At 34.1% G+C, this 57,500-nt stretch carries 63 protein-coding genes and 1 tRNA gene (2 of these 64 running past the window's edge); 35 read left to right on the plus strand and 29 right to left on the minus strand.

What is annotated here, in order from left to right; translation table 11 throughout:
• From IR213_RS02375 to IR213_RS02390, 4 genes are all read left to right on the plus strand, one after another.
• Positions 1-284: the 3' portion of a helix-turn-helix domain-containing protein gene (locus tag IR213_RS02375; protein WP_194310711.1), read on the plus strand. The gene continues 4 nt to the left of window position 1, outside the view; 284 of the gene's 288 nt are visible here — the last part of the coding sequence; its start codon lies beyond the left edge, outside the window; it ends in the stop codon at positions 282-284.
• Positions 285-294: 10 nt separating this feature from the next.
• On the plus strand, positions 295-1,542 hold the full coding sequence (locus IR213_RS02380) for a type II toxin-antitoxin system HipA family toxin (protein ID WP_194310712.1): 1,248 nt from the start codon (positions 295-297) through the stop codon (positions 1,540-1,542).
• 120 nt (positions 1,543-1,662) lie between these two features.
• Positions 1,663-2,553 carry a hypothetical protein gene (locus tag IR213_RS02385; RefSeq protein ID WP_194310713.1) on the plus strand — a complete coding sequence of 297 codons (891 nt, stop codon included), beginning with the start codon at positions 1,663-1,665 and terminating at the stop codon, positions 2,551-2,553.
• Positions 2,554-2,988: 435 nt separating this feature from the next.
• Positions 2,989-3,210, plus strand: a complete 222-nt coding sequence (locus IR213_RS02390) for a hypothetical protein (RefSeq protein WP_194310714.1) — start codon at positions 2,989-2,991, stop codon at positions 3,208-3,210.
• Positions 3,211-3,245: 35 nt separating this feature from the next.
• On the opposite strand, the gene IR213_RS02395 is transcribed toward IR213_RS02390, so the two are convergent.
• On the minus strand, positions 3,246-3,833 hold the full coding sequence (locus IR213_RS02395) for a riboflavin synthase (RefSeq protein ID WP_194310715.1): 588 nt from the start codon (positions 3,831-3,833) through the stop codon (positions 3,246-3,248).
• 58 nt (positions 3,834-3,891) lie between these two features.
• Here IR213_RS02395 and pdxA point away from each other — a divergent pair, with 58 nt between their 5' ends.
• From pdxA to accC, 6 genes are all read left to right on the plus strand, one after another.
• Entirely contained in the window at positions 3,892-4,941 is a 1,050-nt protein-coding gene (gene pdxA / locus IR213_RS02400) for a 4-hydroxythreonine-4-phosphate dehydrogenase PdxA (RefSeq protein WP_194310716.1), read from the plus strand.
• Between the two features lie 85 nt (positions 4,942-5,026).
• Positions 5,027-5,578, plus strand: coding sequence for a YceD family protein (locus IR213_RS02405; RefSeq protein WP_194310717.1), 552 nt, complete (start codon positions 5,027-5,029; stop codon positions 5,576-5,578).
• Between the two features lie 9 nt (positions 5,579-5,587).
• Entirely contained in the window at positions 5,588-5,782 is a 195-nt protein-coding gene (rpmF, locus tag IR213_RS02410) for a 50S ribosomal protein L32 (protein WP_007137315.1), read from the plus strand.
• 174 nt (positions 5,783-5,956) lie between these two features.
• A complete protein-coding gene (locus IR213_RS02415) occupies positions 5,957-6,961 on the plus strand; it encodes a beta-ketoacyl-ACP synthase III (protein ID WP_194310718.1) in 1,005 nt (334 codons plus the stop codon).
• Positions 6,962-6,977: 16 nt separating this feature from the next.
• Positions 6,978-7,454, plus strand: a complete 477-nt coding sequence (accB, locus tag IR213_RS02420; RefSeq protein ID WP_194310719.1) for an acetyl-CoA carboxylase biotin carboxyl carrier protein — start codon at positions 6,978-6,980, stop codon at positions 7,452-7,454.
• Between the two features lie 90 nt (positions 7,455-7,544).
• On the plus strand, positions 7,545-8,891 hold the full coding sequence (gene accC / locus IR213_RS02425; protein ID WP_194310720.1) for an acetyl-CoA carboxylase biotin carboxylase subunit: 1,347 nt from the start codon (positions 7,545-7,547) through the stop codon (positions 8,889-8,891).
• A gap of 215 nt (positions 8,892-9,106) precedes the next feature.
• Here accC and IR213_RS02430 read toward each other — a convergent pair whose 3' ends face one another.
• The 3 genes from IR213_RS02430 to IR213_RS02440 all read right to left on the minus strand — a co-directional run bounded on the left by IR213_RS02430 (position 9,107) and on the right by IR213_RS02440 (position 12,876).
• Positions 9,107-10,264 carry a GEVED domain-containing protein gene (locus IR213_RS02430; RefSeq protein WP_228479063.1) on the minus strand — a complete coding sequence of 386 codons (1,158 nt, stop codon included), beginning with the start codon at positions 10,262-10,264 and terminating at the stop codon, positions 9,107-9,109.
• A 108-nt stretch (positions 10,265-10,372) separates the two neighbouring features.
• Positions 10,373-11,716: an Ig-like domain-containing protein gene (locus IR213_RS02435; protein WP_194310721.1), complete on the minus strand. Its 1,344-nt coding sequence runs from the start codon at positions 11,714-11,716 to the stop codon at positions 10,373-10,375.
• A complete protein-coding gene (locus IR213_RS02440; protein ID WP_194310722.1) occupies positions 11,647-12,876 on the minus strand; it encodes a M14 family zinc carboxypeptidase in 1,230 nt (409 codons plus the stop codon). Before IR213_RS02440 ends, IR213_RS02435 begins: the two co-directional genes overlap by 70 nt.
• Positions 12,877-13,175: 299 nt before the next feature.
• Here IR213_RS02440 and mtgA point away from each other — a divergent pair, with 299 nt between their 5' ends.
• Positions 13,176-13,916, plus strand: a complete 741-nt coding sequence (gene mtgA, locus IR213_RS02445; protein ID WP_194310723.1) for a monofunctional biosynthetic peptidoglycan transglycosylase — start codon at positions 13,176-13,178, stop codon at positions 13,914-13,916.
• On the opposite strand, the gene IR213_RS02450 is transcribed toward mtgA, so the two are convergent.
• From IR213_RS02450 to IR213_RS02485, 8 genes are all read right to left on the minus strand, one after another.
• Positions 13,906-16,113, minus strand: coding sequence for a TonB-dependent receptor (locus IR213_RS02450; protein WP_194310724.1), 2,208 nt, complete (start codon positions 16,111-16,113; stop codon positions 13,906-13,908). The two genes, mtgA and IR213_RS02450, sit on opposite strands and share 11 nt — an antisense overlap.
• A 73-nt stretch (positions 16,114-16,186) precedes the next feature.
• Entirely contained in the window at positions 16,187-16,537 is a 351-nt protein-coding gene (locus IR213_RS02455; RefSeq protein WP_194310725.1) for a hypothetical protein, read from the minus strand.
• Positions 16,538-16,625: 88 nt separating this feature from the next.
• Positions 16,626-17,615, minus strand: a complete 990-nt coding sequence (locus IR213_RS02460) for an aspartate-semialdehyde dehydrogenase (protein WP_194310726.1) — start codon at positions 17,613-17,615, stop codon at positions 16,626-16,628.
• Positions 17,616-17,780: 165 nt separating this feature from the next.
• Positions 17,781-18,209, minus strand: coding sequence for a large-conductance mechanosensitive channel protein MscL (gene mscL, locus IR213_RS02465; RefSeq protein ID WP_194310727.1), 429 nt, complete (start codon positions 18,207-18,209; stop codon positions 17,781-17,783).
• 58 nt (positions 18,210-18,267) lie between these two features.
• A complete protein-coding gene (locus IR213_RS02470) occupies positions 18,268-20,712 on the minus strand; it encodes a bifunctional UDP-N-acetylmuramoyl-tripeptide:D-alanyl-D-alanine ligase/alanine racemase (protein WP_194310728.1) in 2,445 nt (814 codons plus the stop codon).
• Between the two features lie 31 nt (positions 20,713-20,743).
• Positions 20,744-21,067 (minus strand): type II toxin-antitoxin system RelE/ParE family toxin, encoded by a 324-nt coding sequence (locus IR213_RS02475; RefSeq protein WP_228479064.1) that lies wholly within the window; start codon positions 21,065-21,067, stop codon positions 20,744-20,746.
• Positions 21,058-21,300, minus strand: a complete 243-nt coding sequence (locus IR213_RS02480; RefSeq protein WP_194310729.1) for a hypothetical protein — start codon at positions 21,298-21,300, stop codon at positions 21,058-21,060. The genes IR213_RS02475 and IR213_RS02480 overlap by 10 nt, the downstream gene beginning before the upstream one ends.
• A 95-nt stretch (positions 21,301-21,395) precedes the next feature.
• Positions 21,396-21,755 carry a helix-turn-helix domain-containing protein gene (locus tag IR213_RS02485; protein WP_194310730.1) on the minus strand — a complete coding sequence of 120 codons (360 nt, stop codon included), beginning with the start codon at positions 21,753-21,755 and terminating at the stop codon, positions 21,396-21,398.
• Positions 21,756-21,969: 214 nt separating this feature from the next.
• On the opposite strand from IR213_RS02485, the gene IR213_RS02490 reads away from it, so the two are divergent.
• The 4 genes from IR213_RS02490 to IR213_RS02500 are packed head-to-tail and all read left to right on the plus strand — an operon-like array spanning position 21,970 to position 23,825.
• Positions 21,970-22,404 carry a hypothetical protein gene (locus IR213_RS02490; protein WP_194310731.1) on the plus strand — a complete coding sequence of 145 codons (435 nt, stop codon included), beginning with the start codon at positions 21,970-21,972 and terminating at the stop codon, positions 22,402-22,404.
• 11 nt (positions 22,405-22,415) lie between these two features.
• Complete coding sequence (locus IR213_RS16205) at positions 22,416-22,655, plus strand: hypothetical protein (protein WP_228479065.1); 240 nt, start codon at positions 22,416-22,418, stop codon at positions 22,653-22,655.
• Positions 22,656-22,667: 12 nt separating this feature from the next.
• Complete coding sequence (locus IR213_RS16210) at positions 22,668-22,904, plus strand: T9SS type A sorting domain-containing protein (protein WP_228479066.1); 237 nt, start codon at positions 22,668-22,670, stop codon at positions 22,902-22,904.
• Between the two features lie 24 nt (positions 22,905-22,928).
• The gene (locus IR213_RS02500) at positions 22,929-23,825 is read left to right on the plus strand and encodes a hypothetical protein (protein ID WP_194310732.1); all 897 of its coding nucleotides are present in this window, start codon (positions 22,929-22,931) and stop codon (positions 23,823-23,825) included.
• 137 nt (positions 23,826-23,962) lie between these two features.
• On the opposite strand, the gene IR213_RS02505 is transcribed toward IR213_RS02500, so the two are convergent.
• The gene (locus IR213_RS02505) at positions 23,963-24,553 is read right to left on the minus strand and encodes a thymidine kinase (protein WP_194310733.1); all 591 of its coding nucleotides are present in this window, start codon (positions 24,551-24,553) and stop codon (positions 23,963-23,965) included.
• 248 nt (positions 24,554-24,801) lie between these two features.
• Between IR213_RS02505 and IR213_RS02510 the strand changes: the two genes are divergently transcribed.
• From IR213_RS02510 to IR213_RS02520, 3 genes are read left to right on the plus strand one after another with little or no spacing between them, the layout of a single operon-like run.
• Positions 24,802-25,722, plus strand: coding sequence for a hypothetical protein (locus IR213_RS02510; RefSeq protein ID WP_194310734.1), 921 nt, complete (start codon positions 24,802-24,804; stop codon positions 25,720-25,722).
• Positions 25,723-26,424, plus strand: a complete 702-nt coding sequence (gene rsmI, locus IR213_RS02515) for a 16S rRNA (cytidine(1402)-2'-O)-methyltransferase (RefSeq protein WP_194310735.1) — start codon at positions 25,723-25,725, stop codon at positions 26,422-26,424. It abuts the gene before it with no gap.
• Between the two features lie 11 nt (positions 26,425-26,435).
• Entirely contained in the window at positions 26,436-26,786 is a 351-nt protein-coding gene (locus IR213_RS02520) for a HopJ type III effector protein (RefSeq protein ID WP_194310736.1), read from the plus strand.
• 1 nt (position 26,787) lies between these two features.
• Here IR213_RS02520 and ade read toward each other — a convergent pair whose 3' ends face one another.
• Positions 26,788-28,410, minus strand: coding sequence for an adenine deaminase (gene ade / locus IR213_RS02525; RefSeq protein ID WP_194310737.1), 1,623 nt, complete (start codon positions 28,408-28,410; stop codon positions 26,788-26,790).
• Between the two features lie 215 nt (positions 28,411-28,625).
• On the opposite strand from ade, the gene recJ reads away from it, so the two are divergent.
• Positions 28,626-30,314, plus strand: coding sequence for a single-stranded-DNA-specific exonuclease RecJ (gene recJ / locus IR213_RS02530; RefSeq protein ID WP_194310738.1), 1,689 nt, complete (start codon positions 28,626-28,628; stop codon positions 30,312-30,314).
• 15 nt (positions 30,315-30,329) lie between these two features.
• Positions 30,330-31,598, plus strand: coding sequence for an MFS transporter (locus tag IR213_RS02535; protein WP_194310739.1), 1,269 nt, complete (start codon positions 30,330-30,332; stop codon positions 31,596-31,598).
• Positions 31,599-31,629: 31 nt separating this feature from the next.
• Here IR213_RS02535 and IR213_RS02540 read toward each other — a convergent pair whose 3' ends face one another.
• The 4 genes from IR213_RS02540 to IR213_RS02555 are packed head-to-tail and all read right to left on the minus strand — an operon-like array spanning position 31,630 to position 33,837.
• Positions 31,630-32,385: a UDP-2,3-diacylglucosamine diphosphatase gene (locus tag IR213_RS02540; protein WP_194310740.1), complete on the minus strand. Its 756-nt coding sequence runs from the start codon at positions 32,383-32,385 to the stop codon at positions 31,630-31,632.
• Between the two features lie 23 nt (positions 32,386-32,408).
• Positions 32,409-32,861, minus strand: a complete 453-nt coding sequence (locus tag IR213_RS02545) for a 6-pyruvoyl trahydropterin synthase family protein (RefSeq protein ID WP_194310741.1) — start codon at positions 32,859-32,861, stop codon at positions 32,409-32,411.
• Between the two features lie 31 nt (positions 32,862-32,892).
• Positions 32,893-33,069 (minus strand): hypothetical protein, encoded by a 177-nt coding sequence (locus IR213_RS02550; protein WP_194310742.1) that lies wholly within the window; start codon positions 33,067-33,069, stop codon positions 32,893-32,895.
• 3 nt (positions 33,070-33,072) lie between these two features.
• Positions 33,073-33,837 carry an enoyl-CoA hydratase/isomerase family protein gene (locus IR213_RS02555; RefSeq protein ID WP_194310743.1) on the minus strand — a complete coding sequence of 255 codons (765 nt, stop codon included), beginning with the start codon at positions 33,835-33,837 and terminating at the stop codon, positions 33,073-33,075.
• Positions 33,838-33,962: 125 nt separating this feature from the next.
• Here IR213_RS02555 and IR213_RS02560 point away from each other — a divergent pair.
• The 6 genes from IR213_RS02560 to IR213_RS02580 all read left to right on the plus strand — a co-directional run bounded on the left by IR213_RS02560 (position 33,963) and on the right by IR213_RS02580 (position 37,723).
• Positions 33,963-34,036: transfer RNA gene (locus IR213_RS02560), tRNA-Ala, on the plus strand.
• A gap of 248 nt (positions 34,037-34,284) precedes the next feature.
• Positions 34,285-35,751: a glycoside hydrolase family 130 protein gene (locus tag IR213_RS02565; RefSeq protein ID WP_194310744.1), complete on the plus strand. Its 1,467-nt coding sequence runs from the start codon at positions 34,285-34,287 to the stop codon at positions 35,749-35,751.
• A gap of 233 nt (positions 35,752-35,984) precedes the next feature.
• A complete protein-coding gene (locus tag IR213_RS16215; protein WP_228479067.1) occupies positions 35,985-36,158 on the plus strand; it encodes a hypothetical protein in 174 nt (57 codons plus the stop codon).
• Entirely contained in the window at positions 36,136-36,750 is a 615-nt protein-coding gene (locus IR213_RS02570) for an HNH endonuclease (RefSeq protein ID WP_228479068.1), read from the plus strand. The genes IR213_RS16215 and IR213_RS02570 overlap by 23 nt, the downstream gene beginning before the upstream one ends.
• Complete coding sequence (locus IR213_RS02575) at positions 36,747-37,214, plus strand: hypothetical protein (RefSeq protein ID WP_194310745.1); 468 nt, start codon at positions 36,747-36,749, stop codon at positions 37,212-37,214. Before IR213_RS02570 ends, IR213_RS02575 begins: the two co-directional genes overlap by 4 nt.
• A gap of 41 nt (positions 37,215-37,255) precedes the next feature.
• On the plus strand, positions 37,256-37,723 hold the full coding sequence (locus IR213_RS02580) for a very short patch repair endonuclease (RefSeq protein WP_228479069.1): 468 nt from the start codon (positions 37,256-37,258) through the stop codon (positions 37,721-37,723).
• Positions 37,724-37,819: 96 nt separating this feature from the next.
• Here the strand turns inward: IR213_RS02580 and IR213_RS02585 are convergent, their stop codons facing one another.
• Complete coding sequence (locus tag IR213_RS02585; RefSeq protein WP_194310746.1) at positions 37,820-39,430, minus strand: L,D-transpeptidase family protein; 1,611 nt, start codon at positions 39,428-39,430, stop codon at positions 37,820-37,822.
• A gap of 197 nt (positions 39,431-39,627) precedes the next feature.
• Between IR213_RS02585 and trmB the strand changes: the two genes are divergently transcribed.
• The 6 genes from trmB (at position 39,628) to IR213_RS02615 (ending at position 43,381) form a co-directional block, all read left to right on the plus strand.
• Positions 39,628-40,305, plus strand: a complete 678-nt coding sequence (gene trmB, locus IR213_RS02590) for a tRNA (guanosine(46)-N7)-methyltransferase TrmB (RefSeq protein WP_194310747.1) — start codon at positions 39,628-39,630, stop codon at positions 40,303-40,305.
• 49 nt (positions 40,306-40,354) lie between these two features.
• Positions 40,355-40,990 (plus strand): LysE family transporter, encoded by a 636-nt coding sequence (locus IR213_RS02595; protein WP_194310748.1) that lies wholly within the window; start codon positions 40,355-40,357, stop codon positions 40,988-40,990.
• Between the two features lie 2 nt (positions 40,991-40,992).
• A complete protein-coding gene (locus IR213_RS02600; RefSeq protein WP_194310749.1) occupies positions 40,993-41,325 on the plus strand; it encodes an MGMT family protein in 333 nt (110 codons plus the stop codon).
• A 183-nt stretch (positions 41,326-41,508) separates the two neighbouring features.
• Positions 41,509-42,636, plus strand: coding sequence for an Mrp/NBP35 family ATP-binding protein (locus IR213_RS02605; RefSeq protein ID WP_194310750.1), 1,128 nt, complete (start codon positions 41,509-41,511; stop codon positions 42,634-42,636).
• Positions 42,637-42,673: 37 nt separating this feature from the next.
• Positions 42,674-42,913: a NifU family protein gene (locus IR213_RS02610; RefSeq protein WP_194310751.1), complete on the plus strand. Its 240-nt coding sequence runs from the start codon at positions 42,674-42,676 to the stop codon at positions 42,911-42,913.
• Between the two features lie 141 nt (positions 42,914-43,054).
• Positions 43,055-43,381 (plus strand): 2Fe-2S iron-sulfur cluster-binding family protein, encoded by a 327-nt coding sequence (locus tag IR213_RS02615; RefSeq protein ID WP_228479070.1) that lies wholly within the window; start codon positions 43,055-43,057, stop codon positions 43,379-43,381.
• Between the two features lie 72 nt (positions 43,382-43,453).
• Here the strand turns inward: IR213_RS02615 and IR213_RS02620 are convergent, their stop codons facing one another.
• From IR213_RS02620 to IR213_RS02640, 5 genes are all read right to left on the minus strand, one after another.
• On the minus strand, positions 43,454-44,632 hold the full coding sequence (locus IR213_RS02620) for an acyl-CoA dehydrogenase family protein (protein ID WP_194310752.1): 1,179 nt from the start codon (positions 44,630-44,632) through the stop codon (positions 43,454-43,456).
• A 160-nt stretch (positions 44,633-44,792) separates the two neighbouring features.
• Positions 44,793-46,064 carry an HNH endonuclease gene (locus IR213_RS02625; RefSeq protein ID WP_194310753.1) on the minus strand — a complete coding sequence of 424 codons (1,272 nt, stop codon included), beginning with the start codon at positions 46,062-46,064 and terminating at the stop codon, positions 44,793-44,795.
• 101 nt (positions 46,065-46,165) lie between these two features.
• On the minus strand, positions 46,166-46,879 hold the full coding sequence (locus tag IR213_RS02630) for a tRNA1(Val) (adenine(37)-N6)-methyltransferase (RefSeq protein ID WP_194310754.1): 714 nt from the start codon (positions 46,877-46,879) through the stop codon (positions 46,166-46,168).
• Positions 46,880-46,989: 110 nt separating this feature from the next.
• Positions 46,990-47,514: a ribosome maturation factor RimM gene (gene rimM, locus IR213_RS02635; protein ID WP_194310755.1), complete on the minus strand. Its 525-nt coding sequence runs from the start codon at positions 47,512-47,514 to the stop codon at positions 46,990-46,992.
• 13 nt (positions 47,515-47,527) lie between these two features.
• A complete protein-coding gene (locus IR213_RS02640; protein ID WP_194310756.1) occupies positions 47,528-48,100 on the minus strand; it encodes a 30S ribosomal protein S16 in 573 nt (190 codons plus the stop codon).
• A gap of 287 nt (positions 48,101-48,387) precedes the next feature.
• Between IR213_RS02640 and IR213_RS02645 the strand changes: the two genes are divergently transcribed.
• On the plus strand, positions 48,388-48,855 hold the full coding sequence (locus IR213_RS02645; RefSeq protein ID WP_194310757.1) for a DUF6252 family protein: 468 nt from the start codon (positions 48,388-48,390) through the stop codon (positions 48,853-48,855).
• A gap of 168 nt (positions 48,856-49,023) precedes the next feature.
• Positions 49,024-49,386, plus strand: coding sequence for an RNA recognition motif domain-containing protein (locus tag IR213_RS02650; protein ID WP_194310758.1), 363 nt, complete (start codon positions 49,024-49,026; stop codon positions 49,384-49,386).
• Positions 49,387-49,456: 70 nt separating this feature from the next.
• Here IR213_RS02650 and leuB read toward each other — a convergent pair whose 3' ends face one another.
• The 5 genes from leuB to leuC all read right to left on the minus strand — a co-directional run bounded on the left by leuB (position 49,457) and on the right by leuC (position 54,675).
• Entirely contained in the window at positions 49,457-50,518 is a 1,062-nt protein-coding gene (leuB, locus tag IR213_RS02655; protein ID WP_194310759.1) for a 3-isopropylmalate dehydrogenase, read from the minus strand.
• Between the two features lie 40 nt (positions 50,519-50,558).
• Positions 50,559-52,082, minus strand: a complete 1,524-nt coding sequence (locus tag IR213_RS02660) for an alpha-isopropylmalate synthase regulatory domain-containing protein (protein ID WP_194310760.1) — start codon at positions 52,080-52,082, stop codon at positions 50,559-50,561.
• Between the two features lie 40 nt (positions 52,083-52,122).
• A complete protein-coding gene (locus tag IR213_RS02665; protein ID WP_194310761.1) occupies positions 52,123-52,425 on the minus strand; it encodes an antibiotic biosynthesis monooxygenase family protein in 303 nt (100 codons plus the stop codon).
• A gap of 63 nt (positions 52,426-52,488) precedes the next feature.
• On the minus strand, positions 52,489-53,085 hold the full coding sequence (leuD, locus tag IR213_RS02670) for a 3-isopropylmalate dehydratase small subunit (RefSeq protein WP_194310762.1): 597 nt from the start codon (positions 53,083-53,085) through the stop codon (positions 52,489-52,491).
• Positions 53,086-53,280: 195 nt separating this feature from the next.
• The gene (gene leuC / locus IR213_RS02675) at positions 53,281-54,675 is read right to left on the minus strand and encodes a 3-isopropylmalate dehydratase large subunit (RefSeq protein ID WP_194310763.1); all 1,395 of its coding nucleotides are present in this window, start codon (positions 54,673-54,675) and stop codon (positions 53,281-53,283) included.
• Positions 54,676-55,559: 884 nt separating this feature from the next.
• On the opposite strand from leuC, the gene IR213_RS02680 reads away from it, so the two are divergent.
• Positions 55,560-57,500 carry part of the coding region annotated (locus IR213_RS02680; protein WP_228479071.1) for a beta strand repeat-containing protein on the plus strand (this coding region is incomplete at its 3' end). Its footprint extends 1,473 nt past the window's final position, so 1,941 of the 3,414 annotated nt are shown.

Here is a 57,500-nt window from a genome sequence, read left to right on the forward strand (position 1 = left end):
ATACTAAAAAGCAAAATGTATTTCCTAAATATCAAGAGATATTAAATAAGTTAGGTGAAAACATAAAATTGGCTCGAAAAAGAAGAAAATTAACAGCCGTTCAAGTGGCAGAGCGAGCAGATATTGCTCGAACCACTCTATATCAAATAGAGAAAGGACGCTCAAGAGTAACAATAGGTGCTTACTTTAATGTAATGAGGGTATTGGGCTTGCAAAATGATTTTTTAAAATTAGCGGCAGATGATGAATTAGGCAGAAAACTACAAGATTTGGAACTACTTTAATTATCAAAATATGGCAATTAAGAAAACAAATATCTACGTTTATGCACATTGGCAAGGAATGGTTGAGCCAAAATTAATTGGAACACTTTCAGCGCATCAAGGCAAAGGAAGAAAATCATTCAGTTTTGAGTATGATAAAAACTGGATAAAATCCGAACAGCAATTTTTATTAGACCCAGATATACAATGGTTTTCAGGTCAACAATTTCCTAATCAAAAAGAGAATTTCGGGATATTTCTGGACAGTATGCCAGACACTTGGGGGCGAACTTTGATGAAACGACGCGAGTCACAGAACGCAAAAGAGTCAGGTTTAACGGTGACAAATCTATACGAAATTGATTATTTGTTGGGCGTTTATGATGAAAGCAGGATGGGGGCATTGCGTTTTAAGTTAGATATTAATGGCCCATTTTTAGATGACAACAAAAATACACCAACTCCGCCTTGGTCATCAATTAGAGAATTACAACAAGCCGCAAATCTCATTGAAAGTGATAAAGACAATGATGAAATTAAAAAATGGTTGGCCATACTTATTGCTCCTGGTTCTTCACTAGGTGGAGCTAGACCTAAAGCCAATCTATTAGATGAACATAAAAACTTATGGATTGCTAAATTCCCTTCTCAAAATGATATTATAGACAAGGCCGCTTGGGAATATTTAGCTTATCAGTTAGCATTGAAAGCAGGAATTAATATGGCTTCGTCAAAAATTGAAAAAATTAGTGGTAAGTACCATACGTTTTTTACCGAACGTTTTGATCGAAGCAAAGGAGAACGTATTCATTTTGCATCTGCGATGACAATGACAGGGAATAATGAAGAAAATATTCGAGATACTACAGCAAGCTATTTAGACATCGCTGAGTTTATACAATACAACGGTGCCGAAATCACAACGGATTTGCACCAATTGTGGCGACGTATTATTTTTAATATTGCCATTTCGAATACCGATGACCATTTAAGAAACCACGGATTTATATTGACATCTAAGGGTTGGCGATTGTCTCCGGCCTATGATATTAATCCTTCTACTGATAAAAACGGATTGGCATTAAATATTGATATGAATAATAATGCTTTGGATTTTGAATTGGCAAAAAGCGTGGGCGAATATTTTAAATTGAATAATGAACAAATGAATGTAATAATCGATGAGGTTTTTCAGTCTGTTAGTGAGTGGAAAACTATTGCAAATAAAATTGGGATTAGTAGGGGTGAACAGGAATTAATGGAGAATGCTTTTTTATAAAAGAAACAAACAATCAAATTATTGATAATTTCAAAGAAAAATAAAATAAATTTTTCTGTCAAGGTTGTGAAAATAACATCTAAAGATTACATTTAACAAAATATTTTTTAAATAAGACAAATGTTAAAAAGATTAATAATATTAAACTCAGAGATTTACTCTAAAGCTGATATTGAACTTAATGATTGTGATTCTTTGCAAATTGTTGGCCCAAATAATATTGGTAAAAGCACATTAATCTATGCTTTAAACTTTCTGTATATTATTGATGGTAAACAAATGACTTTTAGTGGAAATAGAACTGGTGATAAGTCTACAATAAATCACTATTTCCCTTCACTTAATTCTAGTTATATTGTTTTTGAAATTTTCAAAAAAAGATATTATTCAATTTTAGTGAAAAGAAATTTAGAGGGTAATTTAGATTATTACAAAATCGATAGTGACTATAAAGAAGATTTATATTTTACGAATAAAGGAAATGGGGTTCAACTAAAAAACTTTGATACAATAATTTCAGAATTTACTACGAAAGGGATTGAATATTCGAAATTCTCTAACAAAAGAGATGTTTTCAATTTTGTATATCAAAAAGGTAAAAAAAGTAATGGTGTTGTTTGGATTGATGAAAATGTTTCACAAGATGGCGGAGGAATTAGTAATAACTTTTCTAAAATATACAGATATTTAATAAATTCAAAACTTATTGATAATGAAACGCTAAAGGACTCCCTTATAATTGCAGATAATAGAGAAAATGAAAAAGTTGAATTCTCTAAAAAGAAGCAAAATGATATTCAAAGTTTGTTGAGACTGAATAATGGGATAAAGATTATAAAAAGTATTCAGAAAAGTTATGCCGATTTTAAAGAGCTAGTTAATCAATATAAAGGAAAGCGGATAATGCTTTCAAAATTAGTATTTGCATTTAACCAACAATATTCATTTGTCTATTCTGTAGAAAAAGAGTTGGGACAAAAATATTTTGATAGTTTCAATAAAATCCAATGACCAATATAATCTTACTATTTATAATGAATAAATTCTAATTGCTATATTGGACTTGCTAATTTTTAAATCAAGAAGTGTTAATTGTTTTCAAAGTTGATAACCTTTTCCTAATTGATGCTCAAACCCACATACATCCATAGGGTTGCATTGTGGTTTAAATATTCGTATCATTGCATTTGAAAGTTTATCGGACTGCACAGGGCTATTTCTAAGTTAATTAATTGAGATACAAGTGGGACCACGTAAAACCCTTCAAATTTCTATATTTTGTAGGGTTTTTTTATACAGATATGTAAAACTGTATTTTATCGGCAAAAAGCATACTTTAATCAAGGTTAGTATTGTTTTGTTATTAAAAAAAATAACTTTGCAAATACCATCTTATAGTATTATGAGTTTTAGACTAATAAAAGCTTATTCTTTTTTTAAATAAATATGAGAATTATTATAAAAAAGTTTTTTATTATAATCATTTCCCTTTTTGGGATAATGAATTCTATCGCTGCGCCCCATCCTCCAAATCCAGGAGGGAAAAAACCACCTCCTCCTCCAGGATTGCCTATAGATGATGGTCTTTATATGCTATTTATTATAGCTTTACTGTACGGGATTTATATCATTTACAACCATCATATAAAAACAAAAACTCCAATTTAATTTGGAGTTTTTTGTTTTTATATCATTTCTTGCTTTTATTTCTGGGAATATAATTTTGAAATATACTTGCCAATTAAGTCAAATTCGAGATTTACTTTTGTACCTACTTCAAAGGTTTTAAAATTAGTGTGTTCATAAGTATAAGGAATAATTGCAACGCTAAACTCGTTTTTTCTTGAATCTATCACAGTCAAACTCACTCCATTTACTGTTATTGAACCTTTTTCGATAGTAATATTTCCAATTGTTTCGTCATATTCAAAAGTATAATACCAACTTCCGTTTGTTTCCTTTGCGACAATACAAGTTCCAACCTGGTCAACATGGCCTTGTACGATATGGCCATCGAGTCGATCTCCTAGTTTCATCGCTCTTTCAAGATTGACAATGTCACCAACTTTTAAATAGGCTAAATTTGTTTTTTTGATTGTTTCTCCAATTGCGGTTACTGTATAAATGGAGTCTTTTATGGAGACTACCGTCATACAAATTCCATTATGTGCAACACTTTGATCTATTTTGAGTTCATCAGTGATAGAGGAAGATATTGAAATATGGAGATTGTCCTTGTCTTTTTTGATTTCTTGGATTACACCAAGGGATTCTATGATTCCTGTAAACATTTCTTATTTTATTTTACTAAATTTGCACTTCAAAATTAGCAATAAATAACTTGATGACATGATAAAAAAAGCAGAAAATATAATCGTTGGAATTTCAATAGGAGATTTAAACGGTATTGGAAGCGAAGTTATTCTAAAAACATTCGAAGATTCAAGAATGTTAGAATTATGCACGCCCGTAATTTTTGCCAATGTAAAAAGTCTTTCATTTGTAAAAAAGACTTTTGAATCTACATCGATGCTCCAAGGAATTGACAGGTTGAACCAAATAGTTTTAGGTAAAATAAATGTTTTGAATGTTTGGCAAGAAAGTGTTGAAGTTAAATTTGGTGTAAATGATGAGAAAATAGGGAAATATGCGATAAAATCATTTGTCGCTGCTACTAAGGCTTTAAAAGAAGGTCTTATAGATGTATTAGTAACGGCTCCAATAAATAAATACAACATTCAATCAGAAGATTTTAAATTCCCCGGACACACAGATTATTTAGATCAAGAGTTAGAGGGAAATGCTTTAATGATGATGGTTCAGGACAATTTAAGAGTGGGATTGTTAACGGATCATATTCCATTAAACGAGGTTGCATCCCATCTTACAGAAGAATTGATTATAAAAAAAATTGAAACTGTAAAGCATTCTTTAATACGAGATTTTAGTGTCAATAAACCAAAAATTGCAGTCTTGGGGTTAAATCCACATTGTGGAGATGGCGGAGTTATTGGTAAAGAAGATGATGAAATAATAAAACCAGCATTAAAAAAATTATTTGATAAAGGAACGTTGGTGTTTGGGCCCTTTGCTGCCGATGGTTTTTTTGGAAGCAACCAATTTGAAAAATATGATGCCATAGTCGCTACTTATCACGATCAAGGTTTAATTCCTTTCAAAACCTTATCGTTTGGAAAAGGTGTAAATTACACAGCGGGCTTAGATAAAATAAGAACATCACCGGATCACGGCACTGCATATGATATAGCAGGAAAAGGTATAGCGGATTATAATTCGTTTAAAGAAGCGGTTTATCTAGCAATTGACATCTATAATTCAAGAAATCAGTATGCGGAAATCAGCCAAAAACCACTAAAAACAAAAGAAAAACAGATATAAACAAAAAAAGATAAATAACATTATTAGATTTACAATAATTTTATATCTTTGCACTCCCGAAGTTTAGGGCAAAATTGTTGTTGAAATGAACAAGAAGAAAGAATATTTAATTCCTTTTATAGGATTAAAGACAGGGAAACACCATTTTGAATATCAAATAAGTAATGCGTTCTTTGAAATCTTTGATTATCACGAATTTAATAATTCAGACATCAAAGTAAATGTAGTTTTAGAGAAAAAAAGCACCATAATGGAATTGGCTTTCAAACATAAAGGAACGGTTAATGTACCTTGTGATATGACAAACGAAGAATTTGATTTGCCAATAAAAGGTAAAATGAAATTGATTGTGCGTTTTGGGGATGCCTTTAATAATGACAACGAAGAGTTACTCATTTTGCCACATGGAGAATTTCAAATAGATATTTCGCAATATATATATGAGATGATTGTGCTTTCAGTTCCTCTAAGACGAATTCATCCTGGAATTAAAGACGGAAGTTTAAATACAGAAGCGTTGATAAAACTGAAAGAATTGACAATTAAAGAACTGAAAAAAGAGCATAAACAAGAACAAAAAAAAGAAAATATTGACCCGCGTTGGGACAAATTAAAGCAACTATTAACGGATAAATAATATAGTAAAATGGCACATCCTAAGAGAAAAATCTCGAAAACAAGAAGAGATAAGAGAAGAACACATTACAAAGCTACTGTAGCACAAATCGCTACTTGCCCAATAACAGGCGAAGCGCATTTATATCATAGAGCCTACTGGCATGAAGGGAAAATGTATTACAGAGGGCAAGTTGTTATAGATAAATCTGTAGCTGTTGCTTAATACATTTTTGTAAATGGTATTTAAACTCTCACATAGTGAGAGTTTTTTTGTTGTTTATAATTTTCATCAAATAAGAACCACTAAAACGATAAGGATTAGATTTTTTTTTTGTAATTTTCGAGTCCTTTAGAAATTTTTCAAATGGCAGCATTTGACTAGAAATAACAGAATAGAATGAATAAAATCACAGCCGCAATCACCGCTGTTGGAGCTTATGTTCCAGACTATGTGCTTACAAACAAAATTCTTGAAACATTGGTTGACACAAATGACGAGTGGATAACTTCAAGAACGGGAATAAAAGAAAGAAGAATTCTTAAAGATGACAGCAAAGGAACATCTTTCTTGGCTATAAATGCCGCCCTAGATTTAATAAAAAAAGCAAATATTGACCCACTGGAAATAGATTTGTTGCTTATGGCTACAGCTACTGCTGATATGCCAGTAGCATCTACAGGTGCTTATGTTGCAACAGAAATTGGAGCAACAAATGCTTTTGCTTACGACTTACAATCAGCTTGTTCTAGTTTTTTGTTCGGAATGTCAACCGCCGCGGCATATATAGAGTCAGGCAGGTATAAAAAAGTATTATTGATTGGTGCCGATAAAATGTCCTCAATTGTGGATTATACCGATAGAACTACCTGTATAATTTTTGGAGATGGTGCCGGAGCAGTATTATTCGAACCAAATCACGAAGGATTAGGTTTACAAGATGAATATTTAAGGACAGATGGTGACGGAAGAGATTTTTTAAAAATGACCGCAGGAGGTTCACTTTTTCCAGCTTCAGAACAAACGGTTATGGATAATCAACACAATATTATCCAAGACGGTAAAACTGTTTTTAAATATGCTGTAACCTATATGGCAGATGCTTGTGAACAAATTATGACAAGAAGTAATTTGACCAATGAAGATGTAGCGTGGTTAGTACCACACCAAGCCAATAAAAGAATCATTGATGCAACGGCTAACAGAATGAATTTAGAAGATTCAAAAGTGTTAATGAACATAGAGCGTTACGGAAACACTACATCTGCTACTATACCTTTAGTTCTTGGTGATTTTGAACATTTATTTAAAAAAGGGGATACTATTATATTTGCCGCTTTTGGAGGTGGTTTCTCTTGGGGATCTATTTACCTAAAATGGGCTTACGATAAAAAACAAATTTAAACTAAAAAAAATAATCATGGATTTAAAAGAAATTCAAAATCTAATCAAATTTGTAGCAAATTCAGGGGTTGCTGAAGTTAAATTAGAGATGGATGATGTAAAAATCACCATTAGAACAACTTTAGAGGGAAATGTTTCTGAAGCTACCTATGTTCAAATGCCTGCGCAATCAGCTCTTCAGCCTGCGGTAGCTCCTCAACAAATTGCGCCAGTAGCAGCTACTCCAGCAGCTCCAGCAGTCGAAAATTCTCACTACATCACTATTAAATCTCCAATTATTGGAACTTTTTATAGAAAACCATCGCCGGATAAACCTATGTTTGTTGAAGTGGGAAGTACTATTGCTAAAGGAAATGTACTTTGTGTTATTGAGGCAATGAAATTATTTAACGAAATTGAATCTGAAGTTTCTGGTAAAATTGTTAAAATTTTAGTTGATGATATGTCACCGGTAGAATACGACCAACCTTTGTTTCTGGTAGATCCATCATAAGAAATTATAAATTATAAATTTTGAATGATGAGGTATCATTATTTAAAATAATTTAAAATTTATAATTCAACATTTAAAATCTCAAAAAAGATGTTTAAAAAAATATTAATTGCAAATAGAGGAGAAATTGCGCTTCGCATTATTAGAACGTGCAAAGAAATGGGCATTAAAACTGTGGCTGTTTATTCTACTGCCGATGCCGAAAGCTTACACGTAAAGTTTGCCGATGAAGCAGTTTGTATAGGTCCGCCTCCAAGCAACTTGTCCTATCTTAAAATGTCAAATATTATTGCTGCTGCCGAAATTACTAATGCAGACGCAATACACCCAGGATATGGATTTTTATCCGAAAATTCAAAATTTTCGAAAATATGTCAAGAACATAATGTTAAATTTATAGGTGCTTCACCAGAAATGATTGACAGAATGGGCGATAAAGCTTCGGCCAAAGCCACGATGAAAGCAGCCGGAGTACCGTGTGTTCCGGGTTCTGAAGGGCTTTTAGAATCTTTTGAACAAGCACAACAACTTTCAAGAGAAATGGGATACCCGGTTATGTTGAAAGCAACTGCTGGAGGTGGAGGTAAAGGAATGCGTGCCGTTTGGAAAGACGAAGAGTTACTTAAAGCTTGGGAAAGTGCTCGCCAAGAATCAGCTGCAGCTTTTGGAAATGACGGAATGTATTTAGAGAAACTTATTGAAGAACCTAGACATATCGAAATTCAAGTTGTAGGGGATTCTTATGGAAAAGCCTGTCATCTTTCTGAGAGAGATTGCTCGGTGCAAAGACGTCATCAAAAATTGACCGAAGAAACTCCTTCTCCATTTATGACTGACGAATTGCGAAAAAAAATGGGTGCAGCAGCAGTAAAAGCAGCGGAATTCATCAAATATGAAGGTGCAGGAACGGTAGAATTTTTGGTGGATAAACACCGTAATTTCTATTTTATGGAAATGAATACCCGTATTCAGGTGGAGCACCCAATTACGGAACAAGTTATTGATTATGATTTAATTCGCGAACAAATTATGGTCGCTGCAGGAATACCAATTTCCGGTAAAAATTATTTGCCACAATTGCATGCTATCGAATGTCGTATCAATGCCGAAGATCCATATAATGATTTCAGACCTTCGCCAGGAAAAATAACAACGCTTCACATGCCAGGTGGTCACGGAGTCCGCTTAGATACTCACGTGTATTCAGGTTATACAATTCCGCCAAATTACGATTCTATGATTGCAAAATTGATTACAACGGCTCAAACTCGGGATGAAGCTATTAGCAAAATGAGAAGAGCTTTGGATGAATTTGTGATAGAAGGGATTAAAACTACTATTCCATTTCATAGACAATTAATGGATGATCCAAGATATATTGCCGGAGATTATACCACTGCTTTTATGGATACTTTTAAAATGAATGATCCAGAATAAGTTTAAATTTACTTTTATAAGAAACCCTCATTTACCTATGTAAATGAGGGTTTTTGTTAACACGAAGAATCAAAACTTCATCATATTCTTTTAATAGATTTAAGCATTTCTTAAAATATAGATTGTTTTTTATCACTTAAAAGAGATGATTTTATTCCAAAAAAAAGCTACCTTAATTGATTTAAGATAGCTTTTGATTTTAAAATAAAATAAAATTATTGTTTTATGAATCGATTTATTGAAGTTGATTCTTTGTCAGTAACTTCTAAAACATAGATTCCGTTACTAATATTGGAAACATTAATTGAACCATTTGATAATCGACCATTCATAATTAATTGACCTAACATATTGTAAACTTTAAATGGGGCATTTTCAGAAACTGAAGGTACATTCAAAATAGAAGTTGTTGGATTAGAGTACAATTTAATTTCTGTAATTGCTTTTGCAGAAACATTAGCTATTTTGGCAACACCTGAAATAATGTTTACAGTATAATCTTCAACTTGACCCGATGCAAATGTTTCACACATAGTGGGAATTGCATTGTATTTCATTGAAATTCTCATCCTTGTTGAGCCAACTGTTGCTGTAGCAGGAATAGTAACACTTCCTGAAACCGGAGTTGTTTTTGAAACAGCAGCTGAAAATGCTAATTCTCCAGCATCAGCAAAATCCCCGTCTCCATTGTAATCAATCCAAACTGCATATCCTTCAAATCTTTTTGCACCAGACCAAGATGGAGTTATTGTAATTGTGTAAGCCGTTCCTCTAGTTGCATTTGTTGAAATTGCAGTAAAATTTACATAGCCAGTTCCTCCAGTCGAAGTGTTATTGATAGTTCCAAAAACCACTTTGCCAATTGTTTCATTTGCTACACTAGTTCCTTGTGAAGTACAATATACTGAAGCTAAAGTTGTAATATTTACAGCATTGCTTGAAGCTGAAACATTTCCAACAGCATCTTTAGCTTTTACCGAAAAAGTATAAGCGGTTGAAGCCGTTAAACCACTCACTGCATAAGATGTACGGGCAGTTGTTGCTACTAAAGTGGCACCTCTATAGACATCATAACTTGTTACAGCCGCATTGTCAGTTGAAGCAGTCCAAGATAAATTTGTAGTTGTTGCAGTAGTTCCAGAAGCTGTTAAACTTGTTGGTGCGGTTGGTGAAATTGTATCAGCCACGACAACTGTTTGATTTTGGGTAGCAGTATTTTCATTACCATCATTATACGTCCAAACAATATTGAAAGTTCCTTGGGTTGAATAAGTCAAAGGACTTGGAGTTGTACCTATAATAGTTCCAACACAAACATCGGTTGCAGTTGGAGCAGTAACAGTTACAGTAGTTTGTCCTGTTGCATTTGCCAATGTTGTTACATCAGCTATAGGAGCAACGGTATCGTCTACAATTATTGTTTGATTTTGAGTTGAAGTATTACCGTTTCCATCATTATAAGTCCAAGTAAGGATTGTTGTTCATTGAGTTGTGATAGGTAACACTGTAGAAGTAGTTCCAATTACAGCTCCAGTACAACTACTAGTTGCAGTTGGTGCAGTTACAGTTGCTGAACATTGTCCAGTTATTGTTGGTAAAACCGTTAAATCAGCAACAGGTGCACAAACAGATAGAAAAGTAATTGTTTGACCACTTGTTGTTCCACAAGGATTAAATACAGTAACCGAAGCAGTTACACCAGTAGCTATATCAGCAGCAGGAATAGTAGCAGTAAGTTCAGTAGTACTTACAAATGTTGTAAGTCTATCAGTTCCATTCCATCTAACAATTGATTCACCATTTACAAAATTAAATCCATTTACGGTTAAAGTAAAATCACTTCCGCCTGAGGCTATTGTTGTTGGAGAAATGCTAGATAAAGTAGCAATTGGCTTAACGTTAACGACAACTTCTTCACGAAGTCCTTTAATTGGAGCAAATTTCCAATTGAAGAATGGCAAGAAAGTTCCAGTTCCACTATTTGCTGTTATTGAAACAGTTCCGTTTGTCAATGGATACGTAATTCCAGATGTTGCCACTACTAAGTTAGTAGATGATAATTGTCTTGATACTAATCTTAGACCGGTTTGAGCTGGTAAAAAGAAATCCAAAGCAATGTCTTGGCTTCCAGAAGCGGTTAATTGAACTACTTTTGATTCCAGCATTTTACCTGTATTATCTTGCAATTCTACAAGAATTTGCCCAACAGCCGAAGCATTTACCAATACTGATTTTAATTTTGTTGGAGTTGTGCAATTAAAAATCAAATACCTATTGGCTACAGCCGTATTAGTACTTGAAGTTCCCGTTGCAGTTGCAGGACCAACATTTGCTGGGATTACTTCGCTTTCAGAAAAATAAGATGTAGTGGTATTTAGAGCTAGTGTAGTAAAAGGAGAGCCTGTTCCTACAGCAGTTGTTGCCGTTGCAGAATCATACCATTTTATCGTTCCTGTGCCAGATGCAGTTAAAGTTGCTGTTTGTCCTTGACAAATGGCAACATCATTACTTGCTGTAGGCAAACTAGTTGTAGGAATCATAGTTACGTTCAAATTTGTGGCAGCTCCATTTGTAATTGTAGCTGAAATTGTTTGTGTGGCATAACCTGGGGCTTCAAAAATCACGTTGTAAGTTCCCGCAATTTGTACCTTATGATAATCGCCTTTTGTGGCAGAAGTTTCTACCCATGCACCGGAATTATCAAGAGTTCCTCCAATGTATACTTTAGCGTGAATTGGATTGCCAGAAGCATCGGTCACAACACCTGTAGTCCATAACTTGCTTGTTTTACCAAGTTTAATAATGCTTGCTTGTTTCTGTCCCAATGAAAAAGTAAAGCTGAGGCTAACGGAAATTTAGTTACCGAAATTTCTATTGTTACCTCTTTATTATGGTTGTAAAAGTTGTTATTATCTTGTCTTCCACCTTTTACGGTGTACCATATTGCACCATTTGTTGTGCCTGGAAATTGTCCCGTTCCATATACATCATCCATATAATTCAAATTGCCATCAGCAGTTTGTGCTGATTGAGCATATTCTTGTGAAATATATCTAAAATAACTGTCGTGTGGGTGTATGCTTACTGCAGAAGCACCGGTTGCAGATGTAGAAGTATCCCAAGGGAAATTCACCACTTCAGCACCACCATGGTAGTTGGCGGACAAAACAAAGTTTCGGGTTTGCTCAAAACTCAAGAATGCTAAAGTTTCGGGTTGATATGCTAATCCATCAGGATGTATTCCGCCAATTGGATCTGGATAATTTCTATTTAAATCAACTCCGTTAGCGTTAGCTCTTGTGGCTGTATTTCCTGTTGAATTCAGAATATCATTTCCTGCTGTTTTGTATGAACCATCAGGGTTTGCCAATGGACAAATATATAATTCAGTTCCGTTTACAAGATTTGTAACTTCTGATAGTGAACCATAATTTGTCAACAGATAATCTATAAGGTGCAACATTGTAGGATACCCAGTAATCTCGTCACCGTGCATCGATGAGGTGTATAAAAATTCTGGTTCTGTTTCGTCAGTTGAAGCATTATCAGAAATTTTAAGAGCATACAAAGCTCTTCCGTTTGGAGTAGTTCCAATGCTTTGCAACGTACATAAATTAGGATAAGTATTTGCCCAATAGTTCATTTTTGCTACATATTCAGAGTATTGAGGATAAGAATCCCAAGTGCTGTCCCAAGTAGAAGCAATTTTACCATTCTTTTTGGGTCGGACTTCCTGTGCAATTTCGTTGTCTGCTGCAGTTACCTGAAAAGGTAAACCATAACTAAGAAATTTTTCAAATTGTATCTTATTTGCATAAGCTTCAACTTCTAAATTTTTTTGGTCCACTTTTCTGTGGCTTACCGATAGAATTTCGTTTAGTTCAAAGAATTGACTTTGACTAGTGGCTTTAAAGGTAAATATTACTTCACCTTTTTCAGCTAAATACTTATTTGCTCTTTCGAGTGATGTGCTTTTTTTGCGCAAATAGAGAGGTAGTAAAAATCACTAAAAACAATGTTAAATGTGTAATTCTTTTCATAATAATTTTAATTTAGGAATTCCAAACCTAAAAAGAATATTTTATAAAACAAAAATAATAATCGACAAATAGCACTTTTATACGATAAAAAGTTGTTTTTTATTGTTTTTATAAGAAATTAATTATATTATTTAATTGTATGAAGGTGGTTTTTACCTCAGTAAATATCTTAAAAAAATAATTTTAAACAACCATTGATGTGACAAAAAATATTATTTTTATAAAAATTACCTCTTTTAATATAATGGCTACAAAAATAATATCAAAAAAACCAAAACCTTCAGCAAAAAAACAATCTGGAAACTTTATGAGCAAAGTATCCCCTTTCTTATTTAAGGCTTTCCTATGGTTTCTAGGAATCTCAATCTTTTTCGTTGTACTTTTCAAGTTTGTGCCCGTGCCATTCACTCCTTTGATGGTTATTCGTGTGATAGAAAATAAATCAGCAGGGAAAGAAAATTATTTTAGCCATGATTGGGAACCTATTGAAAATATTTCGGTTAATCTACAAAAAGCAGTAATTGCCAGTGAGGATGGAACATTTCTTGTTCACAATGGTTTCGATTTTAGGGCAATGCAAAAAGCATATAAAAGCAACGAAAGAGGTCGGAGAATAAAAGGTGGAAGCACCATTTCGCAACAAACTGCCAAAAATGTGTTCCTTTGGCAAGGAAGAAGTTATTTGCGCAAAGGATTAGAAGCTTATTTCACAGTTTTAATAGAATTAATTTGGGGCAAAGAAAGAATAATGGAAGTCTATTTAAACAGCATTGAAATGGGGAATGGTATTTATGGAGCTCAGGCTGCAGCAGAACATTGGTACAGAAAAAATGCTTCAGATCTAACGCCGGAGCAAGCTGCCGGAATTGCAGCAATTTTGCCTAATCCAAGAAAGTATTCTGCCACGAGTTCTTCTTCCTATATTAATAATAGAAAATCTAAAATTGTTCGCATAATGCGACATATAGGAAAGATTAAATATTAAAATTTAATCCTAAAACGATGTTTCTCCCAATATTTGGAATTCCATCAGTTTTTAGTCTTGATAAATGTGCTATGTACGTTTTATCGAATAAATTATTTGCATTCAGGTTGATGTCAAAAGCTGTTTTACCTAATTTTATTTTACCTCCAAAACCAAGATTTACTAAAGTGTAGCCATTTGATTTTGTTTCAAAACCACTCACATTATTTTGATTGAAAGTAGAGGAAACATTCAAAGTTGCAAAGCCTTCTTCAAGCCATTTTTTGATATTAAAGTCCGTGCTGATTGTGTTGTTCCAATTATTGGCAGGAATTAAAGGCAAGAAATTCCCATTCTGTTTTTTGCCGGTAACGGTTTCAAAACTACTTTCAAAGTGTAACCAATCTAATGGATGCGGATGAAAATGCAGTCCGATTTCACCACCAAAAAGATTGGCTTTATTCTGAACATAATCAAAAACATCGAAACCATTAATTTGTGTTCCTGCCGGAGAAGTATAGATGTAATTGTTTACACTATTATAAAATCCATTGGCAAAAAATTCAAGATGACTGTTTTTGTATTCTAAATTCAAGTCGGTTTGTACGTTTTGTTCGGTTTTCAAATTTGGATTCCCAATTTCATAACGATTCGTTCCTTCGTGAACACCGTTTGAAGTTAATTCGGCTAAGTTTGGGGCTCTAAATCCAGATGCTAAATTGCCTCGTAAAATAAAATTTTTAGCTAAATTTGTTTTATAACCTACGGACGCATTAAAACTGTCATAGGATTTATCCAGAGTTTCAAAATAACCTTCGTTGCCAATAATTCCGTGGCTTTCGCTACTTATTTTTCGATTGTCAAAACGAATTCCTGCTTGGATTACATTTGTTTTCCACTCGTAATTTCCAGTTCCAAAAATCCCAAAATCATTCGTTTTTGCATCTGGAATTAAATATTTTTCACCTGAATTTTTGTTGGTTTGTTGCATTCCCTGGATTCCAAGAATTGATTCTATTTTGCCCAGTTTTGGTAAATGGTATTTTGCGTCATAATTGAAGGTTTTTAATTTCATATGTAAAACCGCAATGTTTCCTTCTGCTAATTCGCTTCGGTCATTGGCAATATAACCCAAGTCTACGTCTAATTTTGAGTTTTTGAAGAAAAAGATATTGTTTAAACTCAACAAATTATTGTCAATAGCCTGGCTTGGATAATCTGTTTTTTTGCTGGTAGTTTGTTCGGCAACTCCATTTTCAGGAATTCCTAAATCTAACTTATTGAAATTATATCGTAAGACACTCGAAAATTTTGAATTACTATATCCAATTCCAGTTTTGAAATCAGTTTCATTATATCGAGTATTAGTCACTCGATTTCCATCTGGAATTGTATAATCAGAATGGATATCATAAGTTCCTCTTGCTGAAAATTTCCAATTATCGGTCGAAGTTTTTATTCCCAATGAAGAATTGCTTCCCAAAGTATTGGAAAATAATTTTTGATTATAATTTACTTTAAAAGTGTTTGCATTGGCAAACTTTTCTGGGTTAAAATAGAGAACTCCACCTAAAGCATCAGAGCCATAAAGTAAAGATGCAGGACCTTTAATGACTTCGACACTTTCTACGCCGGCATCGTTTAATCCCAAACCGTGCTCATCTCCAAATTGTTGGTTTTCCAATCGAACACCTTGGGAATACACCAAAACGCGATTGCCGCTCAACCCACGAATTACAGGTTTGCCAATAGAAGTTCCGGTAGAAACTTGGGATACTCCAGGAATGGTTGCCAAGCCTTCGATTAAAGTAGCCGTTCCTTTTTTCTGTAATTCTTTGATGCTGGAATGTTCAACTTTCATTACATTTTGTGTTTGTATTTTATTGAAAGCAGTAGAAACAATTACTTCGTCAATTTGGAATGCAGTTTCATCAAGAATAATGTCTAAAGTCGTTTCATTTTGTTGAAGATTTATGGTTTTATTTTGAGTTGTAAATCCTATAAATGCTAACGTTAGTTTTAGTTTTCCGTTGGGAAGATTTTCTAAAGTATATTTTCCGTTTTCATCAGTCGAAGTTCCTTTGTGTAATTCTGGAGCATAAATAGAGACGCCTATTAAAGGTTGCTTTTTAGTATCTGTAATTTTTCCGGAAATGGTATTTTGTGCCTGAAGTATAGCCGAAAACCCCAAGATTAGGGTAATAATAATTTTTTTCATTTGAAATATTTTATTGTTAACAAATAAATTATGCTTAGACCTGACAGGTTTTTAAAACCTGTCAGGTCTAATATTAAACAATAAAACTCGGAGGGGCACGAAGCGCAAAAAGGCTTCCTTTGAAGAATTGGGTAATTGGTCTGGATTTGAAAAAAGAATAGCCAGAAAAGCAGTTTATTTTTTTGATTTCAAAATGAGAAACATCAGCAGAAACAAAACTGCTTAAAGTAAAATTACAAACAAAACAAGAATCAAAATTGTGATGTTGATGGGTAATTTCTCTGCTGGAATTGTATTTGTGGTAGCATTTTTTTTCAGAAAACTGTTTTGATAAATGTTCATAGCTATGCACATTTTGAAGTAGTATTGCGAATAACACCGCAAACATCAAGAGAGAATTTAGTATGGCAACCTTCTTTTTCATTTGCTGCAAATATAGAAATAGCAAAGAAAAATCCGATTAACTTTAACACTATTTAAAGTCAATCGGATTTTATTAATGAAATAGTGTATTACACTAAATTGTGCGCTACCAAATATTCTGCAATTTGAATGGTATTTGTCGCAGCTCCTTTTCTCAAGTTATCAGCCACAATCCACATATTTAAAGTGTTTGGCTGGCTTTCGTCACGACGAATTCTACCTACGAAAACATCATTTTTACCTTCGGCATATCTTGGCATTGGATACGTAAAAGTATCTAAATTGTCTTGAACAACAACTCCATCAGTTTGACTCAAAATAGTTCTTACTTCGGCAACATCAAAATCATTCGTAAACTCAACATTTACTGCTTCACTATGCCCTCCAACAACTGGTACTCGAACAGCTGTTGCAGTTACTGCAATACTGTTGTCGCCTAATATTTTTTTGGTTTCATTTGACAATTTCATTTCTTCTTTGGTATAACCATTAGCTTCAAAACTATCACATTGTGGAATACAGTTTCTGTTGATTTTATATTTATAAACCATATCACCTTCAATTCCTGCACCTTCATTTTCGAATTGCTGAACTGCTTTTACGCCAGTTCCGGTAATGGATTGATAAGTAGAAACTACAACGCGTTTGATATTGTATTTTTTATGCAATGGGGCTAAAGCCAAAACCATTTGTATTGTAGAACAGTTCGGGTTGGCGATGATTTTATCTTCTTTTGTTAGTTCGTTCGCATTGATTTCAGGAACTATTAATTTTTTGGTTGGATCCATTCTCCAAGCTGATGAATTATCGATAACAGTTGTTCCTGCTGCAGCAAATTTTGGTGCCCAATCCAATGAAGTTTGCCCTCCTGCTGAAAAAACAGCAATTTCGGGTTTCATATCTACTGCCGTTTGTAATCCTACAACAGAATATTTTTTCCCTTTAAATTCAATTACTTTTCCAACAGATTTTTCTGAAGCTACAAGAATTAATTCCGTGAACGGAAAATTTCTTTCTTCCAATACTTTTAACATAATTTCGCCCACCATTCCGGTTGCGCCTACAACTGCAATTTTCATAAAATATATTTTATTTTTTAAATACTGATTTTCAAATGCAAAAGTAAGCAATCTCTAAATTAAAACAAGCGCATTCACAAAAAATAACAAATTGTTATATTTATAACAAATAAAAGAACCACGCCGTTGAGCGTGGTTTAGTTAGAATATATAATGTAGCGGAAATTATTTTTTTAACAAATCCCTGATTTGTGTAAGTAACTCTTCTTGAGTTGGTCCAGCTGGTGCAGCAGGGACAGTTTCTTCTTTCTTTTTTGTTTTTTCATAGGCTTTTAAAACCATAAAAATACAAAAACCAATAATTACAAAATCAAAAACGGTTTGGATAAAAGCACCATAATTTAAGGCAACTTCAGCGACAGCAGGGGCTTTTTCTGTTCCATTTTCCATAACTGCCGGAATTCCATCTTGTAGTACAACTTTCAGGTTTTTGAAGTCTACCTTTCCTAATAGTAATCCAATAGGAGGCATTAAAACATCATTTGTGAATGAAGTTACAATTTTTCCAAAAGCACCACCCACAATTACGGCTGTTGCCAAATTTACTATTTCACCTTTCATCAAAAAGGCCTTAAAATCTCTTACGAATCCCATAGTTATATGTATTAAGTTAAAATTTAATACGAATATAATTATTTTATTTGAAAAATATTTATTCCCGATAAAAAACTCGTTTTACCCTTTGCGAAATGCTGGCGAGAACTTCATAAGGAATGGTTTTCAATTGATTGGCTATAAAAAAAACTGTTGGGCTTTCGCCAAAAACAATTACGGAATCGCCCTCTTTACAATTGATTTCAGTGATGTCAACCATCAACATATCCATACAAATACTTCCAACGATTGTTGCTTTTTGATTATTAATGGTCACAAAACCAACGCCATTTCCCCAATGTCTTGAAATTCCATCAGCATAACCTATGGGAATTGTGGCAATTTTTGTTGGTTTATCCGCAATAAATCTCCTTCCATAACCTACACTTTCACCAGCCTGGATCGTTCTGATTTGTGAAATTATAGATTTCAAAGTCCCTACATTTTCCAAATATTTTTGTTCTTCAACATCATTGGAAACTCCATAAAGTCCTATCCCAAGCCGAACCATATCGTATTGCGCTTCCGGGAAATTACTGATTCCCGAAGTATTCAATATATGTCGAATGGGTTTTATTTGCAATTCAGTCATTAATTTTGCAGACAATTTCTCGAATAAATCAATTTGTGAATTTGCAAAATCCTGATATTCTAAATCATCGCTTGTGGCCATATGTGACAAAATGCTTTTTACAGTCACGAATTTGTTTCCTTTTAAAGTCGCAATTAATTCGTCCAAATTTCCTTCCTCGAAACCCAAACGGTGCATTCCCGTGTCGAGTTTAATGTGAATGGGAAAGTGTTTTAGTTTTCGCTTCTCGGCAAGTTGAAGGAAAGCATTCAAACCTTTTAAACTGTAAATTTCGGGTTCCAAATGATGTTGTATTATAGCCGGGAAACTCGAAGTTTCCGGATTTAAAACCATTATTGGCAACATAATTCCGGCATTTTTCAACGATATTCCTTCATCGGCGAAAGCCACGCCTAAATAATCCACCTTATGATGTTCAAGTAATTTGGCGATTTCAAATCCTCCACTTCCATAACCAAAAGCCTTTACCATTACCATCATTTTAGTAGTTGGTTTTAGTTTTGATTTATAGAAATTCAGATTGTGACTGATGGCGTTGAGGTTTATTTCCAGCACCGTTTCGTGCGTTTTCTCCTCTAATGCAGCAACTATTTCCTCAAATTGAAAATGTCTCGCTCCTTTTATCAGAATCGTTTCGTTGATAAAATTTAAATAATTGAAATTCAGAAAAAAGTCAGCTGTATTTTTAAAAGTGATGCAATTTTTGAATTTATGTTTGAAAGTCGAAATGGTTTCACCAATGCCAATAACCCGATTGATTTTATTGGATGTAATCAACTGCGAAACTTTAGAATACAATTCTTCGTTCGACAAACCACTTTGAAAAATATCCGAAAGGATTACCGTTTTGTTTTTGTATTGTTTTTGACTTTCCAGAAAATCCAACGCAATTTTCAACGACTGAAAATCAGAACTATAACTATCGTCAATCAGTGTCGTATTGTTGATTCCGTTTTTGACTTTCAACCGCATTTCAACAGGATAAAGCCATTGCATTCGGTTTTGAATTGTTTTTTTATCGTATTTAAAACTTAATAAAACCATCAAGCAAGTAATTGCATTTTCAATTGAAGCCTCGTCTTGGAAAGGAATTTCTATTTCGAAATTAGCTTTAGCTTGACGAATTTGCAAAATCGTTTTGTCCTCGATTGCTTTTTTTACAACAAAAACATTTGCAGTTTCATCATCATAACTCCAAGAAAATGAATGCATTTTTGGATCAATAAGCGCATCAACAGCTTTGTTTTTTTGGTAAATAATTAGTTTTGAATGTTTGAAAAGTTTTAGTTTTTCTTTGATTTTTTTCTCCAAATCTTCGAATCCTTCATCGTGTGCTGAACCAATATTCGTTATAATTCCTATAGTTGGTCTGATGATGACTTCTAATTTTTCCATCTCGTTCATTTTCGAGATTCCCGCTTCAAAAATCCCCAGATTGTGCTTGTCGTTAATAGAAATAACGGACAATGGAACACCCACTTGTGAATTGTAACTTTTTGGACTTCGGATGATATTAAAATCAGGGCTTAAAAGAAAATTCAACCATTCCTTGACAATCGTTTTCCCGTTACTTCCGGTCAATCCGATAACGGGAAATTTAAAAAGACTTCGATGATGGGCCGCAAATTGTTGCAAAGCGTCTAAGGTGTTTTCGACAGCAAAAAAAGTAGCTTTGTCTAATAATCCTTCTGGAATTTGATTGACAACAAAGGCCTGTACTCCTTTTTCGATTAAATCTGAAATATAAATGTGGGCATCATTATTGGGTCCGACTAATGCAAAAAACAAAGTGTTTTTATTGTTTTGTAAAGAACGACTATCGATAGAAACATTGTCAATTATTACTTTAGTGCTATCGCCAAACCTTTTGGCGTGAAGGATTTGTTCGATATTTGGTATGGATAAGGTCATTTTGGAGAAGATTTAAAAATTGTCAAACACATTATTTTGTTCTTTTAATTTTTAAAGGTTCTTGATGACAGTCGAATATATCAACAATTTCGACTAGGTTTATCTCTAAATTTACGCAATAAATTATTTTATAGTTAGAACACAAAAAATAGTGGAACTCTTGTTTTCGACCCATTAATAATTCTTCTTTTTGTCCAATAAATGGATACTTTTCGAGTATAAGCAATTGTTTTGAAATCTCTTCTACTATATTTTTTGCCGTTTTTAAATTGGATTTACTTTTATAATATTGAAATATTTTATGTAATTCGCCTTTGGCAAATACAGTCCAATTCAATTTTAATCTCAGCTCCATTTTTTAACCTCTTCCAACAATTTTTTTGCTTCAATAACTCTTCCGTTTTTTGAGTCTTCCATTGATTGGTCAATTCTGCTTTCAAATTCTTTCATACTCATTGGTATAAAAGCCTTTTCCTCCATTGAGATTTTTTCCTTTTTCAAATATTTTTCCAAGCGAGAAATAACCTCTTCGCTTTGAATAGAAAGAAATTCTTGAACAAATGATATTTTTCTAGTTTGTAAGTCCATTGTAATTTATTTTACATCAAAGTTATAAAAAAATAGAAATGGAATGGTATTTATTTTTGGAATTTTATTGAAAGAGCAAATCTCAAAAAACAACATTAGTTTTTAGCTAACAGTCCTCTTAAAAACAAAACTTCTTTTTCGAGATGATTGACTCTGTCTTCATAACTTTTTCTTAATTCGTCAGGAAAATTGTTGTTAATTGTATTAGTGTTGTTTTTACCAGATTGAGGAGAATTATTAAAAACTAAATTATCATCAAAAGAAATTAAATCAAAAGGCTCAATTTCGAATATTTTAGAAATATCTTCAATTCGACCCCAATCGAGTTTGATGTCGTTGTTTTCGATTTTGCTGTAAGCGCGTTGCGACATTTCTAGTTTTCCTGCCATAAAGTCTTGGGTAAAACCTTTTAATTCTCGTACTTTTCTGATTTTATCTCCAATATTTACTTTCATAATCCGCTGTTTTAGTTCTTATTTAGAACCAAATGTATGAAAATTAGAACACAATAGAAAATAAGTTGCGAAAATTATTTCATCTATTTGTAATCGCTAACTTACTAAATAAATACAGGAGATTGTGATGTAAATGTTTCAATTTCAATTGGTGCAAAAGATAAGTTATAGTTTTAAAAGCGATAAATTAAATTACAATTAAAAACAAGTAAATATGAATACAATTATTGGTTTAAGAGGAAAAGGAGGTTCAGGAAAAACTACAACAATTGGAAAACTTTTTGAACTACTTGAAAAAAACGGCTATGAAATACAAAGTAGTTCCTTCGGAAAGATAGGAATTGACTTTAAAGCGATTTTAATTAAAAAAAATATAAAAATTGGTCTTTCGAGTTGGGGGGATAGTTATGATTTGGTTTTTAATGCTTTGAAAGAATTGATGGATGATGAATGTATGATTTGCGTATGTGCTTGTCGGACTTATGACCGAATTAATCCGGGTACAAATGCAGCAATAACTCAATTTACGAATTACAAACACAAGTTTATCGAAAAAACTGTTGCTAACAACACAATAACAATCGATGAAGCCAGCAGCAAAGATGCTGATGTTTTATTTGCTGAAATAGAAAAATTGTTTAAAATTTAAAATTCTAACTAATGAAAAGAAACAAACCCTATTTTTTTATTCTTCTTATAACAATTATTTCGTTTGCCAAAAGCTATTCTCAAGAAAGTGTAACTGCCTCTGGAGGTAACGCAACAGGAACAGGAGGTTCTTCAAGTTATTCTATTGGGCAAATAACCTATACAAGCCAAACAGGTTCCGGTGGGAACATTACTCTAGGAGTGCAACAGCCTTATGAAATTGTAACTCTTGGGAATGAAGATTTCGCTTAAATTAATCTCGTAATGTCAGCGTATCCTAATCCAACCATTGATGTTCTTCATCTTTTAGTGAGTGAAGATAAATGGAATTCATTGTTCTATCAACTTTATGATATAAATGGAAGAACATTTTCAAAACTTCAAAAAATTACAGCTTCTGAAACAAATGTGTCAATGCAAGAATTACAACGTGGCATTTATTTTCTTGCTGTAAATAGCGATAACAAGACTATAAAAACTTTTAAAATCATCAAAAAGTAATACTCAAATAACACTAAAAATAAAATGAAAAAATTTACTCTAATTGCGCTATTGTTCTGCTCCTTTACAATACTATTTGCACAAGCTCCACAAAAAATGAGTTATCAATCTGTAATTCGTAAAACCGATGGAACGCTTGTAGTTAATACATTGGTAGGAATAAAAATCAGTATTTTGCAAGGCTCGGCAAGCGGAACAGCAGTGTATGTAGAAACACAAACCACCACAACAAATGCAAATGGTTTGGCAACTTTAGCCATTGGCGGAGGAACACCAGTTACGGGAACTTTTGCAGGAATAAATTGGACTTCGGGAACTTATTTTATAAAAACCGAAACTGACCCAACAGGAGGTACAAATTATACAATTACAGGAACAAGCCAATTATTAAGTGTGCCTTATGCTTTGTATGCCGGAAGTAGCCAAAACAAAGGAAAAACATCTATTACGCTAACTGGCAACATCACTGATGCACAAGCTGCTGCTCAAATAGCAGCTGAAAGCGGGTCTTATACTGAAAGTTTATATATATTAAATACAACAGCACTGACAACAGTAAATTTGAGTACTTTAACTAACGCATCACAGATAGTAATAACTAATAACGCCAGTTTAAAAACTGTAAATTTCAGTAATCTTACTACAATAGGAAATCGGTTTTATATCCAAAGGAACCCAGTTCTTTCTTCTATAGGATTTCCATCATTAACTTATGTTGGGTTTTTAGGAGTTTATCTTTCGGGAAACGCTTTGCCAAGTTCACAAATAAATACAATTTTAAATAAATTAGTAACAGCAACTATATATACTGGAAGTGCTATAAATTTAAACAGACAAACTCCATCCTCACCGCCAACTGGTCAAGGAATTATAGATAAACAAACTTTAATTAATGCTGGAATTCAGGTTTCTACAGATTAATTATTTCGCTTACAAAGATGTAAATTATAACAAACCCTTTCAAAATTTAAAGATTTGAAAGGGTTTGTCTTTTTCAACACTTTCTATTTCAATCTGGTCTCGGCTCCCTCTTTTTTGGAGAGGGTTGGGGAGAGGATTTATTTCTCCTCATCCTTCTTCATCGCATAAAAATAGGCAGCGCGACTCAATGGTTCGTATTCTTCGGTTTCGCCAAGCATAACGAGTTTGTCATTATCAGTTTTTCTAAAACTGTAATTCGCCAGATTTCCTGTACGTGTACAAACGGCGTGCACTTTGGTTACATATTCGGCAGTAGCCATCAAGGCTGGCATTGGACCAAAAGGATTTCCCTTGAAATCCATATCTAATCCGGCAACAATTACACGAATGCCTTGGTTGGCCAAATCGTTACAAATTTTTACGATTTCGTCATCAAAAAACTGAGCTTCGTCAATGCCGACCACATCGCAACCTTGTGCCAAAATCGCAATATTTGCAGCTGCAGGAACTGGCGTGGAGCGAATTTCATTGGCATCGTGCGACACCACCATTTCGTCGTGATAACGGGTGTCAATGGCTGGTTTGAAAATTTCTACTTTTTGTTTGGCAAATTGCGCTCTTTTCAGTCTGCGAATGAGTTCTTCGGTTTTGCCCGAGAACATTGAACCGCAAATAACTTCGATCCAACCAAATTGTTCTTTATGATTTACTGTGTTTTCGAGAAACATTTTGTATTTTTCTGCCTTTAAAAATGAATAGTTTTTATTACTTTGTAACGAAACAAACCGACATAAAAATTTTATACTTTTACGTCGTCTCAAAAGTAGAAAATTTTTATCAAATCGAAGATTCACGAACACTTATTTGCAAAATAATTATATTGTGAGTAAAGGTTACTTCTTCCCTTGACTAAATAAAAAATAAAGAAAACATTTATTAAAAAAGATACACCTTACTCACTATAATTTCAAAAGTTATGAAGAAAAAATTGGAAGCCGACTTAATGAGCATTGCGCACAGAGTATTGCAAATTAAAAACAAATCTGACATCAATCAATTATGTATTGAAACAAGAAGACTTTATGAAAAATTGGCTATTTTACAATTTGTTGAGGAGCATTTTGAAGGAGCAAAACCAACGATTGGTCAAGCCGAAATTGTAGAAAAAATGAAACAATTTTTCGAAGAAAATCATTTGTCGGATATCAAGCCAGCAGCGTCATTGGATAAAATCGTTCTTGAAAATATTGTTGAAGAGGAAATAAACGATGATGAAATCGCAGATGATGAGATTGAGGAGGAAACTGAGGTTGAATTTAACGAAACGGAACCTGACGAAGAGGGAGAAGAAGAATTAACAGAGGAAGAACCTTCAGAATTAGATGCTATTGGATTCCAGCCGGCTTTTGAATTAGACGAAGAATTAGAGGAAGAAATTCAAAATAAACCCGAAGAAGTTCAGATTTCTTTTTTGGATTTATTGGGTGGAGATTATAAAGAAACCTTATTTGTGAGAGCCGATCAAATTGAAGTAGCTCCAACTCCAATAGCTTTTGACCTTCCAATTGTCACTGATATTCAAGAAGTAGAAGAGAAACTTCTTGCAGAAATTGAATTGAATCCAAAGGACATTGAACCCAAAGCGGTTTCGCTGAACGAAAAAATGGCAAAAGGTTTGAACATTGATTTGAATGACAGAATCGCTTTTGTAAAACATCTTTTTGGCAACAGCGACGAAGATTACAACCGTGTTTTGAACCAGTTAATCACCTATGATAATTTTAAGGAAGCCCAAAATTTCATTGAAGATATGGTAAAACCGGATTACAATAATTGGGAGGGGAAAGAGGAGTATGCACTACGTTTTATCGAAATCATCGAGAAAAAATTCGCTTAAATGGGTAAATTATACATTGTTCCAACGCCAATAGGCAATCTTGAAGATATGACTTTTCGGGCGATTCGGATTCTAAAAGAAGTCGATTTGATTCTCGCCGAAGACACCAGAACAAGCGGAAAATTACTGAAACATTTCGAAATTGGAACGCATATGCACAGTCATCATATGCACAACGAACACAAAACGGTCGAGAATTTAATCTCGCGTTTGAAAGCGGGAGAAACTATCGCCTTGATTTCGGATGCAGGAACGCCAGCAATTTCTGATCCTGGATTTTTGCTCACTCGCGCTTGTGTCGAAAACAAAATTGATGTAGAATGTTTGCCTGGTGCAACTGCTTTTGTGCCGGCTTTGGTCAATAGCGGTTTGCCCAATGATAAATTTGTTTTCGAAGGATTTTTGCCCGACAAAAAAGGAAGACAAACTAGATATTTGGCACTTGCCGAGGAAACCAGAACGATGATTTTGTATGTTTCACCACATAAATTAGTCAAAACTTTGGCCGAATTTATCACCTTTTTTGGCGAAGACCGACAAATTTGCGTTTCACGGGAATTATCAAAATTACATGAAGAAAATGTTCGCGGAACGGTTCGCGAAGTGTTGACGCATTTTGAAAACAAACCACCAAAAGGTGAAATTGTGGTTGTTGTAGGAGGGAAAATAGCAGTTAAAGAGAATAAAAAAGAAAGAGAATAAAAAAGTAATCAATGACAATACAATATTTTTTAGAAAAATTAAAACAAACCCCAAACACCATTACATTTCCGGAAACCATCGCAGTGATTGAAGAAAATTACGATTTTATTCCAACGACTTTCGAAAATGGTTCGCTGCAAAATCACGCAGGGGAAAATTCAGGTTCTTGCAAATTATTTGCTTTTGCCCAATTGCAAAACTTGTCTCAAGCAGAAACCTTGGCTTGTTTTGGAGCCTATTATTTTGATGAAGTATTAGGAAATCCAGAAGGAACAAACCATCAAAATATTCGTAATTTTATGAATACAGGATGGGACGGAATCAAATTTGAAGGAGAAGCTTTGGTTTTGAAAACATTATAATTTACTCCACTTCCAAGTCAACAAACGAAAAAGTATTTCCGCTAAACAATCCTTTGTCGGATAATTTCAAATCGGGAATCACGAGTAAAGCCATAAACGAAAGCGTCATAAAAGGAGCTTTCAAATTGCTGCCCAACTCCTTTGCCATAGCATCAATTTCCTGATATAATTTTCCGGTTTCCCAGCCGTTTTTGTCGCTCATAATTCCGGCAACAGGCAACGGTAACATTTTGTTTTCAGCACCATTCACGGCGCAAACTCCTCCACGGTTCTCGATGATAAGATTCACTGCATTGCAAATTTCCTCGTCAGAAGTTCCTACGACCACAATATTATGACAATCGTGTGCCACAGAACTAGCGATTGCGCCTTTTTTTAAACCAAAATTTTTGATGAAAGCAATTGCGGGTTTTGTGTTTTGATAGCGATTGACAACAGCCATTTTCAAGATGTCGTTTTCCGTATCCGAAACGATTTTTCCATCAACAATTAGTGATTTATGATGAATTTCATTGGTAATCAATTGTCCTTCCAAAGCTTCGATTACCCGAATTTTTGAACCTTTTCCCAAGACTTCAAAATTACTGATTTTTTTTGAAGTAATATTAAAATTATTGGGTGTTTCAAAAGGAATATGTTTTACAAAAGACTCCCCATTTTCAGCAACTAATTCTCCGTCGATATATGTTTGTTTTACATTAAAATCTATCAAATCTTCAACCACGATAAAATCGGCAGCATCGTTTTCTTTCAATAATCCAACGTTCATTTTATAATGATTCGCGGGATTCACGCAAGCGGCTTGCAAGATTTTAAAAATGTCAATCCCTTTGGCAACAGCCCGAGCACAAAGCAAATTAATGTGTCCCACAATCAAATCGTCGGGATGTTTGTCATCAGAACAAAACATCATATTTTGATAATTTTCAGGAAGTAAATCGATGAGTGCCTCAAAATTTTTGGCGGCACTCCCCTCGCGAATAAGCACTTTCATCCTGAGCGATAATTTTTCCTCGGCTTCTTCAAAAGTGAAACATTCGTGATCTGTTGTAATTCCTGCCGAAATATATTTTTGAATCGCCTCGCCTCGTAATCCCGGAGCATGGCCATCAACGGGTTTGCCGAAATGTTTCGCCCAATGGATTTTCTTCAAAACTTCTTCATCATCAAATAAAACACCGGGATAATTCATCATTTCCGCCAAATAATAAATATCGGGTGAAGCCATTAATTCCTTGATTCCTTCTGAATCGATTACTGCGCCAGCACTTTCGAAAGTTGTCGCGGGAACACATGAAGGCGCACCAAAATGAAATTTCAACGGCACCTTTTTACTGTTTTCAATCATATAATAAACACCGGCTGTGCCTAAAACATTGGCAATTTCGTGTGGGTCAGAAATCGTAGCCACCGTTCCGTGAAGCACGGCAATTTTTGCAAATTCAGAAGGAACGAGCATCGAGCTTTCGATATGAATGTGGGAATCGACAAATCCGGGCATAATGTAGCTTTTCACTTTGTGATTTTTTTCGATTATTGAAATGATTTTCCCATTTTCGACAGTGATTTCACCAGCAAAAATCCGTTTGTTTTCTATATCGACAATTTGTCCTTGAATTTGCATTTAGTTTATTTTAAAAAGATCTATTCAAAAGTACTATCATTTTGCTTTAGAGCATAACTTTTAAGCCACAGATTCACAGATTTTTTTAATTTTTTTTATAAAATCTGTGAATCTTTGGCTAATTTTTTTTGACCTTAAATTAGTTTGCTATTTTTAAACTAAATTTGTTCAATCTCACAAAATCTGAAATCGTAATTCTCAATTCGTAATTAATTATGCGCTGGACTCTCAAACCAAAACCTTCGGAAGAAAAAGTTAAACAGCTAGCGGCCGCTTTGAATGTCGAGGAATTCGTGGCAACATTGCTTGTACAGCGAGGTATTGAAACTTATGAAGAAGCTAGACAATTTTTCCGTCCGACTCTGGCTGATTTACATAATCCATACTTGATGAAAGATATGGATAAAGCGGTCGAACGCATCGAATTGGCGATTGAAAATCAAGAAAATATTCTCGTTTTTGGCGATTATGATGTGGATGGAACGACTGCAGTTTCCTTGGTTTCGTTCTATTTGAAAACCTATTATCCCAATGTTGCCACGTATATTCCAGACCGTTATGACGAGGGTTACGGGATTTCTTTCAAAGGAATCGATTATGCCGATGACAATGGTTTTTCGCTGATTATCGCTCTGGATTGTGGAATAAAATCCATTGATCACGTGGCTTACGCCAAAGAGAGAAACATCGATTTTATCATTTGTGACCACCATCGACCGGGAGAATATTTGCCAGAAGCGGTAGCAGTTTTAGATCCAAAACGGGATGATTGCAATTATCCTTATGATGAATTATGTGGCTGCGGAATTGGTTTTAAATTGATTCAGGCATTGGGTGAAAACCGAAATCAAACCATTGAAGATTTGACTTCCTATTTGGATTTGGTTGCAACTGCAATTGCGGCTGATATTGTTCCAATGACGGGGGAAAACAGGATTTTGGCTTATTTTGGTTTGCAGATCATCAACTCTGATCCAAGACCAGGAATCAAGGCTTTGGTTCATCAAATAAAAAAGAAAACTTTAGATATAACCGACGTGGTTTTTATCATTGCGCCCAGAATTAATGCAGCGGGAAGAATCAAACACGGCAATCACGCTGTAGAATTATTGTCGGAATTTGATTTTGAACAAGCCCAACAATTTGCATCGGAAATTGAGGCGTATAATTCCGAAAGGAAAGATTTGGACAAGCAAATTACGAAAGAAGCACTTGGTCAAATTATAGAAAACAATGAAGAAAAGCGTTTTTCGACGGTCGTTTTTCAGGAAGATTGGCACAAAGGTGTAATAGGAATTGTGGCTTCGAGATTGATAGAAACCTATTATCGTCCGACATTGGTTTTTACTAAAAGCGGCGATAAATATGCAGCATCGGCGCGATCCGTAAAAGGGTTTGATGTGTATAATGCCTTGGAAGTTTGTTCAGAACATTTGGAACAATTTGGAGGTCATAAATATGCTGCAGGAATGACTTTATTGGAAGAAAATTATCAACTATTCAAGGATACTTTCGAAAAAGTGGTCGAAGAAACGATTCATCCCGATTCATTAACTCCCGAAATTTCGATTGATGCCGAAATAGACTTTTCTGATATCACACCAAAACTGATTCGGATTCTCCAGCAATTCGAGCCTTTTGGGCCGCAAAATATGACGCCAGTTTTCCTGACCAAAAACGCGAAAGACACGGGTTATGCCCAAAAATTGGGAGCCGATGAAGAACATTTAAAACTTTTTGTACGACAAAATAATTCTGAAGGAATGGCCGCAATCGGTTTTGGCTTGGGGGATAAAATGGATTTGGTAACCAATAAAAAACCATTCGAAGTAGTTTATTGTATCGATGAGAACGAGTGGAATGGAAAAGTTTCAATTCAATTACGATTGAAAGAAATAAAATAATTATTTGCCTATTAAATGAAGAAAAAAGATCCTTACGCAGCATTACGTTATAAAGAATTCAATGTGTTTTTATTGTTACGATTCGCCATGGTTTTTGCGTGGTCGATGCAGTTTATTATCATAGAGTGGCAAGTATATAGTTTGACTAAAAATCCACTTTCGTTAGGAATTATTGGATTGATGGAAGTAATTCCGGCAATTGCAATGGCTTTATTCGCCGGACATATTGTAGATCAAAAGGAAAAAAAGGGAATGCTTTTTAAATGTATTTTAGCTTTTTCTGTTGTAAGTTTTGGATTATTTTTATTGACTTGGCCAAGGATGGTAAGCGGTTTTGCAACCAACACGGTTTTGTATGGAATTTATTTTTTGGTTTTCCTTGGCGGATTGGTTCGGGCTTTTCTTGGACCAACAATTTTCTCTCTTCTAGCATTGATTGTTCCAAAAAAAGTGTATCCAAATGCAGCAACCTGGAGCAGTTCGGTTTGGCAAATAGGTTCTGTTGTAGGGCCTTCGGTGGCTGGATTTTCTATAACTTTAATAGGTGTTCATTGGTCTATGTGTCTTGTTTTTGCTTGTTCTGTTATGTCATTGATTACGTTGACTCAAATAGGAACTAAGCCTATTTTAAACCCCAAAATTGGAGAGCCAATAATGCAAAGTTTAAAAGAAGGCGTAAAATTTGTTTATACCAATAAATCTATTTTGGGAGCTTTAACTCTTGATATGGTGGCTGTTCTTTTTGGTGGAGCTGTGGCGCTTTTGCCCATTTTTGCCCAAGATATTTTAAAAGTTGGTCCTGAAGGTTTTGGGGTTTTACGTGCTGCTCCAGCTGTTGGAGCTTTATTGACAATGTTTGTTTCGGCGCATCTTCCTTTTTATAAAAAGGCGGGAATAAAATTGTTGGGAGCTATCTTCGCTTTTGGAGTTTGCATTATTGTTTTTGGACTTTCATCTTGGTTTTGGCTATCGGTTTTGGCGTTGTTTTTTAGCGGTGTTGCCGATGGAATTTCGGTGGTGATTCGTCAAACCATATTGCAACTCAAAACTCCAGATCACATGCGAGGACGTGTTGCTGCTGTAAATTCTATTTTTGTGGGTTCGTCAAATGAGTTGGGCGCTTTCGAAAGCGGATTGACAGCAAAATTGATGGGAACGGTTACTGCGGTTGTTTTTGGCGGAAGCATGACACTTTTAATTGTGGTTTTTACAGGGATTAAATTGCCTTCGTTCAGGAATTTAGATTTGCAAAAAGACTTAGACGAACATGAAAATCAGGAGTAATTAGTTTTGTTGACAAGACATTTTTTTAAATTTACTCAAACTTTTTCAACTCAAATGTCTCACCATCAAAAACGCCATACGTGAAATAACCAATCCAGTCACCCAGATTTACATACTCGGAGTTTTCGCCAACAGGAACTTTTAAGGGTAAATGACGGTGACCAAAAACGAAGTAATTGTAATGTTTGGTTTCCAGTTTTCTTTTGGAGTAAAGAATAAGCCATTCGTTTTCTTCGCCAAGGAATTTCACGTCTTCATCACCTGAAATCAGTTTGTTTTTTACGGAAAGGTAATGTCCCAATCGCACGCCAATGTCAGGGTGAAGCCATCGAAAAAGCCATTTTGAAAATGGATTCGTGAACACTTTTTTCATCCGTTTGTAACCTATGTCGCCTGGACCTTTTCCGTCACCGTGACCTATGAGGAAGGTTTTGTCTCCAAAAATATATTCCTGATTTTCTCTGTAAATGGGAATATTCAAAACTTTTTCGAAATAATCGTCCATCCATAAATCGTGATTACCCACAAAGAAATAAATAGGAATGCCGCTGTCACGAATTTCAGCTAGTTTTCCTAAAACCCGTATAAAACCTTTGGGAACTACGGTTTTGTATTCAAACCAGAAATCGAATAAATCGCCTAACAGAAAAATAGTATCGGCATCTCCTTTGATTTCGTCGAGCCAAGCCACAAATTTTTGTTCTCTTGGAAAACTTAATTCAGGTGTTGGCGCTCCAAAATGTTGGTCGGAGGCGAAATATATTTTTTTGTTGGTAGTGATTTGCATAAAGCTAAAGTATGGATTTTGAATTACAAATTATCACTTGCAAACCATTCTGCAAAAGAAGATTCTGTTTCTTGCAATTTTAAGGAAAAAAGGCCAATGTTTTTGGGTAATCGGCTGATGATTCTTTTCGAAAAATCAACTACCATATTTTCGCTTGTGGGTTGGTAATCGACTAAAATAACGTGATGTCCACGGTTTTTCAGTTCATTTGCCAATTCTATATGCGGCGTGGTTTCGTTAAAAACCGTGGCGTGGTCAAACTGATCAACAATTTCTTCTTTTACTATTTTTTTTAAATCAGTAAAATCAATTACCATTCCATTTTTAACATTATTTCGGTCGTTTATGGGCGTTCCAATTACCGTAACCGATAATTTATAACTGTGTCCGTGTACATTTTTACATTTTCCGTCATAGCCGTAAAGGGCATGACCGGTTTCGAAACCAAACTGTTTTGTTATTCTGATTTTGCTCATTTTATTTTATTTGAGTGCAAATTTAATACATCTACTCCTTTTCACTTCTTTTTTTTGCTCTATAATACATCCAATAGGCAACTCCCACTAATAAAACAAAAGGAAGAAACGAGCCTATGAGTACTCCGGTTTGATAACTGTTATCTGGTGCGCTCTTTATTTTTTCAGCAACATTTACTTGCAGAAATGGCAAGATGAGGTAGGTCATTTTTTATTTTTTAAATTGATTTAATGCTTTTCTCGAAAAATCAGAAAGCACTAATTTTCCCGAAATTTTGGCTCTTTGATAAAGTAAGGTGTTCCAGTTTTCGGTTCCTTCCCAAAAAACTTTTTTTATTTCAGCTAATGCTTCGGGATTGTAACGGGCTAGTTTATTGGCGAAAGCCGTGATTTCTGTATCTAATTCGGTTGTAGTTTCAAATACTTTGGCATAAAGCCCTTTTTGATTTGCCCAAAAGGCTGTTTTCCATTCAGTTTCCAAAGTCATTTTGGCCATAGCGCTTTTCCCTATTTTTCGGGTTACAGCTGGTTCAATTACAAACGGTCCAATTCCTATTGCGAGTTCTGATAATTTTATAGCGCTTTCATTTGTTGCCAAAGCATAATCGCAAGCTGCTGCAATACCAACTCCGCCACCAACAGCTTTTCCGTGAATTCTTCCAATGATTATTTTCGAACAAGTGCGCATTGCATTCAACACATTGGCAAATCCCGAAAAGAATTTTGTGGCTTCTTCTAGATTTGAAACTGCTATAAGTTCATCAAATGAAGCTCCGGCACAAAACGCTCCTGAGCCACTACTTTTTAAAACGATCACAGAAACATCTGGATTATTGCTTAAACTATTGAGTTCATTTGTCAAGCGGTCAAGTAAATCAATAGGAAAAGAATTACTCGCAGGATGCCCAAATTCTAGGATTACGATTTTGTTTTCGATTGTTGTGATTAGTGTACCGTTTTGATTTTGAGTTGTCATTTCACAAATTTTGATGTAAAGTTAAAAATATTAAGACAAGCGTGCCGTTTTTTTTCGAATAGGATGGATTTGTTTTTTCAAATTTGCATTTTACTTTAAATATATGTTATATTTGCGCCATAATTGGGGGATTAGCTCATTTGGCTAGAGCGCTTGCCTGGCAGGCAAGAGGTGGTCGGTTCGAATCCGATATTCTCCACAAAAACCATAATTACTTTTTTGAGTAGTTATGGTTTTTTTATTTTTTACTACTTGTACGATTTTTGTATTGCGGAGTTTAAATTTATTTTTTGTAAGCCAACATTTTTAGTACCTTTAATGTCAGTGAGAACGGAAGTTTGGGTCTGCCAAATATTCAACTTTGTGAAGTTTCTCGTTCTCCAAAGCTGGATATTTAAATGTCAACAAAATAATTTCATTATTTTATTTGAATTTAAAAATAAATCTATGAGAGTTGCTGTCACCCGGAAAAATGTAAAATTCACTCCTGATTCAAGTCGTGTTGTAGCCAGATATTTTATGAATGGGGAACAACGAACCAGAGAATTGGTAAGTCGAATAATGGTATTGGATGAAATGCAGGTCATTCACACACTAGAACAAATACTCCGGGAGTTTGCCAGACGCCATCGAAATATTTCACGTATATTTTTTAAGCATTGCGAAAATATTCGTCGGATAATTGAAGGGATGCAAATTAACTATGACGGTCTTTCTGATGAACGAAAAATGCTCATTGGATCCTATTGCACAATGGAGTATGCCATTGAGTCGGCTGCTTTTTTTAACCCATCAATTGTTGAAGATTTCGACCAATCGAACTTAGAAAAAGAAGAAAAACGGATTATTATTTCTTTCCGGGCCACTGGAGAAGGTCATATCTCGTCAATCGTTTTTAGAAGGGGAATCCTAGATGTCAATAGTGACCTTCAGGTGATGAAAGTTGGTGATAACATTGATAAGGCAGAGATTGTGCATAAAACATTATATAACAAAAATCGTTTTGTAATGAAATTGGCAGAAATGCATACTCCCGATAAATATTCAGTGAGTATTCTTAAAGAGCTGCCAGAAGAATTTGGTTATCATGTATTAAAAAATTTGATAATTAAAGCTTTGGATGACGAGTCAATTAGTCAGGACAAAAAAACAGCCCTTGAAGAAATAATCTGGTTGGCAGATTCATTTTATGATTTACAATTCAAACATGATTCTGATATTACAGAACGGGTTATATTTCCAATTTCAGAGTCTGAAAGCCGAGGGATTGAAGATGCCCGTTTTGTTCGATTTGTTGATGATGATAAATCAGAACAGATAATCGCCACCTATACGGCTTATAATGGTCACACGATTCTTCCAAAACTTATTATTACAGATGATTTTTATTCTTTTCGTGTAATGCCTTTACATGGAGAAGGAGCGCAAAATAAAAATCTGGCAATATTTCCCCAAAAAATAAATGGTAAGTATGCCATGCTTTCCAGAATTGATGGTGTTAACAATTATCTTATGTATTCTGACAGGCTTACCGAATGGAAAAACCCAGTTTGCATTCAGAAACCTCGATATCCATGGGAATTTACGCAAATAGGAAATTGCGGATCTCCATTATGGACAGAAGAGGGTTGGTTAGTTATTACTCATGGTGTGGGTGCTATGCGAAGATATTGTCTGGGTGCTTCATTGTTTGATCTTGATAATCCATCTAAGGAAATAGGAAGACTTGATGAGCCTTTGCTTTCGCCACGAGAAGATGAACGCGAAGGTTATGTGCCTAATGTAGTGTATTCTTGCGGATCAATTATTCATAATAACAGCCTTATATTGCCCTATGCAGTCTCGGATTATTCATCTACGTATGGCGTGGTAGATATGGCAGAATTAATTGATGCAGTAAGGAAAAGTAAATAATGGTTTAATTCGATTTTTACCGCTTTTTAAAATTATGGACACCCTAAATATTGAAAGAGATTGGCTTTTTTTATGGATGTAATCAAGTTGAAAACTAATCAATAATGATGACAATTGTAAGCAGGTCAATTGTTAGAATAAACATACTTTTAAACATTTTTATTTAGACACATTAAAAAGCAACCAAATTTTTTCTGTAAATTACAAGAAAATATAATAAAAAACGATATTTTATGACTAGAGAAAATTGGACAAAAGAACAAACAATTGTTGTGCTAAATCTATATTGCAAAATTCCGTTTAATAAAGTTTCTTCAAATCATCCAGACATTATTCGCATTGCGAAAATAATCAATAGAAGTCCAAATTCAGTAAAAATAAAAATTGGAAATTTCGGAAGTTTTTGATCCAGAATTAAAAAGGAAAGGAATTGTGGGGTTGTCTAATTCTAGCAAATTGGATAAAATTGTATGGAATGAATTCAATAATAGCTGGGAAAATATCGCATACGAAAGCGAAGTCTTGATTTCTGTTTTTGCTAATGAGCCAATAGAGAAAATCACACATATAAATATTGATAATTTACCAATAGGAAGAGAAAGGGAGACAATAATTAAAGCGAGAGTTAATCAAAGTTTCTTCCGTTCAACAATTCTTTCGTCATATAATTTAAAATGCTGTATTACTGGTTTGTCAATTCCAGATTTTTTGATTGCAAGTCATATTGTGCCTTGGGCGAAAGATGAAAAAATTAGATTAAATTCTCATAATGGGCTGTGTCTAAATTCAATTCACGATAAGGCGTTTGACAAAGGTTTTTTGACGATTACTGCCGATTATAAAATTAAGGTTTCCAAATACTTAAATGAATATAAAAAGGAAAATGTCGTAACCGATTTCTTTTTAAATTATGAAAATCATCAAATTATTTTGCCAGATAAATTTCTCCCTTCAAAAGAATATTTAGAATATCATCATCAAAATATTTTTAAACAATGAGTTATCAAGCTAGAATAATCTTTGGAAAAGAACAAGTAAAAAAATTTCATAAAAACGAACTTTTTGCCGATTTTGAAAGAAGCATAAACGTAAAGGAATATACTTTTGAAGCTAATGCAGAGAGCGTTGCTTTTTATAAAGGAATTGGAGAAGCCATAGAGCGACTAGAATTTGAAGTAATTAGAGAGTCCGAAGATAAAATCAATATAGAAAAAGAAGATGAAGACAAATTTAATTATTGGGTTTTCATTGAAAAGTATTTTCCAAAGTATCATTCGTGCGACAATGTTTTATTAAGCAATATTTTAACCAAAAAACTTTATGGAGAAAAAATCTGTAAAAGAGATAAAAAGTATATTAAAGGTTGGGATATAAGAAAAGAATTATTTGAACTTGACAAAAAATTACTTTGTGAGGCTTTTGAAAACTATTTCGAAACTGTTTATCCTGTAATCAATTCTTAAATGATAGAACAACAAAATTTCAACAGAAAATTAAACTAAATTTGCAAATACGATTAGAAAATAATTTTTGTGCCATGGATCGTATCACTCCACAACAACGTTCCAAAATCATGCGTGCCATTCGCAGCACGAACACAAAGGGCGAAGTCCGTCTGGCAAAAGCATTATGGCATCTGGGTTATCGGTATCGAAAAAACAACAAAAAAGTTTTTGGCACACCAGACCTTACTTTCAAAAAACTCAAAATTGCCCTATTTGTCGACAGTGAATTTTTTCATGGCAAAGATTGGGAAACCCAAAGAAACCGCGTAAAGACTAATACGGAATTTTGGCAAAAGAAAATAGAACGGAATAAGCAACGAGACATTGAAGTCAATAATTATCTTACGGAACATGGCTGGACAGTAATGCGTTTTTGGAGCAAGGAAATAGAAGAAAATCTGGATGATTGCGTTGCAAAAATCGAATCTAAAATTGTATCGAGGGCTAAAAGACCATTAAAATCTTGATGTTTTTTGATTTTTTCAAGCGCAAAAAGATTCTATGGGATTGCTGTCAAAAAATTCTGATTTTAGAGTGAGCAAAAGACCTGCCAAACAATTATGTTATTTGAAATCATCCGAAAACAAGAGTTCGGCTAAACAGTCATCTCTTGAATAGATATCAGTAAAAAAATTAATTTCCCCAGAATCGTTTACCCAAGCTGTGAAATATCCAATGTGAATTGGGATTTTCTTTTTCAAGTTACAGATCGTTTCTTTTTTGCCATTCATCGCCTCGTTAATGCGTTCAATAGGCCAATCAGGGTCGTTTTTTAAAATCGCCTCGGCCAGTTCTTTGGCTTTATCAATATTGATGCAACCGTGGCTAAAAGCTCGATATTCGTATTTGAATAAATTTTTGGATGGCGTATCATGCAAATAAATGTCATTAGAATTTGGGAATACAAATTTAACCAGCCCCAATGTATTATTTACGCCAGGTTTTTGTCTGACTTTTCCATTGTTCCATTCCATATTATGGGTAGCCAAATAATTTTTTTCTCGCTCGATCTCGTATTTTAATTCATAATCAATAATACTTTTTGGCACATACCAATAAGGGCTAAATATTATTTGGGCCATATTACTGCTAAAAACTACTGTTTCGGTCATATTTTTCCCCACAAACAATTTCGATTCTAATTCGGTTTTTCCATTTCTTTTAAAGAGGAGTTTATAGGATGGAATATTTATAATGATGTATTCATTGGCTTTTGTCAACTCTGGGTCAATCCATCGGCACCGCTCCATGTTTAACTTGATGGTTTTGATGTATTGCTCAACGGGAACATTCATATTTTGAATATGTTTGGAGGCAATTATATAATCCGGTTTAAAGCCGTTTCTTTTTTTATAATTCAACACACCGGCCATCAATTCCTCATCATATATGTTGCTTTTGGAATCTTGTTTTAAATCTCCTGCAACTGCAAGGCGATGTCTAATTTGGCCAATTGTTTTTGAACTGTCTTTGGGCCTGAATTCTCTTTCCAAAGAATCTGATGTGATGAATTTCCAATCTCCGTTTTTTTCTATTTGTCGGTATTTTTTTAAAACATCCCGCAGTTTATAATATTGTCTAAAGAGTTGATTTTCATTTTTATTTAATAATTCAGGATTTGCTAATAACGAATTTAAAAGATTACCATAAGAAAGATTTTTCCGTGGTATAAACCATCCTATTTCCTGAATTTTTTTAGTGTCAATTCCATAATATACTTTTTTTGCATAAAAGAGATACATGGAGGATAACATTAGTTCCGTATCGGTTTGGGAAAGACTCTTGGGAAACTCACTATTAAAAATCTCGTTAATTTCATCTTTGTTAGCTAAATCAGACTCAACACCTTCTTCCTCCAATTGATTTACTTTTAAGTATAATAAATGGGCAAACTCAATAAGGTCTTTGTTTTCATGCCAAATAGGTTTGTATTTTCGGGTTTTGTATAAAATAGTAACATCGGATTGATAAATTTTTAAATCGGGATATTTCTTAAAAAAACCAGAAATAATGGCATCGTTGATATGCGTTGTGGCTTTGTCACCATTGAGTTTAAGTAAAACTTTTGTAAGAGAGGTTTTTTTCGCCGTTTGATTTTCATTTTTATTATGTTGGGCAGAAACGAGGAAAAAGCCCAAAAAAAGAACTACAATAGATAAAATGAATTTTTTCATGACATCATTATATTTATATAAAGATAAAAAAATATTTTCTTCCTAAAAAGTGAATTACGGTCAAAAAAATATTTCAATATAATCTCAACAAATTTTTAATTTTATTCCACTACAGCATTCGGTCTTATATATTTGATTAATTTTGCCACCCGAGACCTTTAGGTCGAATTGTACGAAGTAAAAATATTTAAAAAAGCGTGGGAAGTAAAAACAAGTTAAAGAGATTCAAGGAAAACGAAACATTCAACAATGTTTTTCAGCCAACAAGGGAAGAAGTAGTAGGAGATTTGTTTCCGCTCAGAGGCAAATGGAATGCTGATTTCTTCAAAAATGATAATCCATTAGTGCTTGAATTAGGCTGTGGTAAAGGCGAATATTCTGTTGGTCTAGCCGAAAAGTATCCGAACAAAAATTTTATTGGAATTGACATAAAAGGTGCACGTTTTTGGCGAGGTGCAAAAACTGCTGTTGAAACTGGTTTGCATAATGTAGCTTTCATCCGTACCCAAATTGAATTAATCAATCATATTTTTGCCGAAAACGAGGTTAGTGAAATTTGGATTACTTTTCCCGATCCGCAAATTAAATACAAACGCACCAAACACAGGATGACCAACTCTGAATTTCTGCAATTGTATAAAAAAATTCTAAAGAAAGACGGAGTAGTTAACCTGAAAACCGACAGCGAATTTATGCACGGCTACACGCTGGGATTATTGCATGGCGAAGGTCACGAGGTTTTATATGCCAATCATAATGTCTACGTAAATGAAGGAAGCCCTGAGGAAGTTACTGCTTTTCAGACGTTTTACGAAAAACAATATTTGGAAATTAGCAAAGCAATTACGTATATTCGATTTAAAATTAAGGAATAACAATTTTTTTAGAAAAATTATTTGGTTTTTTAACGTTTAACTATTACAAATGAATTTTATAATACCGTTATTTTTTGGTTTTATCAGTGCTTTTATCGGGATTATTCCGCCAGGATTAATCAATATGACAGCTGCAAAAGTGAATCATAAGGAAGGAAAACGGAATGCATTATGGTTCATTTTTGGGGCGGTAATTATAATCTGTTTCCAAGTTTTATTTGCAATATTATTTGCTAAAATTATAAATCGACGACCAGATCTAGTGACTTTAATGCGTGAAATTGGGTTTGGTATTTTTGCAACTTTAACCATCTATTTTTTATGGTTAGCCAAAAAGCCGAAAAACAAATCAAAAAAGCTCAATAACAAAAGTAAAACAAAACGATTTTTTCTAGGAGTGTTGCTTTCGGCACTCAACTTTTTTCCTATCCCTTATTATGTTTTTATCAGCATTACATTGGCTTCTTTCAAGCTGTTTTTGTTCGATGCAACTTCTATTTTTATCTTCATTAATGGCGTTATAATAGGTTCTTTTTTAGTGTTTTATTTATATATTTCCTTCTTTAATAAGATTGAAGGTAAAGCGGATTATATTATGAAAAACATGAATACCATCATTGGAAGCATTACAGGTTTGGTTTCTACCGTTACATTGTGGAATATCATAAAATATTATTGGTATTAACGATGACCGAGCAAACAGACAATTTTTTTAGCAAGGTTTATGTCATCGTAAAACAAATTCCTTACGGAAAAGTTACTTCGTTTGGTGCCATTGCAAAAGCGTTAGGAGCCGCTCGTTCTGCTAGAATGGTGGGTTGGGCTATGAATGCTTGTCATAATATGGATGAGGTTCCTGCACATCGTGTCGTAAACAGAAAAGGATTATTGACGGGAAAACATCATTTTGACGGAACAAATTTGATGCAACAATTACTCGAAAACGAAGGGATTAAAGTGGTAGATAATCAAATTGTGGATTTTAAAAAACATTTTTGGGAACCTGAAATTTGTTTTTAACGTTGTAAATAATGACAAATAATCGCTAAACTAATTGAATGCCAATTGCAATAAATCCCCACTAGAACCTTTATAATAAAAACTTTTCACAGTATCTTTGCATTCAATAATTTATAATGGAATCAGTTTAAATAAATATAATATTTCAATTGAAAATCATCAGTTGAAAACCACACACAGAATATGAAATTAGATAGAAAAGAAATCCTTAAAGCTTTAGAAACCATCACTGTTGCAGGTGAAGGTAAAAATATGGTAGAAAGCGGAGCAATAGCAAACGTATTGACTTTTGGTGATGAAGTAGTTATAGATTTAGTATTACACGTACCGGCATTGCACATAAGAAAACGAGCTGAAGATGATATTAAAAAAACTATTCTCGAACTGGTTTCGCCAGATGCTAAAATCAAAATCAACGTCAAAGTTGAAGCACCAGAAAAAAGCGAAGTTACTGAAAAATCTATTCCAGGAATAAAAAATATTATAGCCGTAGCTTCCGGAAAAGGAGGAGTTGGAAAATCAACTATCACTGCTAACTTGGCTGTATCGTTAGCCAAAATGGGATTTTCAGTAGGAATTCTCGATGCCGATATTTACGGGCCATCAATGCCAATGATGTTTGATGTCGAAAGCGCAAAACCTCTTTCCGTAGAAATAGAGGGCAAATCAAAAATGAAACCCATAGAAAGCTATGATGTAAAAATACTTTCTATTGGGTTTTTCACATCTCCAAGTCAAGCCGTTATTTGGCGTGGGCCAATGGCTGGAAAAGCTTTAAACCAAATGATTTTCGACGCTGACTGGGGTGAATTAGACTTTTTGTTAGTGGATTTACCTCCAGGAACAGGAGATATTCATCTTTCTATAATGCAATCGTTGCCTATTACTGGTGCAGTTATAGTAAGTACCCCACAAGCGGTGGCACTTTCTGACACCAGAAAAGGAGTTTCTATGTTCATGTCCGAAGCAATAAATATTCCCGTTCTCGGAATTATTGAAAATATGGCGTATTTCACACCTGAGGAATTACCTGATAATAAATATTATATCTTTGGAAAAGAAGGGGCAAAAAACCTAGCCGAAGATTTACAAGTTCCATTCCTTGGCGAAGTGCCAATAGTGCAATCCATTCGTGAAGCAGGTGATTTTGGTCGTCCGGCAGCTTTGCAAACTGGTTCTGTAATTGAAACTGTTTTTGAAAACATCACCAGAAATGTAGTTCAGGAAGTTGTCTACAGAAACAAAAATTTACCAGCTACCGAAGCCATTAAAATTACAACAATGGCCGGTTGTTCATCGGTTAAAAAATAATCCCAAAACTCGTAACAGCGAAGAAAACAGAAAAGAAATGACAACAGAAGAATTAACAAACAATGTACTAATAGCGCTCGAAGAAATTCGACCTTTTTTAAATTCTGATGGAGGCGATATTCAACTCATTTCAATCGAAGATGGGAAGCATGCGACTGTTCGTCTCGTAGGGGCTTGCTCCAATTGTAGCGTAAACCAAATGACTCTAAAAGCCGGAGTTGAAACTACCATTAAAAGGCATGCCCCACAAATCGAAACTGTTGTCAATATAGAATAGTTAATTTTTTGAGTGGCTTTAGTTGCGAAGGAAATCCGCTAAATTTCAATATAATAATTGCTGTGAAGTAATCTTCTGATGAAAAATCGTGCTGAATTTTTATTTTTCAAATATTAAATTTCCCATTTCTAAGCCTATATTATGAATATTACATTAAGAATAACAGATAGAAGAGACAATAGTTTTGAGGTAGAAGTTCCAACAGACATGGGCTTGAATTTAATGCAAGTCATTCGTGCTTATGAATTCGAACCCGAAGGAACCGTTGGAGTTTGTGGTGGAGTAGCAATGTGCTCAACTTGTCAGTGTTACATCGAAAATGATGTAAAAGTTCCTGAAAGAAAAGAATTGGAAGCTGCAACACTTTCAAGATTACAACATGTAAAACCCAATAGTCGATTGGGCTGCCAAATTCCAATAACTAAAGATTTGGAAGGATTAGAAATAGCTTTGGCGCCAATGATATAGCTAATGCAAATTCATAAACAAGAAGGCTTTTCAGAAATGAAAAGCCTTCTTGTTTTTATAATAATTTTATCGTTATTTGAATGCAGGAATTCCTGTTATGTCCATTCCTGTAATCAGTAAATGAATGTCGTGTGTTCCTTCATAAGTAATTACAGATTCTAAATTCATCATATGACGCATAATCGAATACTCGCCGGTAATTCCCATCCCGCCAAGCATTTGTCGGGCTTCACGGGCAATATGAATCGCCATATCCACATTATTTCTTTTTGCCATTGAGATTTGGGCTGTTGTGGCTTTTCCTTCATTTCTTAAAACCCCTAATCGCCAAGTCAGCAATTGTGCTTTGGTAATTTCGGTAATCATTTCGGCCAATTTTTTTTGTTGTAATTGAGTTCCGGCAATGGGTTTGTCAAATTGGATTCTTTCTTTAGCATAACGCAAAGCAGTGTCATAGCAGTCCATTGCGGCTCCAATAGCTCCCCAGGCAATACCAAAACGAGCAGAATCCAAGCATCCAAGCGGAGCTCCAAGTCCTGATTTGTTCGGCAATAAATTTTCTTTTGGCACTTTCACATTATCAAAAATCAATTCGCCAGTTGACGATGCGCGAAGCGACCATTTATTATGAGTTTCCGGTGTTGTAAAACCGGGCATTCCGCGCTCTACAATCAATCCGTGAATTCTTCCTTCTTCGTTTTTTGCCCAGACTATTGCAATATCAGCAAAAGGCGCATTTGAAATCCACATTTTGGCACCATTCAATAAATAATGGTCGCCCATGTCCTTGAAATTGGTAATCATACTTCCGGGATCAGAGCCGTAATTAGGTTCGGTCAAGCCAAAACAACCCATAAATTCTCCCGAAGCTAATTTTGGCAAATATTTCCTCCGTTGTTCTTCGTTCCCGTATTTCCAAATTGGATACATTACCAAAGAGGATTGAACCGAAGCTGTTGAACGAACACCGGAATCTCCTCTTTCGATTTCTTGCATAATCAAACCATAAGAAATATGATCCAAACCTGCGCCACCATATTCTTCAGGAATATATGGACCAAATGCCCCAATATCAGCCAAACCTTTTATGATTTGTTTAGGGAATTCTGCTCTTTGAGCGAAGTCTTCAATGATAGGTGAAACCTCACGTTTTACCCATTCTCGCGCTGAATCACGTACTAGTTTATGTTCGTCAGTCAATAATTCGTCAAGGTTGTAGTAATCTGGAGCTTGAAATAAGTCTGGTTTCATAATTCGAAAGTTTATGTCACAAATCTACATAAAGAAATATAACAAAACAAAGTTGAAAAGTTATATTAGTTAAACTTAAAATGGATTTTTTAATTTTTATTTTCTGGATGTTCATAAAAAACACCAATTATATCAATTTGTATAGGAATTTAGAAGTATGCTAACTGATGGTTTTGTAATATTCTAATTGAATTTCAATTATTTTTTCTGTTTCTTTTTTATTTAATTTCAATTGTGGATAGTCAAAAATGTCTAGATTTTCTATAATTACAAACATTGCTTTTGAACTTAAAACTTCTAAAAGTTTATCATCAATATCCATATCATAATCGAAATCACCAGAAATTGGTGAAAAACTATAATGTTCAAAAAGATAATCTTTTTCTAAGCTATTTTTTTTCTTTTTTACATATTCAGATTGTATTAATTCTAAAAAAGAAATAATTAACTCAGTATGATTTTTTCTAAAATTTTCTATGTTAAAATCAGGAAATCCTTTTCCAATATATTCAAGGAACAATAAATTTTCATTTACTTTTTCTCTGTCGTTTTCTAATTTTTTTTCTAAAGTTTGTTTTGGGTTTACAAAAAAATCATCCAATTGACTTAAATTGAATTCTTCATCTTTTTCCCAATTGTCAATGTTATTTATCCATTCCTCCATTTGGCTTTTCCAATCATTCCATCTTTTAGAATCTATTGTGAATGGATTAATTTCATTTTCTAAAACTTCAAGTATTTTTTGATCGCTCCAACCATATCTCATCAAACTTGTTGAGTATTTATTTAAGATTATAAGAGCAATTTTTTCATTCCAAGTTTGTATTCGATTTCGTCCTATTCCATTAATAAATCTTATTTTTTGTTGGATCGGTTGCATTTTTGAAACACTCAAATATGCTCCAACTTTTGATATAAAATTATGAGCACTTTGTTGGAATATTTCATCCGAATGGTAAAGTAAATTTTTAGTTGCTGATTTATCTATATTTTCTAAAATATCTTCAACGTTGTATTTTTTTAACCATTCTGTAATAATTTTTTTTCCGTTATCAAGAGTTAATGGATAAACTTTTGTGTTTATGTAATTAGTAATGATTTCAATAAAATCTTCCTCAATATTAGAAACAGATTTTTTCCATTCAATCAGTAACAAAACTTGTTGTTTCCTTTCTTCTACAAGTTCAATCTGATTTCTCTGTTTTGCTAAAACTGAATTGTCATCAAGTTTTCTAGCTTTTTTGCCGCTATTGCAATCAAAACAACTTGTTAAAAGATTAAAGATCTCATTTTCCCCACCTTCTTTTACTGGATTTATATGGTCAATATTTAAAACCACATCTGGAGCTTTTTTCCCACAATATTGACAAGTAAATAAATCTCTTTTAAAAACCTCAAATCTTATCTTTTTACTAATTGGTTTTCTTTCCATACGATTTTAAAGCTATTTGTTAACTATTTTCTAGGTGCAATTTTCATTCAAATTTAAGAAATTATCTATTAATTAAAATCAAATTGTCAAAAAAAGAGTTATTACATCTTCAAATAAAAATCCTTCGTCAAGGCGATATATTCTGGAGTGTAAATATGTCGTGCAGTTTCGATAATTAATTCATCAATAGAGAAATTTGGAGTTTCGTTACGGCAAAAAGCCAATAAACTTCGTTTGGTTTCGGTAGTTGGAGTTCCTTTTACGTGAGTAATTTTTATTGGAAATAATTCATAATCTTTGGCAAGAGCCAAGAAATTTTCTTCTTCTTTAAAAGGAATAATAACGGAAAATATTCCGTTTTCAGAAAGTAATAAAGCGGCAGCTTCAATCAATTCTTCAAAAGGCATAGCGTCTTGAAAGCGTGCCAAATCCCTTTGTTCATCATTTGATTTATAACCTTCGGTATAAAAAGGTGGATTGGAAACGATTAAATCATATTCATCTTCAGGGTCTTCAACAAATTCGTCCAAAGCAGCGTGAAAACAAAACAATCGGTCATTCCAGGATGAATTTTCAAAATTATCAGTAGCTTGTTCATAAGCATTTTCATCAATTTCTAGAGCGTCAATTTGGCTTGCTGAACTTTTTTGTGCTAGCATTAGTGCAATGATTCCGGTTCCGGTTCCAATATCCAAAATACTGAAAGGATTGTTTTCAATTGGCGTCCAAGCTCCAAGCAAAACGCCATCAGTTCCAATTTTCATTGCACATCGGTCTTGTTCAAGTGAGAATTGTTTGAATTGGAATTTAGACATAGTGATTTCAGGTTGTAGATTAACGAATGCTGACCCGAGCGATAGTGAACTGGCGAAGCATTTTAGATTTTTTTAAAAACGGAACACTGCGACTGCAAACTGAATACTTTCTATAGATACATTTCGATCAAGCCTTCAGGTAAATCCATAATAACCTTTTTGTTTTCCCTGTCAATTTTCACCAAGAAATGGTCAATCATTGGAATTAGTATTTCAACTTCACCATTCAAAACTTCGAATAGTGGTTGCGCTGTTGAATCATTTATGGATTGGATTTTACCAACAACGCCAAGACGTTTGTCTTCGACCTCAAAACCTATTACTTCGTGAAAGTAGAATTTATTGCCGGTAAGTTTTGGCAATAGTTGCATTGGAAGGTATAAATCGTTACCAAGTAAGGCATCAGCTTCTTCTTCGGTATTTACGTCTTCAAAACGGATTCTAAGAAAGTCGTTTTTGTGTAGTGAGCTATTTTCAATAAAAAAAGGAACCAAGTGTTTGTTGCATTCAACAAACACTGATTCCAAGTTTTCGTATAACTCAGGTTCGTCCGTATCTAAATAGGCAAGAACTTCCCCTTTGAAACTAAATTTTTTTGCGATTTTACCTAAATAGAAACAATCTTCTTTACGCATCGTCGCTCGGAAATTATGCTTCGGTTGTTTCGTTATTTTCTTCTGTAGCGGGAGTTTCTTCAACTTCAGCAGCAGCTTCAACTTCAGCAACTTCTTCTTCAACAGCAGGAGTAGCGGCAGCAATTGCATCTGCTTCAGCTTGTGCAGCAGTAGCTAAACGTTTAGCATTAACAGCTTGTTCTGCTTTGAAAGCTTTTGATTTAGCATCAGCTTGCGCTTTTGTTAAACCTTCTTTTTTAGAATCTACTTTTCCTGATTTTGCTTCTAGCCATTCCGCTAATTTAGCATCAGCTTGTTCTTGGGTTAAAGCTCCTTTACGGATACCGCCATCAAGGTGATGTTTCAATAAAGCGCCTTTGTAAGAAAGAATTGCTTTAGCTGTTTCAGTAGGTTGAGCACCATTGTGCAACCATTTTACAGCGCTATCAAGATCTAAATCGATAGTTGCAGGATTTGTGTTTGGATTGTAAGTACCTATTTTTTCTAGGTATTTACCGTCTCTTTTTGAGCGAGCATCAGCTGCTACAACCCAGTAAAAAGGTTTTCCTTTTTTACCGTGTCTTTGTAATCTAATTTTTACTGACATAATCTTATGATTAAATTTTGAGGTACTCGACCTCGATTAATTAAGGCTGCAAAGATACATTTTTTATCGATAAATACTAATTGGTTTTGTATTTTAATGAATTACACTGTATTATGTCGATTTTCGATGTGAATTTTTAGTTGGATTTCAATTTTTAAAGCAAAATAATATACTTTTGTGAAGGTCAATATCACACATTATGAAATGAGCATAATCCAAAGTCGGCCTAAACAGTGATTGCTATAAGCGAATTCCATTTTCCATTAAAAAACAAATATTAACTTCGAATGAAAAAACAGTTTCTTTATATACTCGTATTATTTGCTTTTGTTTCTTGCCAAGATGATGTAAAGTTTAACAGTCCATCTTTTCAAGGTCAAAAAGACAATGTTTTTTGGAGAGCAATTGATTCTAAAGCTATACTAGCCGCAAATGGTTCTTTAAGTATCGAAGGATATACTAGAAATGAAAAATTGATTTTAAAAACTACGTCTAAAAATGCTGGAACTTATATTTTAGGAATCAACAATTTGAACACAGCAACTTATGTTTTAGATGATGGTACTATTAAAATCACTTTTATGACTGGAATTGATAAAAGGGATGGAGAGATAGTTATAGAAAAATATGATGATGTAAACAAAACTGTTACAGGGACATTTAAATTTAATGCAGTAAATGTCGCTAATAATCCATTAGCTGGACCAATATTAAATTTTCAGTATGGTCACTTTTATAAAGTTCCAGTGAAATAGCTTCTTATTTTTAAAATTTGTATAAATTTATAAAAAACTCTTGTAATCAGGGCTTTTGGAACCTAAATCTGAATATTTCACAAAAACATTAAGTATAAATTAGCTTATACATAGTAGATTAGAAAAAAATAAGACTACATTTGTACCAATTATACTAAATAAGTACATATGAATATTTTTGTTGGAAGCCTTCCATTCAGTATTGAGGAAGCAGATTTAAGAGAGTCTTTCGAGGCTTACGGTGCAGTTGATTCTGTAAAAATTATCACTGATAAATTTACTGGAAGAAGTAAAGGATTCGGTTTTGTTGAAATGCCAAATGATGAAGAAGCTCAAAAAGCAATTGATGAGTTAAATGGGGCGACTGTTCAAGGTCGTGCTATCGTAGTGAATAAGTCTGAGCCAAAACCAGAAGGCGAAAGAAGAAGTTTTAACAGCAACAGCCGTGGTGGAGATTCACGCGGAGGTTATGGTGGTGGAAACAGCCGTGGTGGTGATAACCGTGGTGGTGGAAACAGAGGAGGATATTAATATTTTCTTTTAATACATAAAAAAAGGTGTCAATGTAAATTGACACCTTTTTTGTTTGGATATTTTTGGATTACAAATTAGCCACCAACCAATCTCCAACTTCGCTAGTTTTATAAGCTTTTGCTCCTTTTGAGGCTAAATCTTCGGTAACAATTCCTAATTCTAAAGATTTGTTGACAACTGCTCTTATAGCTTCGGCTTCATCTTTTAATCCGAAAGCATCTTCAAACATCATCGCTGCAGACAATACTGTCGCTAGTGGATTTGCAATATCCAATCCTGTAGCTTGTGGGTAAGAACCGTGAATTGGTTCGTACAATGAAGTGTGTTCACCAACAGATGCAGATGGCATTAATCCCATAGAACCTGAAATTACTGATGCTTCGTCAGTTAAAATATCGCCAAATAAATTTTCTGTAATTAATACGTCATAAGAGTTTGGCCATTGTACCAATCGCATTGCTACCGCATCAACAAATTCATAGCTAACTTCTACTTCAGGATACTCTTTTTCCATTGCTTGTACAGTTTCTCTCCATAAACGGGAAGTTTCCAATACGTTCGCTTTGTCAACACAACACAATCTTTTGCTACGTGTCATAGCTAATTCAAATCCTTTTTTTGCCAAGCGCTGTACTTCTACTCTAGTGTAAGTACATGTATCGAAAGCTGTTTCTCCGTCGTCTTTTCTTCCTTTTTCACCAAAATAAATTCCACCGGTGAGTTCTCTCAAGAAGATTAAGTCGGTTCCTTCGATGCGTTCTCTTTTTAAAGGAGAATTGTCAATCAAAGAGGGGAAAGTAAATGTTGGACGCACATTGGCAAACAAACCTAATTTTTTACGCATTAGCAATAATCCTTGTTCTGGTCTTACAGTCGCTTTTGGGTCATTATCATATTTTGGATGTCCGATGGCTCCAAACAAAACTGCATCGGCTTTCATACAAATTTCGTGGGTTTCGTCAGGGTAAGGAACTCCAACAGCATCAATGGCACAAGCACCCGTTAATGCTGGTGTCCAAGTGATTTCGTGATTGAATTTTTTGGCAATGGCATCAGAAACTTTTACGGCTTGACTGATTACTTCGGGACCAATTCCATCTCCTGCTAAAAGGGCAATATTAAATTTCATACGTATTACTTTATTATTGAATTTTTAATTTATTTTTGGTTTAGGATGCTGTTACATTCAACATTTTTTGCGTTGCTTTGATTGCTGCAACAGTTTGATCTGAATCTAATCCTCTGGTTTTGAATTCTTTTTTGCCATTTGTCCAAGTGATTATTGTTTCACAAAGGGCATCTGAACTACTTCCTGGAGGAATTCGAACGGCATAATCAATCAGTTTAGGCAACGTCATTTTTTTGCTTTTGTATATTTTTGTCAAAGCATTCATAAACGCATCAAACTGCCCGTCACCTTGAGCATTTTCTTCGATTATTTCACCGTCAATTTTCAAACAAAGCGTTGTTGATGGCCTCATTCCTTTAGAGTGAACCAAAACATAAGATTCGATGACAATTTTATCTTCATAAGTATGACTGTCTAAAACGTCAGAAATGATATAAGGTAAATCTTCTTTGGTAACGGTTTCTTTTTTGTCTCCTAATTCAATGATGCGTTGTGTAACTAATTTTAAATCTTCTTGATTGAGCTGTAGCCCCAATTCCTGAAGATTTTTTTCAATATTGGCTTTTCCGGATGTTTTTCCCAAAGCATATTTTCTTTTTCTGCCAAAACGCTCTGGAAGTAAATCATTGAAATATAAATTATTTTTGTTGTCTCCATCTGCGTGGATTCCTGCAGTTTGCGTAAATACATTGTCGCCTACAATAGGTTTGTTGGCTGGAATTCTATAACCTGTAAAAGTCTCGACTAGTTTACTTACGGAGTATAAAGAAGATTCCTTAACATTGATTTTTACTTCCGGAAGGAAATCATTTATCACAGCAACAACGCTTTCAATTGGAGCGTTTCCTGCACGCTCTCCCATTCCGTTTACAGTAACGTGCAAGCCGTTGATACCTGCTTTTACTGCTTCCAATGCATTGGCGACACTTAAATCATAATCATTATGTGCGTGATAATCAAAATGAATATTTGGATATTTAGCCCTAATTTCCGAAATGTATTCAAAAGTTTGTGAAGGAATTAGAACGCCTAAAGTGTCCGGCAACAATATTCTTTTGACCGGTTGAGTAGTCAAAAAGTCCAAGAATTGAAACACATATTCTGGAGAATTGCGCATTCCATTGCTCCAGTCTTCCAAATAAATATTGGTTTCGATGTTGTTTTTTTTAGCCAAAGCAATAATTTCGGCAATTTCGGCAAAATGTTGTTCTGGCGTTTTTTTTAATTGATGTGTCAAATGATTCATTGAACCTTTAGTCAATAAATTTTGAACTTTTGCACCAGCTTTTTTCATCCAGTCTATTGAAAGTCCACCGTCTACAAATGTCAATACTTCGATTCGGTGGCAATATTCCTTTTCTTCAGCCCAAGCCATTATGCCTTTAACACCAAGAAATTCGCCTTTACTTACTCTAGCTGAGGCAATTTCGATTCTGTCAATATTTAATTCTTCCAGCAACAATTGTGCAATGGTTAATTTTTCTGCAGCAGAAAATGACACGCCCGAGGTTTGTTCACCATCGCGAAGCGTCGTATCCATTATTTCAATTTTTCTTTTTTCCATTTTAAATTTGTTGCTAAAGCAATCTTTTATGAAGCTTTATTTATTTTTTATTTTCCAAAATCATTTCAAAATGTTCCACTATTGGAAACGGATCATAATAATGATGGAGCAATTTTTTCCATTCTAAATAGTGTTCGGATTGTCTAAAACTAATGGTGTGGTCTTCTAATTTTTCCCAATCAACCAGTAAAATGTATTTATTTTCCTGTTCGATACACTTTCGTAAACTATGTCCCGAATACCCTTTAATTGAACTTATATATTGGCTTGCAATTTTAAAGTCGTTTTCAAATTGTTTTTCTTCTCCTTTTTTTACGAAAAGGATGGCGACTTCCAGAATCATAATTTGGTTTTATTACTACACCTGACAGGTTTTCAAAACCTGTCAGGTGTACAGGTGTATTTTTTAATAAGGCAATTTATCAGCAAATTCTACAATCTCCTTTTTGATGTTTTGCAAATAATCAATATCGTCAAAACCATTAACCATATTATCTTTTTTATAGCCACTGATGTCAAATGATTCTTTTTCGCCGGTTGCTTTAAGCGTAATAGTTTGTTCAGGAAGGTTGATTTCCAATTCGGTTTTTGGATCAGCTTCAATTGCTTTGAAAATTTTATCGGCAAATTCAGCACTTACCTGAACCGGCAAAACACCAATATTCAAACAGTTATTTCTAAAAATATCTGCAAAAAAACTAGAAACTACAGCTCTAAAACCATAATCGTAAATTGCCCAAGCTGCATGTTCTCTTGAAGAACCGGAGCCAAAGTTCTTTCCGCCAACAAGGATTTTTCCGCTATACGTTGGATTGTTTAAAACAAAATCAGTTTTTGGAGAACCATCGTTATTGTATCTCCAGTCACGGAAAAGGTTGTCGCCAAAACCAACTCGTTCTGTCGCTTTCAAAAAACGAGCAGGAATAATTTGATCCGTATCTACATTTTCGATAGAAAGCGGAACTGCGCTACTTGTAAGTATATTAAATTTATCGTAAGCCATTTGATTTGTGATTTGTGATTAACGATTTTTGATTTTTGATTTTTCGTGAGGGAAATTAAATCGTAATCGCTAAAGAATTTGTAAAATGTATTTTGTAAAATTATGTTTATATATATGTAGATTGAGTGAAATCTGACTCGAGCAAAGCGAACAGGCGAAGCAAATCAAAATCATTAATCTACATTCTGAAATCTTTTAAATAAGCTCTCTTGGATCTGTCAAAACTCCTGTAACAGCAGCGGCAGCAGCCATAAACGGACTTGCCAATAATGTTCTTGCACCTGGACCTTGGCGACCTTCAAAATTTCTGTTTGATGTGCTTACTGCATATTTTCCGGCAGGAACTTTGTCGTCATTCATCGCTAAACAAGCTGAACATCCCGGCTGACGCAATACAAAACCAGCCTCAGTCAAAATGTCAAGAATTCCTTCTTCTTTGATTTGCGCTTCAACAACGTGTGAGCCAGGAACTAGCCAAGCTGTAACATTTGCTGCTTTTTGTCTTCCTTTTACAATCGATGCAAAAGCTCTGAAATCTTCAATTCTACCATTGGTACAACTTCCCAAGAAAACGTAATCAATTGGTTTTCCAATCATCGCTTCTCCTTGGTGGTAACCCATATAAGCCAAAGATTTTACATACGTTTCTTCGCCTTCGCCAACATCTTTAGAATTTGGAATACTTTTAGAAATTCCTAATCCCATTCCTGGATTGGTTCCATAAGTAATCATTGGCTCAATATCCGAAGCTGAAAAAGTGATTTCTTCATCGAAAGTAGCGTCAGCATCAGTTTTCAAAGTTTTCCAATAAGCCACTGCTTTATCCCAAGCTTCACCTTTTGGAGCGAATAAACGACCTTCTAAATAATCGAAAGTAGTTTGGTCAGGAGCAATCATTCCGCCACGTGCACCCATTTCGATAGTTAAATTACATACGGTCATTCGACCTTCCATTGTCATATTTTCGAAAACCTCACCGGCATATTCCACAAAATAACCTGTAGCGCCTGATGTTGATAATTTTGAAATAATATAAAGCGCAACGTCTTTTGGTGTAACTCCAAGTTGAAGATTTCCGGTTACATTGATGCGCATTTTTTTAGGTTTTGGTTGCATAATACATTGTGTAGAAAGCACCATTTCCACCTCAGAAGTTCCAATTCCGAAAGCAATGGCCCCAAAAGCACCGTGAGTAGAAGTGTGTGAATCCCCACAAACAATGGTGGCGCCCGGCAAAGTAATTCCATTTTCAGGACCTACCACGTGAACAATTCCGTTTTTTATATTTCCTAAACCCCAGTGGCTAATGCCGTATTCATTGGAGTTTTCTTCCAAAGCCTTTAATTGATTGGCAGATAATGCGTCTTCAACAGGTAAATGTTGGTTAATTGTTGGTGTATTATGATCGGCAGTAGCAAAAGTGCGTTCTGGATATAAAACCGAAATTCCTCTTTCTTTCAAACCTAAAAAAGCAACAGGACTTGTAACCTCGTGAATGAAATGACGGTCAATAAAAAACACGTCTGGTCCATCTTCAATTTGACGCACCACGTGCGAATCCCATACTTTGTCGAATAATGTAGTACTCATTTTTAACTATTTTTATTAAATGTCTTTTTATTTTTTAGAACAATGGGAGCAAATTTAAAAAAAGAAATAAAATCGCCAATTTTATTATTTACTTATATACGATACCCAACGCTTTTTTACAACTACTTATCTCTTGTTTTGGAGTTACGATAGTTGTTTTGTACCCTTTTAAATTGACTTTATTTGTCATTTTAGTATGTTTTATTAATCGTTTTTGTGAATTAAATAATTTATAAATTTATATCTAATTCAGGTTAAATGAATGGTTTTCAATTAAAAAAATGTAATAAACGGAATAAAACAGTAATAATTGATAATATAACTAGTGGATTTTAATTTTTTAATAAAAAACAAAATTCTGTTTTAAAGACTCTAAGTTGGAAATTTTAACTAAAATTAGAAGTGTGGATTTTTAATGAAATACTACGACATCCAAAATAGGATAAAATTGAATTTAGTAGGTGTTTTTTAAATGTTTATCATTTAAAAAGCATATAATTATTTTTTTGTTATAGAAGAGGTTTGTCTTTGTTTTTTTAGTCATTGGATATGCAAACAAAAACTGCATCTGTAAGTTAAGCTACACTTTTTCAACGATTTTGAAAAATTTATTTTGAAATTATATATTTTTTTGTAAGTTTGGTTTGATTTTTTTAACAAGAAAACAATATAACCACAAATCAAAAACGAAAGCTTATGAGAATAACAATTACTTTATAAATTATTTATATTTATATAATCCGAAAATAAACAGAAGCCATTTTTTGCTGAAGAAATATCTTTTCAGGATGCTTTAAGATTGATTATCTTAAAAAAAGCCTGTTTTTGATAAATATTTGGAATGAAATGATTTTTTAATTGTCTATTAAATCCCAAAAAATATTATGAAACAAATCTACTCAAACGTCCATTTTTTTAAAAATCAATTCAGGATTTTGTTGAAATCCAAAGCAATTTTTTTTGCAAATAGAATACTTTCCTCTATTCTAATTTTCTTTTTTGGCTTACTTTCTATGCAGGTTAAGGCACAAACTTACTGTACCCCAAACATTTCTAATTCAGGTGTTTATATTACTGCTCTCCAGTTTAACTTCGGTACCCCTTCTCAATCATATATAGCTAATGGGAATAGTGGTTACACAGCAACATTAGGCTCGTCATCAGGTAATTTAAATCAATATCATAATTCTTCTTCATTCTATCATTCAATTAGTAATACAAGTGGTAGTGCTAAACAAGTCAATTTGAAAGGGTATGCCGATTGGAACAATGACGGGGATTTTGATGACCTTTTAGAGATTTTCCTTAATTATAATGTAAGTGTACCTGCTAATTCCAGTAGTACTACCGGAGGTAATATATTTCCTGAATTAGCCGCTATACCTGGAAATATAAGAATTCGTTTTGTGTTAAAGGTTGGAACTGATACAGCAACAGCTTGCGGAACAGCCGAAGAGGTTGAGGACTATTATATGGTGGTTCAAGCTAATGTTGCGCCGGTTTTAAATACTTCTTTAACCAATACTTTGAGTTCTATCAAGTCAACAGATACTAATAATGAAGGTTTTTATATCAATGAATTGGTAGATATGAACGAGCCAACTGCGCATTTAATTACCGATGCAGATGATCGTGGAACTACTTTTCAAACTGCAGTTCCTAGAGGGATTGCGATTTACAACCAGACTGCTACAAATGGAGTATGGCAATACAAAGTAGGATCGGGTAGTTGGACTAATTTTGGATCAGTAAGTACTTCTAATGCTCTTCACTTATTGGCCGATGCCAGCTCTACTGCTTATCAAAATAAAACAAAAATTAGATTTGTCCCAACTGGAGTTGGAACTCCAACTTTTAATTTTAGGGCTTGGGACGGTACTAATGGTTTAAATTACAATGGAACTTTTCATGCTATTAGTAGTACAGGAGGAGCTACTAGTTATAGCTCAAATACAACATCAGCAAGTCTGCCAGTACTTCTTGGCAGTGATTTTGATGGAACCAAGATGTACCTAGTGAATGATAATATTGACCAACAATTAAATTTTGCAGATATCAACAGAACCACTGGTATTGTAACAGAACCCAATTCGCTACTATCTGGTAGTGATTCTTATAAAGGGTATGACATTGCTATTGATGAAACAAACGGCAAGATCTATTGGTCTAATACTGATTATATTAATGTCAGTTATTGCAATCTAGATGGTACTGGAGTTAGTACTATAGCTAATGTAGATGCGAACGGTTTGACAGGTGTTGCTGTTGGAGGTAATAAGTTATATTATTCTGGTTATTCAGGTATTCAGGTTTCAAATCTTGATGGTAGTAGCAAAGCTGCTGTATCTTTTGATATATCAGGTTTATGCGATATTGGAGATATTGAATATGATAACGGTAAATTATATTTTGTTTACAGTTACTGTTCTGATTTTAAATATAATGTCATTCAATGTAATACGGATGGGACTGGCCTTACTGTTTTGTATTCAACCGCTAATTATATAAAAGGGCTTAACGTAGTTAATGGAACTGCATATTGGACGGAGAATAAATCTACTACCAATGAAGGCTATGTATACAAAAAAGCAGTTTCGTTAGGTAGTGGCGGCAGTGCAACATTAGTAATAAATGAACAAAAAACAGGATATAATGATGTTTTTGTTGATCCAAGTAATAGTTTTATTTATGTTTTAGATTATGATCCGGTTTTTGGCTCTGGTCATACTGGTTTGAAAAGGACGTCGTTGACAGGCACAAATACTACAAGATTGGGATATTATAAAATGAATGTATATTCGTTAGTTTCTAATAATTCCGTACTT

It is taken from the genome of Flavobacterium soyangense (genome assembly GCF_015277675.1).
Taxonomy (GTDB): domain Bacteria; phylum Bacteroidota; class Bacteroidia; order Flavobacteriales; family Flavobacteriaceae; genus Flavobacterium; species Flavobacterium soyangense.

Excerpts from the sequence above, each read along its gene's own strand:
- IR213_RS02380 (WP_194310712.1), top strand. The coding sequence starts at position 295 with ATGGCAATTAAGAAAACAAATATCTACGTTTATGCACATTGGCAAGGA.
- IR213_RS02385 (WP_194310713.1), top strand. The coding sequence starts at position 1,663 with ATGTTAAAAAGATTAATAATATTAAACTCAGAGATTTACTCTAAAGCT.
- IR213_RS02390 (WP_194310714.1), top strand. The coding sequence starts at position 2,989 with ATGAGAATTATTATAAAAAAGTTTTTTATTATAATCATTTCCCTTTTT.
- IR213_RS02395 (WP_194310715.1), bottom strand. The coding sequence starts at position 3,833 with ATGTTTACAGGAATCATAGAATCCCTTGGTGTAATCCAAGAAATCAAA.
- pdxA (WP_194310716.1), top strand. The coding sequence starts at position 3,892 with ATGATAAAAAAAGCAGAAAATATAATCGTTGGAATTTCAATAGGAGAT.
- IR213_RS02405 (WP_194310717.1), top strand. The coding sequence starts at position 5,027 with ATGAACAAGAAGAAAGAATATTTAATTCCTTTTATAGGATTAAAGACA.
- rpmF (WP_007137315.1), top strand. The coding sequence starts at position 5,588 with ATGGCACATCCTAAGAGAAAAATCTCGAAAACAAGAAGAGATAAGAGA.
- IR213_RS02415 (WP_194310718.1), top strand. The coding sequence starts at position 5,957 with ATGAATAAAATCACAGCCGCAATCACCGCTGTTGGAGCTTATGTTCCA.
- accB (WP_194310719.1), top strand. The coding sequence starts at position 6,978 with ATGGATTTAAAAGAAATTCAAAATCTAATCAAATTTGTAGCAAATTCA.
- accC (WP_194310720.1), top strand. The coding sequence starts at position 7,545 with ATGTTTAAAAAAATATTAATTGCAAATAGAGGAGAAATTGCGCTTCGC.
- mtgA (WP_194310723.1), top strand. The coding sequence starts at position 13,176 with ATGGCTACAAAAATAATATCAAAAAAACCAAAACCTTCAGCAAAAAAA.
- IR213_RS02450 (WP_194310724.1), bottom strand. The coding sequence starts at position 16,113 with ATGAAAAAAATTATTATTACCCTAATCTTGGGGTTTTCGGCTATACTT.
- IR213_RS02455 (WP_194310725.1), bottom strand. The coding sequence starts at position 16,537 with ATGAAAAAGAAGGTTGCCATACTAAATTCTCTCTTGATGTTTGCGGTG.
- IR213_RS02460 (WP_194310726.1), bottom strand. The coding sequence starts at position 17,615 with ATGAAAATTGCAGTTGTAGGCGCAACCGGAATGGTGGGCGAAATTATG.
- mscL (WP_194310727.1), bottom strand. The coding sequence starts at position 18,209 with ATGGGATTCGTAAGAGATTTTAAGGCCTTTTTGATGAAAGGTGAAATA.
- IR213_RS02470 (WP_194310728.1), bottom strand. The coding sequence starts at position 20,712 with ATGACCTTATCCATACCAAATATCGAACAAATCCTTCACGCCAAAAGG.
- IR213_RS02475 (WP_228479064.1), bottom strand. The coding sequence starts at position 21,067 with ATGGAGCTGAGATTAAAATTGAATTGGACTGTATTTGCCAAAGGCGAA.
- IR213_RS02480 (WP_194310729.1), bottom strand. The coding sequence starts at position 21,300 with ATGGACTTACAAACTAGAAAAATATCATTTGTTCAAGAATTTCTTTCT.
- IR213_RS02485 (WP_194310730.1), bottom strand. The coding sequence starts at position 21,755 with ATGAAAGTAAATATTGGAGATAAAATCAGAAAAGTACGAGAATTAAAA.
- IR213_RS02490 (WP_194310731.1), top strand. The coding sequence starts at position 21,970 with ATGAATACAATTATTGGTTTAAGAGGAAAAGGAGGTTCAGGAAAAACT.
- IR213_RS16205 (WP_228479065.1), top strand. The coding sequence starts at position 22,416 with ATGAAAAGAAACAAACCCTATTTTTTTATTCTTCTTATAACAATTATT.
- IR213_RS16210 (WP_228479066.1), top strand. The coding sequence starts at position 22,668 with ATGTCAGCGTATCCTAATCCAACCATTGATGTTCTTCATCTTTTAGTG.
- IR213_RS02500 (WP_194310732.1), top strand. The coding sequence starts at position 22,929 with ATGAAAAAATTTACTCTAATTGCGCTATTGTTCTGCTCCTTTACAATA.
- IR213_RS02505 (WP_194310733.1), bottom strand. The coding sequence starts at position 24,553 with ATGTTTCTCGAAAACACAGTAAATCATAAAGAACAATTTGGTTGGATC.
- IR213_RS02510 (WP_194310734.1), top strand. The coding sequence starts at position 24,802 with ATGAAGAAAAAATTGGAAGCCGACTTAATGAGCATTGCGCACAGAGTA.
- rsmI (WP_194310735.1), top strand. The coding sequence starts at position 25,723 with ATGGGTAAATTATACATTGTTCCAACGCCAATAGGCAATCTTGAAGAT.
- IR213_RS02520 (WP_194310736.1), top strand. The coding sequence starts at position 26,436 with ATGACAATACAATATTTTTTAGAAAAATTAAAACAAACCCCAAACACC.
- ade (WP_194310737.1), bottom strand. The coding sequence starts at position 28,410 with ATGCAAATTCAAGGACAAATTGTCGATATAGAAAACAAACGGATTTTT.
- recJ (WP_194310738.1), top strand. The coding sequence starts at position 28,626 with ATGCGCTGGACTCTCAAACCAAAACCTTCGGAAGAAAAAGTTAAACAG.
- IR213_RS02535 (WP_194310739.1), top strand. The coding sequence starts at position 30,330 with ATGAAGAAAAAAGATCCTTACGCAGCATTACGTTATAAAGAATTCAAT.
- IR213_RS02540 (WP_194310740.1), bottom strand. The coding sequence starts at position 32,385 with ATGCAAATCACTACCAACAAAAAAATATATTTCGCCTCCGACCAACAT.
- IR213_RS02545 (WP_194310741.1), bottom strand. The coding sequence starts at position 32,861 with ATGAGCAAAATCAGAATAACAAAACAGTTTGGTTTCGAAACCGGTCAT.
- IR213_RS02550 (WP_194310742.1), bottom strand. The coding sequence starts at position 33,069 with ATGACCTACCTCATCTTGCCATTTCTGCAAGTAAATGTTGCTGAAAAA.
- IR213_RS02555 (WP_194310743.1), bottom strand. The coding sequence starts at position 33,837 with ATGACAACTCAAAATCAAAACGGTACACTAATCACAACAATCGAAAAC.
- IR213_RS02565 (WP_194310744.1), top strand. The coding sequence starts at position 34,285 with ATGAGAGTTGCTGTCACCCGGAAAAATGTAAAATTCACTCCTGATTCA.
- IR213_RS16215 (WP_228479067.1), top strand. The coding sequence starts at position 35,985 with ATGACTAGAGAAAATTGGACAAAAGAACAAACAATTGTTGTGCTAAAT.
- IR213_RS02575 (WP_194310745.1), top strand. The coding sequence starts at position 36,747 with ATGAGTTATCAAGCTAGAATAATCTTTGGAAAAGAACAAGTAAAAAAA.
- IR213_RS02585 (WP_194310746.1), bottom strand. The coding sequence starts at position 39,430 with ATGAAAAAATTCATTTTATCTATTGTAGTTCTTTTTTTGGGCTTTTTC.
- IR213_RS02595 (WP_194310748.1), top strand. The coding sequence starts at position 40,355 with ATGAATTTTATAATACCGTTATTTTTTGGTTTTATCAGTGCTTTTATC.
- IR213_RS02600 (WP_194310749.1), top strand. The coding sequence starts at position 40,993 with ATGACCGAGCAAACAGACAATTTTTTTAGCAAGGTTTATGTCATCGTA.
- IR213_RS02605 (WP_194310750.1), top strand. The coding sequence starts at position 41,509 with ATGAAATTAGATAGAAAAGAAATCCTTAAAGCTTTAGAAACCATCACT.
- IR213_RS02610 (WP_194310751.1), top strand. The coding sequence starts at position 42,674 with ATGACAACAGAAGAATTAACAAACAATGTACTAATAGCGCTCGAAGAA.
- IR213_RS02615 (WP_228479070.1), top strand. The coding sequence starts at position 43,055 with ATGAATATTACATTAAGAATAACAGATAGAAGAGACAATAGTTTTGAG.
- IR213_RS02620 (WP_194310752.1), bottom strand. The coding sequence starts at position 44,632 with ATGAAACCAGACTTATTTCAAGCTCCAGATTACTACAACCTTGACGAA.
- IR213_RS02625 (WP_194310753.1), bottom strand. The coding sequence starts at position 46,064 with ATGGAAAGAAAACCAATTAGTAAAAAGATAAGATTTGAGGTTTTTAAA.
- IR213_RS02630 (WP_194310754.1), bottom strand. The coding sequence starts at position 46,879 with ATGTCTAAATTCCAATTCAAACAATTCTCACTTGAACAAGACCGATGT.
- rimM (WP_194310755.1), bottom strand. The coding sequence starts at position 47,514 with ATGCGTAAAGAAGATTGTTTCTATTTAGGTAAAATCGCAAAAAAATTT.
- IR213_RS02640 (WP_194310756.1), bottom strand. The coding sequence starts at position 48,100 with ATGTCAGTAAAAATTAGATTACAAAGACACGGTAAAAAAGGAAAACCT.
- IR213_RS02645 (WP_194310757.1), top strand. The coding sequence starts at position 48,388 with ATGAAAAAACAGTTTCTTTATATACTCGTATTATTTGCTTTTGTTTCT.
- IR213_RS02650 (WP_194310758.1), top strand. The coding sequence starts at position 49,024 with ATGAATATTTTTGTTGGAAGCCTTCCATTCAGTATTGAGGAAGCAGAT.
- leuB (WP_194310759.1), bottom strand. The coding sequence starts at position 50,518 with ATGAAATTTAATATTGCCCTTTTAGCAGGAGATGGAATTGGTCCCGAA.
- IR213_RS02660 (WP_194310760.1), bottom strand. The coding sequence starts at position 52,082 with ATGGAAAAAAGAAAAATTGAAATAATGGATACGACGCTTCGCGATGGT.
- IR213_RS02665 (WP_194310761.1), bottom strand. The coding sequence starts at position 52,425 with ATGATTCTGGAAGTCGCCATCCTTTTCGTAAAAAAAGGAGAAGAAAAA.
- leuD (WP_194310762.1), bottom strand. The coding sequence starts at position 53,085 with ATGGCTTACGATAAATTTAATATACTTACAAGTAGCGCAGTTCCGCTT.
- leuC (WP_194310763.1), bottom strand. The coding sequence starts at position 54,675 with ATGAGTACTACATTATTCGACAAAGTATGGGATTCGCACGTGGTGCGT.